We start from the raw sequence: 57671 nt of genomic DNA, 5'->3' as shown, positions 1-57671 counted from the left end.
ATGGCGATAAGAAAGATAATTTCTGGGAAATGGGAGATCAAGGTCCATGCGGGCCATGTTCCGAAATTCATATCGATATTCGTTCAGATGAAGAAAAAGCTAAAAAATCGGGTAGAGAATTAGTAAACGCCGATCATCCTCAGGTGGTAGAAATTTGGAATTTGGTTTTTATGCAATTCAACAGAAAAGCAGACGGATCGTTAGAAGAATTACCTGCTAAGCACATCGATACCGGGATGGGATTTGAGCGTTTATGTATGGCTTTGCAGAAAAAACAATCGAATTATGATACCGATGTGTTTACCCCACTTATTGCTGAGGTTGAAAAAATAACCAATACTACATACGGTAAATCTGAAGAAGTTGATATTGCCATTCGTGTAATATCCGATCATATTCGTGCCGTTGCATTTAGTATTGCCGATGGCCAATTACCAAGTAATACCGGAGCTGGTTATGTAATACGTCGAATTTTAAGACGAGCTATCCGTTACGGATTTACATTTTTAAATACTAAAGAGCCTTTTATTTATAAATTAGTAAATAGGCTAAAAATTCAAATGGGTGATGCTTTTCCAGAATTAGAGAAGCAACAGCAACTTATTGAGAATGTCATAAAAGAAGAAGAACTTTCATTTCTCCGAACTTTAGAACAAGGTTTGGTATTGTTGGAAAACATTGTAAAAGAATCGAATTCTAAAGAAATTTCAGGAACAAAAGCTTTTGAATTGTACGATACTTTTGGTTTTCCAATCGATTTAACGGCACTAATCTTAAAAGAAAAAGGATTCTCCCTCAATGTTGCTGAATTTGAAGCAGCACTTAAAGAGCAAAAAGATCGTTCTCGTGCAGCAACACAAATAACCTCCGGGGATTGGCATGAAATAGCCGAAGTTTCTGAGGATGTATTTGTAGGGTACGATGAACTTGAAACTCCTGTTAAAATTGCCAAATACCGAAAAGTAGAAACTAAAAAACAAGGTGCGCTTTACCAAATAGTGCTTACCAAAACTCCTTTCTATCCAGAAGGTGGAGGCCAAGTTGGGGATAAAGGATATTTGAAAGCTGGAGAAGGAAAAATTAGTATTATCGATACTAAAAAAGAAAACAACCAGATTGTTCATTTTGCTAAGAAATTGCCTCAAGATATTTCGGCTGAGTTTACAGCGGTTGTAGATGCTGGAGCTAGAGCTAAAACAGCGGCTAACCATACCGCTACACATTTATTACATCAAGCATTACGGAAAATTTTAGGAACACACGTAGAGCAAAAAGGTTCTATGGTGCAGCCTAACCATATGCGATTCGATTTTAGTCATTTTAGTAAGTTGTCTTCCGAAGAAATAGAAGAAGTAGAAAATTTTGTGAATAATCGAATTCAAGAAAGCCTTCAATTAGAAGAACAGCGTAATATTGCTTATCAGGAAGCTCTAAATCGAGGAGCAATTGCTTTGTTTGGAGAGAAGTATGGAGATAGCGTTCGAGCTATTCGTTTTGGAGATTCTATGGAACTTTGTGGCGGTACACATGTCCGGAATACAGCAGATATTTGGTATTTTAAAATTACTGGAGAAAGTGCTGTAGCTTCAGGAATCCGTAGGATCGAAGCAATTACTGGTGAGGCTGTAAAAGCATATTTCCAGGAGCAATCTGATGTATTAGAGAATGTTCAAGGTTTATTAAAAAATGCAAAAAATCCTGTAAAGGCAATTAAAAATTTACAAGCTGAAAATGCTGAATTGAAGAAGCAAGTGGAAAGCTTGTTAAAAGACAAAGCTAAAAACCTGAAATCTGAAATAAAAAATGAGCTTAAAGAAATAAATGGAGTTCATTTTGTTGCAAAGCAAGTAGATTTAGATGCAGGAGGGATTAAAGATTTAGCTTTTCAGTTAGGAGGAGAAGTAGATAACCTGTTCTTGCTTTTTGGAGCCGAACAAAAAGGAAAAGCATTACTATCTTGTTATATATCTAAAGAACTTGTAGAAAGTAAAAATTTAAATGCCGGAACTATAGTTCGAGAATTAGGGAAATTTATACAAGGTGGCGGCGGTGGCCAAGCTTTCTTTGCTACAGCAGGAGGAAAAAAACCAGAAGGGATAACACAAGCTTTAGCTGAAGCTAAAAAATATTTAGCGGAATAATATAATATTCAAAATCTATAAAAGAGCGTATATATTAATCGAAAATTGATGTGTACGCTCTTTTTTTTAAATTCTTTCTATGAATTTTAAAACTGAAGTACCTATAGAAAATCAATTTCCTAGTATAACTCATCAATCCAAAATCGCCTTATTTGGTTCTTGTTTTGTAGAAAATATTGGAGATAAACTGAAGTATTTCAAATTTGATACCTATCAAAATCCTTTCGGAATTATTTTTAATCCTATAGCTATTCAGAATTTATTTGAAAAAATGAATTCTGGTTATCAATATTCAGCAGCAGATATTTTTTATTTAAATGAACAGTATGCTTGCTACGATGTACATTCTTCATTAAACAAAACAGAAGAGCAGGAATATCTAGAACATTTAAATATATTATTAAGCGATGTTTCTAACTATCTAAAAACTGCAACACATCTAGTTTTAACGTTAGGAACTGCTTGGGTGTATGAAAATAAAGAAAACCAAAAAGTGGTAGCTAATTGCCATAAAGTTCCACAGCGTAATTTTAATAAGCGATTATTAACAACACATGAAATAAGTAATTCTTTACAAAAAATAAGCGCTATTTTATGGAATTGGAATCCTAGTTGTAAGGTAATTATTACGGTTTCTCCGGTACGACATCTTAAAGACGGATTTATAGAAAATCAGCAAAGTAAAGCACAATTAGTAGTAGGGTTTAATAAGTTTCTTAAAGAGCTTACTGCTGAAGAATGCAACCAAATAGCTTATTTTCCGAGTTATGAAATTATGATGGACGAATTGCGAGATTATCGTTTTTATGCAGATGATATGGTTCATCCTTCTGGTATGGCAATAAATTATATCTGGGAAAAATTTAAAGGAGCTTGGGTGAATAATAAAACGACAAATTTACTTACAGAAATTGATGCAATTCAAAAGGGATTAAATCATCGTCCTTTCAATGAGAATAGTCAATCCCATCAGAAATTTTTAAAAAAACTACACCAAAAAATCATAAAGCTTACGGATAGAGAATCAAGTATAAATTTTTGATTTATCATATTTAAATCGGTAATGATGTGTTAATGTCAAAAAAAACAATATAAAATTTGGAATATTGCAAATTTATTGTAATTTTAAACTTGTTAAACTTAATTTGTTGATTTACGTATTCAGTTTTTGAGTACAAATGATTAATTAAACTTTCTTTTTCTAAAATTTGTTTGGGGTAGATTTTAGAGATTATTCTTATGGACGGGTGGGGCCGTCCATAAGTTTTTTATAAAACTTGCCTTTCCTAATTATTCGCTATCTTAGAAGAACAGTTTGTTCTAATTTTATTTGTAAAAAAGTATACATGAAAAAGTACCTTTTAGGCGCTATTATAGCAGTGGTTATTGTTTTTGGGTATCAGTATATCAAAAAACAACAACAAGCTGATAGCGAAATTAAAGTAGCAAGCCAATTAATTCAAGAACAAGTAAAAAATGTAGGTAAATTAGTAGTTACGGAAGGGAACTTTGCACAAGTTTGGAGTTATAAGGATCATAAGAAATTTTATATAGATGTTCTATCGGCTCGAAAAAAAGCTTTAATTGTAGTAAATGCTAAAGTAACTGTAGCTTACGATCTTAGACAGTTAACTACAGATATAGATGAAGAGAGCAAACAAGTTATTATAACTAATATTCCGAAGCCTGAATTGAATATTTATCCGGATATCGAGTTTTATGATGTAACTCAAGATTATTTAAACCAATTTAAAGCCTCTGATTATAATAATATAAAGAAACGAGCAACTAAGGCCATCCGAAAAAAAATTGAAAAATCTTCGATTATAGATAATGCACAAAACCGATTAATTAGTGAGCTTTCTCAAATATATGTGGTAACCAAAACAATGGGGTGGACGTTGGTTTACAATAGCAAAACTATTACTGGAACTACAGATTTAAAATTACTTAAAAACTAAAAAACCTCTTGATAAATTTTCAAGAGGCTTTTGTTGTATAATTCAGGTGTTTTTATTTGAGTTCTGGTGGATATTTTTCTAAAATTTTAAAAACAATTTCGTTAATACGTTCTTGTTTTTTGCTTACTTTTTCTGCTAGTGCTGCTGTTCCCATTCCTTGCCAAACTAACTCTTTGGTTTTTGCATCAATTAAATCAATATAAAGTGTCCCATCGCTTGTTCTATTTACAGTATTAAAACCAGAATTCCAATACCAAGGAGACCAGCCCCAGCCATAACCCCAACCTGGATTATTTTGGTAAATATTAATATTCTCATTGGTTTTAGTAAAAATACTAACTAGTAAATCTGGATTTTTAGATTTTTCAAATCCTTTCTGAGTCATGCTAGTTTCTATAGCTCTCATAATTCGTTTTTTATCAAGATCAGATATTTCAGCTTTATCGATACCTGGTTTGAAAAATGCAAATGAATTATAAGAATCAAAGTTCGCTTCATGATCATAATCTGAAGCAACTCTAACTGTATCGCAAGAAATAGTTAATAACGATAGCAGTATTACAACTGGAGTGAATTTAAAAATTTTTTTCATAGGAGCAGAATTATTTTTTAATCAAAAAAAAGACTCATCTTTTTTATTCGGAATAGAGAATTTTAGCGTTACTATTTAATTAAATACTTCGTTTACCGGAAAAAAGTTCTATCATTTCTTCCTAAAAATTCTCATGTAATTCCGTATTACATCTCAGAAACATTAATTATAAATGCTTCTTTCAGAGTTTTTTATATTCAATAATCATGCCGAAACAGAACCAATATTAGCAATGTTATCGATAATTATGGAATAAATATCGCTAAAATTATGCATTCATTGCTTTTAAAATTTCTTTCTTAAATGTTATTGTATTTTAATCTTGCCAATTACTGCCTATTTGTTTTTTTATTGTAACCATAAGGGCAATGCCGGCAACCACTCTCGCAACAATACCCACGTTTTAAATGATATTGTTCAGTAAAACATCTGTAACCTTCTGGCGTTAAGTAATAATCGCCATCTTCAATCGGAATTCTTTTTTTCGAAAAACTCATAAAACAAATTTACAATTCTTATATTGAAGAAAATGATTTTGGTTAACAAACATATCTTGGGCAAAAACTTTATTGCTGTTACTATTTGGCCGGTAATTGTGGTTAAGAAAGCGGAATATAAAGATGATATTTTGTTAATAACTCATGAGAAAATACATTTACGCCAACAGTTAGAATTGTTGGTCGTTTTCTTTTATATTCTTTATGCCGTAGAGTTCCTTTTTCGTTGGATTAACTATAAAAATGCAATGAAAGCTTACGAAAATATCAGTTTTGAAGTAGAAGCTTACAGCAATGAAAAGGACGAAGATTACCTTAAACATAGAAAAACCTTTTCTTTCATTAAATATTATCGTTAAATACTTTGAAGCGTTTTTCACCTTTCTCATCTTTGCAGTATGAATTCAAATGCAACCAGTTCATCCATTTTCGATAAAAACGAACCTGTTTTTTCTCGAAACGATTTTATAAGAAAATTTTCAGAAAAAAATATAGAAGTTTGGTTAAAGCGAGAGGACTTATTGCATCCTGACGTTTCAGGTAATAAATTCCGAAAACTAAAATACAATATTTTAGAAGCAGAAAAACATCACAAAAACCGAATTTTAACTTTTGGAGGTGCTTTTTCCAATCATATTGCTGCTACGGCAGCAGCCGGTAAACTCTACGGAATGAAAACCATTGGAGTAATTCGAGGAGAAGAGTTAGGCGATAGTCTTCAGCAAACCCTAAAAACAAATCCCACGCTACAATTTGCTGATTCTTGCGGAATGGAATTCCATTTTGTAAGCCGATCCGATTACCGAAAGAAAAACGATCTAGATTTCATCGAAAAGCTCTATACTAAATTTAACGATTTTTACTTAGTGCCCGAAGGTGGTACTAACGATTTGGCTATTAAAGGTTGTCAAGAGATTTTATCTGAAGAAGATAAAAACTTCGATTTTGTTACGGTAGCTTCCGGAACCGGAGGTACAGTTTCCGGATTAATCAATGCTTCTAAAGAACAGCAAACAATTTATAGTTTTCCGGCACTTAAAGGAGATTTTCTAAAAAAGGAAATAGCCTATTACAGTACTAAGAATAATTGGAAGTTAATTACCGATTATCATTTTGGAGGCTATGCTAAAATAAATGAAGAATTAGTAAGTTTTATTAATTATTTCAAAAGCGAATTTGGTATTCAGCTTGATCCAGTTTATACCGGTAAAATGATGTTTGGGCTATTTGATTTAATCAAAAAAAATAAAATTCCTGAAAATTCCCGTATTTTAGCGATCCATACCGGCGGTTTACAAGGAATTGCAGGAATGAATAATATGCTTAGAAAAAAGAAAATGAGATTAATAAATAATTAATATGAGGTTGAAACCTTACCTAATTCTAGTTTTTTTAGCACTTTTTGTAGCTTCTTGTGGAAGTAAGAAAAAAGTAGTAACCCGAAAGCACAAAAATGAAGCGATAATTAATAATCGCGAACGTGGAAATAGAAATAATGAAACTCCCGCTGAAGTTGTAGATGCCGAAACCATGCCGGTACGAACTTACGATTTTACAGTAGAAAATTATATTGCCGATTATGCACCTATTGCACAACAAGAGATGCGTTTATATAATATACCTGCAAGCATAACACTAGCACAAGGAATATTAGAGTCGGGTTCCGGAAAAGGCAGATTAGCGCAGCGAGCCAATAATCACTTTGGAATTAAATGCCATGACTGGAATGGAGAACGAATATATCATGATGATGATAGGCATCAGGAATGTTTCCGTAAATATCGTCATCCAAAATATTCATTTCGGGATCATTCTTTATTTTTAGCAGAACGCCGTCGCTATGCCGCACTTTTCGATTTAGATAAAGATGATTATAAAGGTTGGGCTAAAGGTCTACGAAAAGCAGGTTATGCCACCGATAGGCGCTATCCGCAGAAATTAATTGAATTAATTGAGCGATATGAATTATATCGGTACGATGCTGATGTGTTAGAACGTCCCTCACCAAGTTATACAACACAAATAGAACCTCAAGGGGATAGTTATATTGTAAAAAAAGGAGATACCTTATATTCAATTTCCAAACATTATAATACCACTGTAGAGGAAATTCAACGTTTAAACAATTTAAACGGGACCAATATTGAAATTGGACAAACATTATTAGTAAAAGAACGACCATAAGAAAATTACGAGGATATGATTTATCAACGAAGTAGTGCATTATTTGCTGAAGCTAAAAAAGTAATTCCTGGTGGAGTAAACTCTCCGGTTAGAGCTTTTAAAGCCGTAGGTGGCGATCCTATTTTTATTGAAAAAGCCGAAGGTGCTTATATTTATGATGAAGACGGAAATAAATTAATTGACTATATCAATTCATGGGGGCCAATGATTCTTGGTCATGCGCACAAACCTGTGGTTGATGCCGTAATCGAAAAAGCCAAAAAAGGAACTTCTTTTGGAACGCCTACCGAGATTGAAACCAAGATTGCCGAGTTAGCGGTAAGTATGGTTCCTAATATCGATAAAATAAGAATGGTGAATTCTGGTACCGAAGCTTGTATGAGTGCGGTTCGGTTAGCTAGAGGATTTACCGGAAAAGAGAAAATCATCAAATTTGCCGGTTGTTATCATGGGCATAGCGATTCATTCTTAATTCAAGCGGGGAGTGGAGCGATGACTTTTGGTACGCCAAATAGTCCGGGAGTTACCCAGGGAACAGCTAAAGATACGTTGCTTGCCGCTTATAACGATTTGGATGGTGTAAAGCAGATTGCTGAACAAAATAAAGAAGAAATTGCCTGCATTATCGTAGAACCTGTTCCAGGAAATATGGGTTGTATTCCTCCGGCTGAAGGATTTTTGGAAGGTTTGAGAAAGCTTTGTGATGAAACTGGGATTTTATTGATTTTTGATGAGGTAATGAGCGGATTCCGATTAGCAGCAGGTGGTGCACAAGAACGATTAGGGATTAACGCCGATATTGTTTGTTTTGGAAAAGTAATTGGCGGTGGTTTGCCGGTTGGTGCTTTTGCTGCCCGTAATGAAATTATGGATTATTTGGCTCCAGTAGGCCCAGTTTATCAGGCAGGAACGTTAAGTGGAAATCCGTTAGCTATGGCAGCTGGATTAGCGATGTTGACTGAATTGTCTGAAAATCCTGAAATTTTTGAAAGTATCGATAAAAAAACAGAATATCTTCATAAAGGTTTCGAAAAAGTATTGAATGCTAACGGAGTAAAACATACAATTAACCGAGTAGGATCGATGATTTCTATTCATTTTTCTGAAGAACCGGTAACCGATTTTGAGTCTTCTGCGGAAGCGGCAAAAACAGGGAAATTCAATGCGTTTTTTCACGGAATGTTAGAAAACGGAATTTATATCGCACCAAGTGCTTTTGAAACTTGGTTTATCAGTGAAGCTTTAAGCTATGAAGATCTTGATGCTACTATTGCAGCAGTCGATAAAGCTACTAAGAAATTCAATTAATTTTGATTAAAAATAAAAAAGCTGGTATTTAATAATACCGGCTTTTTTTGTTTTATAATCTTATATTAAGATTTTGGTTTGGTAGTTAAGTAAATAATCGGTCCAAAAAATGGAACAAAAATCGAAATAATAGCGTACAGTATTTTTTCAAGATCATTCGCAGTTGATTTAATTATTTTTCGCAATGCGATACATATTAATATAATATGACTAATGATTAAAATGGGAATCAGAAGATTTAAAAGTTGACAAATCAATAACTAACTAGAAATATTGATTCTTTGTTCGTAAGATATATCAACATTTTTATTGTTTGATTGTATTTTTTCTACTAATGGATTGATTTCATAATTTGAAATGGATACAATTTTATAAGGAATTTTTTCAGAAGTATATATTATTAAGTATTCTCCATTTTCAACAACAACTTTTTCTATTTTTTCTGCTGGTAGGATAGTCTCAGTAAATTCAGATTTTGGTATCTCTTTATAATCTTTACTGCACGACGTCGATAATAAAGTAATAAAACAAATAATGATTATGAGTAAAAATTTTTTCATAATTCAGAAATAAAATATTAACGGTTTGGGGTATACTTTAAATGTAAGTAAAAATACTAATTTTTTATAGATTTTTTCATAAAGATATTAGTTTTGGAGGTATAAAGCGTTCATTCCTATACCTAGTGTTGGCATAGGTTTCCAGCTTGTATTCGACGTTGTAGTTATTTTACTCCCTGTGTAACAATAATGGTAAATATCCACCAATTTATTATCTTTCCTTACCTGCCATTTAATTTCTTTTGCTTTAATTATTTTTCGATAACTGTTGGTATAATAAATGGAAGATGGGTTAGCAATTTGTAATTGGTAATTATCGTTAAAGTATATCAATAACATTGCTTGAGTAGTGTCGAATTTTACCGTACTTATCTTCTTTTTAGAGTTAAGCTGTTTCCCTCTATAATCTCCCCAAATAGAAATAGTAGTTTTTTACAAATTTATTTCTCCGTGCTTAAATTTGTCTGTAAATTCTAGCGGAGTTAGTTTGATTACTTCACTTTCAGTATCCGGTTTTAAATTATCAAGTTCGGGAGATGAATGAATTTTAGAAACAGCAGAGTTGTAACCTCGTCTTCTTAATATTTTATAAATCCAAAAACTAAGGTAGATTGCTATAATAATTGTAATTCTAAATATAAAATTACAGCTATAAATCCTACTCCTAAGAATGTGAGTATAGATTGAATTATAGCGATTAAAGTTTTCACTTGTCTCTATTTTAAGTTAATCCGTAATTTATAATGTAATATAGTTGAGCTGTTACATCATTGTAAACAATTCCTCTACATAATCTCTAGAATTCGATAAACGAGGCACTTTATGTTGTCCGCCTAATTTTCCATTTTTCTTTAACCAATCGTGGAATAATTTCTCTCTGGCTACATGAATTTTCGGCGCGTTTAACGTCATGTTATTATAACGTTTAGCTTCATAATCGCTATTAACCTGTTGTAGGGCTAAATCGAGATCTTGATTAAATTCTTTTAAAGATTTGGGCGGATGTTTAAATTCGATAATCCATTCGTGTGCCCCTTTTTCTTTTCCTTCCATAAAAACTGGAGCTGCAGTATAATCTACAATTTCACAGTTATTAGATAAGGATGCCTTTTTTAGGGCAGTTTCAGCATTTTCAATAATTAATTCTTCTCCAAAAACATTAATATGATGTTTCGTTCTTCCGGAAACTCTAATCCGGTACGGATTGGTTGAGGTAAACCGAACAGTATCTCCTACTTTATAACGCCAAAGTCCGGCATTGGTAGTAATAACGATTGCGTAATTTTTTCCAACTTCAACTTCAGCTAACGGAATCACTTTTTCTAATTTAGTTCCGTAGGTAGCCATGGGAATAAACTCATAAAAAATACCATAGTCTAACAAGAGTAATAAATCTTTATGCTCATTTCGGTCTTGACAAGCAAAAAATCCTTCTGAAGCATTATAGATTTCGTAATATCGAAAATCTTCATTAGGGAGTATTTTTTGGTATTGTGCAGCATACGGATCGAAGCTTACCCCACCATGAAAGTATACTTCAATATTTTTCCAAACTTCAAAAATGCTTTCTTTGCCGGTACTTTCTAACACATTATTTAGTAAAACTAGCATCCAAGAAGGTACTCCAGCTAAACTTGTTACGTTTTCTTTAATGGTTTCTTCAACAATAGCTTGCATTTTCACTTCCCAATCGTGCATTAAAGAAACACCATTACTAGGCGTACTGCTAAACTCTGCCCAAAAAGGCATATTATCGATTAATATTGCTGAAAGATCTCCGTAACTAGTACCATTATTTTGATAAATTTCTTTACTACCACCTAATCGTAAACTCTTACCTGTAAATAATTGAGATTCCGGATTATTGTTTAAATACATGCAAAGCATATCTTTACCCGATGCATAGTGGCAATCTTCTAAAGAATCTTCACTAACCGGAATAAATTTACTTTTGGCGTTGGTAGTTCCGCTAGATTTGGCAAACCATTTTATAGGAGTTGGCCAAAAAATATTATTTTCTCCTTGTCGGCTTCGTTCTATAGCTTCGTGATAATTTTCGTAACAATGTATAGGAACCTGATTAGCAAAATCTTGATAAGAGTTGATAGATTTGAAACCATATTTCCTGCCAATCTCAGTATTTTTGGCTTTATTAATAAGCGCTTTTAAAAGTTCGTCCTGAACTTCATTCGGATATTTTATAAATAATTCCATCTGATGTATACGCTTCTTGAGAAACCATGAAGCAATGGAATTTACTAATGGAATTGGCATTTATTTATTATATATTTATCAGCTCTAGAGCTTTTTGGTTGGTGGTTAAAAATAATCGAAACTTTGAAGCTTGCAAAAAGGCATGAGTTAAAAATAACGAAAAAGATATGAAATACGAAGGTGTGCTCACCAAAATGAAGACGGAGTTAGTAGATGAGGTAGAATATTATCTAGATTTTGAGAATGATTTTTTAAATTTAAATCAGTTATTGGAGAAAAAAATCAGTTTAAATTTTTTACGTTATCAGTGTTTAAACTGTGGACAACAGAAAAAAATATTTCGTCAAGGTTTTTGTTACGATTGTTTTACTTCGATTCCACAAGCTGGAGAATGGATTATGAAGCCCGAATTAAGTAAGGCGCATTTAAGTCAGGAAGATCGGGATTTAGAGTACGAAAAACGAGTACAATTACAACCGCATATTGTGTATTTAGCCAACTCAAGTAATGTAAAAGTAGGGGTAACTCGAAAAACACAAGTACCAACTCGATGGATCGATCAAGGAGCACATGAGGCCATTGAAATTGTAGAAGTTCCTAACCGATATTTAGCAGGAATTACAGAGATTGCTTTAAAAGAGCATGTTTCCGATAAAACGAATTGGAGAAAAATGCTGACTAATGATATTTTAGATCTTGATTTAAAAGAAGAACGTGATAAGCTAAAAGAATTTATTCCGGAAGAAGCTAAAAGCTATTTTATAACTGATAATGAAGAAACTGAAATTAATTTTCCGGTAAAAAAATATTCAGAAAAAATAAAAACGCTGAACTTAACAAAAACACCTTTTTATCAAGGAAAATTAATGGGTGTAAAAGGACAATATTTATTATTTGAAGATGGAACGGTTTTTAATGTACGCTCTCACGAAGGTTTTGTAGTAGAATTGCAAATAGTATAAAGAAGCATGAAATCTGAAAAAGAAAAAATGCTGACCGGAGAATTGTATTTTTCCGGAGATAAGGAATTAACTGCGGAAAGATTACAAGCTAGAGCTTTATTAAAAAAATATAATTCACTACCTGAAGATCAGCCAGAAAAATTATCAGCTACTTTACACGATTTAATTCCGAATGCAGGAAAAGATTTGGTTATTCAGCCACCATTTTTTTGTGATTATGGGTATAATATAAAAACTGGAGAAGGCGTTTATTTCAATTTTAATTGTGTTGTTTTAGATGGGATGCAAGTCAGCATTGGTTCGTGTAGCATGTTTGGACCTAATGTGCAAATTTATACTGCTTCACATCCTTTAAATGCAAAAGAAAGGGCTTCGCTTTTAGAATTTTCTAAAGCGATAGAAGTTGGAGAAGATGTTTGGGTTGGAGGAAATGTTACCATTTGTCCCGGTGTTAAAATTGGCGATCGTGCAGTTATAGGAGCAGGTAGTGTGGTAACCAAAGATATTCCGGCGGATGTTTTTGCAGCTGGAAATCCGTGTAAAGAAATTAAGAAAATAAATCAGTAAGAATACAAATTGTTAATAAAATGTCGATAACAACAGAGGAAGAGTTAGAAGGAATGAAGGCAGTTAGTGAAGCAGTAGCCAATACACTAAAAATGATGAGAGAATATGCTGAAATTGGAATGTCTACTAAGCAAATCGACGATTATGGAGCAGAAATTTTAAAGGGTTATGGTGCCAAGTCTGCACCGTTTGAAACTTACAAGTTTCCCGGATATACTTGTATAAGTGTAAATAATGAAGCAGCCCATGGTATTCCTTCAGAAGATAAAATTTTAAAAGAAGGTGATTTAGTAAATATAGATGTATCGGCAGAACTTAATGGTTTTTGGTCAGACAATGGTGGCTCTTTTGTTATGGGAAAAGATATACATAAGCATCAGCCGCTAGTAGATGCTTCTAAGGCTATTCTGAAAAAAGCGATTGCTCAAATTAAAGGAGGTGTGAAGATTGCAGATATTGGTTTTACTATGGAAAGCGAAGCTAAAAAGCATGGATTTAAAGTAATTAAAGATTTAGCAGGACACGGTGTAGGTAGAAGCTTGCATGAGAAACCAGAGGATATTGTTAATTTTCGGATAAAAAGTAATAAAGAACGATTTAAGAAGAATACTACTGTAGCTATAGAAACTTTTATCTCTACAAAATCAACGTATACCTTACAAGCTGACGACGGCTGGACATTACTTGGCGACCGAGGAGGATACGTGACTCAGCATGAGCACACTATTTTAGTAACTTCTGGAGCTCCTGTAATTTTAACCGAGGCTAACGATATATGGAATTAATATCAGTAATTATTCTTTTATTGAGGTAATGAAATATTAAAACAAACCCGCTTAGATTATAAAATTCTAAGCGGGTTTATTTTTTTACAGACAACTCGGTTACTGTGCCGTATCTTTCTTTTTCTTATTTCTGTTAAGTAATCCTCCTAAAATTGATTTTGCAGCATCTTCGATTTTTTTCTCCTGCGTTTTTGTGGTGTCTACAGTTTTCGTAGGTTTTGCTGTACCAGTACTATCTGTAATGGCTGCATTGTCCTGTTTATTTTTTCCTAATTGTTTATTGATAAGATCATTTAAAGCATTAGCGCCTTTTTCTTTTAGCTTGTCTTTTTGTTCTTTAGCAATTTTCTGAGTTAAACTGGTAATTGCTTGTTGCATATTCAGGTTAATCTTTGGGCTTTGGAAGGTTCCGTTTAACCCAACAGGTATTTCAACCTTAGTATTTTCAAGACTTGATCCGCTAAGTTTGCTTAATGTACTGCTTACTTGGTTTCCTAAATATTTGGCCGGAACATCCAGATCTAATTTATAATTCATGTTCATATCAAACCCGTGACTACCTGAAATTTTTACTAGAATATCTTTAATCTTAAAATCGAAAGGTTGGATATTTACTGCGCCATTATCAAAGGTTAATTTTGTTTTTAGATTATTCAAATCAATTTTATCAAAGTCAATAAAGTTAATTTGCTCATCCAGTTTCGATAAAAGCGACATTTTTTTAGAATCGATATCTGCTGTTAGGATTTTTGCTAAAGCATCTCCGGCTAGGCTGGTTAAAATTGGAGTTAAATTTTTATTTAAATTTCCTTTTAAATTCAGATTCGTCTGAATTTTACCTTGTAATGCATTGGCAATAGGAGCCAATCCTTGCATTAGTTCTAGTCCGTTGAAAGATTCAGCAATATTTATAGCATTCAAGTCTAACGACATATCGAAAGTAGGCGTTGCTGTTTTGGTAGAAACATTTCCGTTAAGTGCAACATTCCCTCCAAATATATCTGAAGTGATATTTTGCAACGTAGCGGTTTCATCTCGAATAATTACTTTCCCTTTTGCATTAGTCAGCTTCAGGTTATCGTATAAAATTTTATTAGCATTAAAAGCAAGGGCTACATCAAGAAAAGACGGTATTTTAATAGCTTCTTCACCGGTGGTTACTTTTTCGGTTTTAGCCGTTTCAGCAGTACTTTCTTCGGAAGTGGCTGCCGCTTTTTCTTCGGTTTGTGCCACCATAAAATCGTTCACTGCAAAAGTATTCGATTTTACGTTGAAGTCTCCTTTTAATTCTTGATCAGTAAACAAGAATCCCATTAGGTTTTTGATGGTTCCTGTTGCTTGTAAATCGGTTTGTCCTGTGGTTAGATTCAATTCAGGAACGGAAACGTTCCCTTGTTTCAAGTTTACTTTGGCGCTTGATATTTTTACTTCGTTCGGGATTTCCGGAGATTTATAACTAAAGTTTTTGATATTTGCCGTACCGCTACTTTTTACATTCTGGTATTGTTCTTTTTCAATACTATTCATGTCGAAATTAGTTGAAGCATCTACGGTTAAAATTCCATTTAAATCCAGATCCATATCTAGCGGATAAGCTTTATCAAGATTCGCTAAATTTAGCGTTCCGTTTAAATCCAAATCTACTAACATATTTCCCATTAGGTTTTTTACACTTCCGTTGGCTGCAAAACGATCTTGATCGATTCTGAATTTTACATTATTGAAAGTAAGGTAGGTGTCTTCTACAATTCCGGTTTCATTTAAAATACGAAGATCAAGATTAATATCTTCTACACTTTTTGGTAAATCGGGGTATTTAAAAGAAGCATTATTTGAGCTTACGTTAATATCTAATTTCGGAATATAGGTATCGTTAGCCGTTCCTTTAATCATGCCGTTTACCACAAAATCACCTTTGGTTTCAACATTTTCGATATTTTTTGCATATACTTCAGGAATTACCGCCAAGAAGTTTTTAAAGTCAGATGAAGGTGTTTTGAATGTTAAATCGATATTCGTATCATCACCATCAATTTTTACAAAACCATCAAAAGTAAGTGGTAATTGATTGATTTTTGCTTCATTTTCTAGAAACGTATATTTCATGTTTTCTAAATCCATTTGAAGCACAGCATCTAAAGCTACTTTATTTCGACTTAAATAATTAACGCTATCCATTTCGAAAGATACAATGGCTTCAGTATCGGTATCTAATTTGGTTTGATCGAGTGAAAAATCACCGGTTCCGCTATGATTTAATTCCTCTAATTGTAAGGCCATTTTAGCGCCTTTGTCGATATAATTTAATTTGGAATTATTGATTTCGTAGTGCTGCAGATCTAAAATTAAACCGCCTGTAGTATCTGTTGCTGTTTGTGCAGAATTAGCAGTAGTATCTACTTTAGCAATATCATAATTTGCTCTCCCTAAAGAGTCTACTAAAATATTTAGGTAAGCATTATTTACTTTAAACTCATCAATTTTTTTAGCTTCATCGCTACCTTTAAATAGTTCTTTAATGCTCATTTCAAGTGTTAATTCTCCAACATCCGCAAGCGTATCACCTTCAAAAGGAGCGTTATTAATTACGCTAACATTGCTGAGGACTACTGTGGCCTGTGGAAAACTTCTAAATAAACTCAAATCTAAATCGGCAAATTCAACTTTAGCATTTACATTTTTATTGATGGTTTTTTTGACGAAACCTTCAATTTGCGACGAAAATATAAATGGCGCTACAATTAGTAATACTACAATTACCAGTAGCGTAATTCCTATAATTTTAAAAACTTTTTTCATAATCAGATCAGTCTTGTAAGTCGTTTATTTAATGTTCTAAGTTTTGGTTAAACTTAGTTTTCTTCTTCTAATGTAAGTTCTTCTCCTTGTGTTAGTTTAAATCGCTTTCTAATACCATAAACTGCAAGATATAAAAATGGAGTATCGCAAATTGCGACGATTACTTTAAACAGAAATCCGCTAAGTAACAGCGTTCCGAATTTGTCCCATTCAATTTTATTAAAGCTGCATAGTAAAATAAGCACTGAAAAAGTATCTACAAATTGAGACAGGAACGTCGAGAAATTATTTCGAATCCAAAGATGTTTTCCTTTGGTAAGCTTTTTCCAGAAATGAAAAAGCTGAATGTCTATATATTGAGCAAATAGATATGCCAACATTGAGGCTATTACAGCAATAGCCGTAGCGCCAAAAACCTTTGTAAAGAGCGTGTTTCCAATAGGCGACCAATCTGTTGCTGGAACAGCATTTGCGGTATAAATAATCACTAAAGAAAAGAGCGATGCAAAAATTCCTGCGGTAACCACTTGGTTGGCTTTTTTCTTGCCGTACACTTCACTAATAATATCGGTAATTAAAAAAGTAACTGGATAAGGCAAAATTCCTACTGAAATTTCAAATGTGTAGAGCCCAAAAAAATTCCAACTAAAAAATTTTTGAAATATTAAATTAGAAACCACCAGTGATGCAATGAATAAAGCCGCTAAAATCATGTAAAATCGATATGCGGTTAGCTTATCTTTTAAGTTGAGTTTCGCCAAATTATTTTTTTAAAATACTTACTAACAAAAGTAAGTGTATGTGCATTTGTTTTGCTTAATTTGCTGTGAAATTATAATAGATTTTATATTAAACTTTTCTTAAATAGAATTTGAATTTCCCTAAGAAGGTACATATAGCATTAGGAAGTAACGAAGGTGAGCGTTTTAAAATTTTACAAAATGCCGTTACCAGAATATTTGAAGAGATTGGAGAAATACTGGAAATTTCTTCCGTTTACGAAACACCGGCCTGGGGTTTTTCCGGGAATACCTTTCTTAATGCCTGTATTTCGATTTCTACACGTTTTTCTGCGGAAGAAGTGCTGCGGAAATTATTAGCGATTGAAGCTGATTTTGGACGAAAAAGAGATAATTCTGGCAATTACCAAAATCGACCCTTAGATTTAGATGTGTTGTTGTTTGAAAATGAAGTATTACAAACCACAAGTTTAATTTTACCGCATCCGCAAATCCAAAATCGACGTTTTGTTTTACAACCTTTAAGTGATATTGCTGCAAACGAAATGCATCCGGTTCTAAAAAAGAAAATTCAGCAATTATTGTTAGAAGTAGCAGATGCCTCTGAAGTATCAAAAATCGATAAAAAATTACAGACTCCTAAAATGAATTATAAATTCAACAACTGTAATTATATAGCAGTTGAAGGAAATATTGGCGCCGGAAAAACCAGTTTTTCCACGATGGTATCGCAAGATTTTAATGCCAAACTAATTTTAGAGCGTTTTAAGGACAATCCTTTTTTACCAAAATTTTACGAAGATCAGGAACGTTATGCTTTTTCGCTAGAGATGTCTTTTTTGGCCGATCGTTACCAACAGTTATCTGATGATTTGGCGCAGTACGATTTGTTTAAGGACTTTGTGATCTCTGATTATGACGTTTTTAAATCCCTGATTTTTGCTAAAATAACCTTAGCAGAAGATGAATATTCGCTGTATCAAAAGTTATTTCATTTAATGTATAAAGAGTTGGTAAAGCCCGATTTGTATATTTACCTCTATCAGAATACCGATAGGTTACTTCAGAATATTAGAAAAAGAGGTCGGGAATACGAACAGAATATTCAACCAGAATACTTAATAAACATCAATAAAAGTTATTTGTCTTTCATTAAATCTCAAACGAATATGAAAGTACAGATTATCGATATTTCTGAACTAGATTTTGTAAACAATCGGCAGGATTACTTGAAGTTATTAGGAGAAATTAAGCTATAGGTTTTAGTTTACAGTATTCAGTTCTTAGGATTCTGTCATTACAAGTGAGAGATTTCGAAATGAAATGGATAAATCTTTTATATCGAGAAGTTTTTTCAGTTGATTTTGATTGTTATAGACTTCTCCGTTTCTCTACGCTACAGTCGAAATGACAAGAATCTTTTGTCATTTCGAGAGGAATGTAATGAAGCCGAGAAATCTCATTCATCATTTAAAATTCATCATTTTGATTCTAGAATCTAACAGCTTAGCGAACTAAATTCTCAATACTAATTACTAAATTAATGTCCGTGTCCATCGGCAGAACTATAATCTGCGGCTTTTAGTTTTGAATATAAATCCCAAAGAATAACACCTGTACTAACCGAGATATTTAAAGAATGTTTGCTTCCGGCTTGCGGAATTTCAATAACGCCATCGCTTGCTGAGACTACTTTTTGTTGTACACCTTTAACTTCGTTTCCAAAAACTACAGCAATTTTTTCACCAATTTCAGGATTAAAATCATTGAGCATAACGGCACCTTCAGCCTGTTCTATAGCAAAGACTTTCACATTATCTTCTTTCAGTTTTTCAACTAAATCTAAGGTGTCTTCAACATGTTCCCAAGCCACTGTTTCGGTAGCGCCAAGTGCTGTTTTTTGGATGTCTTTGTGTGGTGGTTTAGCAGTAATTCCGCATAAATAGATTTTTTCAATCAAAAACGCATCAGAAGTTCTAAAAACCGATCCTACGTTATTCAAGCTTCTAATATTATCCAGAATAACAATTATCGGTGTTTTTTTAGCTTCTTTAAATTCTTCAACCGACTTACGATTTAGCTCACTGTTTTTGATCTTTCTATTTTTCATACCGCAAAAATAAAAATATTTGTCGGCTTTAACATAGAGATTATTGCTTATAGAAATTCAGAATTAATAATTAAAAACCAATTTTTTATAAAATGAGAAATGATTTTATAGAATTATGCTGAAAATAAAAGTTTTTGATAATACCGAAATTTAAGAGTGAATGGCTGTAAAGCCTTGCTATTTCAAAGCTCAGCTTTTTTTGGCATCTTTGGGAGATCAATAACTTCAAAAAACAATCCATAACATGAAGAAAGTTCTCTTTTTACTTTTTGCGATTCTTTTGGCTGTTGGGCAAAGTTTTGCCCAGGTCACCCCAAAATGGATTCGATACCAATCTATTTCTCCAGATGGTGAAACCATTGCATTTACTTATAAAGGCAATTTATATACAGTTGCAGCGATTGGCGGCGATGCAAAACAAATCACATTTCATAAAGCGCATGATTATATGCCGGTTTGGAGCAAGGATGGTAAGCAATTGGCATTTGCTTCAGATCGCTACGGTAATTTTGATGTTTTTGTGATGGATGCTTTGGGCGGCCCGGCAACAAGATTAACTTATCACAGTAACGACGAAAAACCATTTACTTTTTCCGCAGATAATAAGTCAGTTATCTTTGGTGCAGTTCGCCAGGATTTAGCAGAACATCGCCAGTTTCCTACTAGCTATCAACCAGAATTATATAGCGTTCCGGTTGAAGGTGGGCGTGTAGATCAGATTTTTACAATTCCGGCAGAATATGTTCAGGTAAGTGAAGATGGGAAAACAATGGTGTATCATGATAAAGTTGGCGGAGAGAACGAATGGCGTAAGCATCATGTATCTTCAGTAACTCGTGATTTATGGAAGTATGATGTTGATAACGATAAGCATACGATGATTACTTCGTTTAAAGGAGAAGATCGTCAGCCAATTTTTGATGCTTCTGAAGAGAATTTATATTACTTAAGTGAAGAAAGCGGCAACTTTAATGTTCATAAACTATCAATAGAAAACCCTGAAAAATCTGAGCAATTAACCGATTTTAAAGATTTTCCCGTACGTTTTTTAAGTTTCGGTAATGGTGTTTTAGCTTTTGGGTATGACGGTGAATTATACACCATGAAAGAAGGTGGTGCGCCTAAAAAAGTGAATGTAAATATTAGAACCCAATCTGTAGATAATAGCGATAATTATATAGATATTAGAGATGGTGTTCGCGAAATGGAAGTATCTCCAAACGGTAAAGAGATCGCTTTTGTGGCTCGTGGGGAGGTTTTTGTTACTTCTGTAGATGGATCTTTAACCAAAAGAATTACCAATACACCAAATCAGGAGCGCTTTGTGTCGTTCACTCCAGATGGAAAATCGGTTGTGTATTCTAGCGAGCGTGATGGAAAATGGAGTATCTATAAAACCGAAATTGTAAGAAAAGAGGAACCATTTTTCTATGCTTCAACCTTACTAAAAGAAGAGCCTGTTATCGAAGGTGAAACTGATAGTTACATCCCTAAATATTCTCCAGATGGTAAAAAGCTGGCGTATATTTCAGGACGAAGAACTTTGCGTGTAAAAGATCTGGATTCAGGAAAAGAAATCGATCTTTTAACTCCTGAAGATCTATTTACCATGAGCGATGGCGATAAAGATTTTACCTGGAGCCCGGATAGCAAGTGGATTTTAATGAGTTGGGGTAAATTGCTAAGTAATAACGAAATTTTGTTGCTTGCCGCAGACGGCAGTAAGCGTGAAAATTTAACCGAAAGCGGTTATCAGGATTATAATCCAAAATGGGTAAACGACGGGAAGCAAATGCTTTGGTTTAGTAATAGAAACGGACTAAAAAGTTACGCGACCAGCGGTAGAACTGAAGCTGATGTGTATTCGATGTTCTTTACGCAGGATGCTTATGATAAATTCAATATGTCTGAAGAAGATTATAAGCTAATGAAAGCTGTTGAAGAAGCTCAGAAAGAAGATAAAGACGAAGACAAAAAGGACGATAAAAAAGACAAGAAGGATAAGAAAGACGAAGAAGTTAAAGATCTTAAGTTCGATTGGGATGGCCTGGAAGAACGAAAGAAACGGCTTACTACGCATTCTAGTAGCTTAAGTGATGCGGTACTTTCTAAGGATGGAGAAAAGATTTATTATCTATCGAGTTTTGAAGATAAAAACAATCTTTGGGAAACTAATCTTAGAACCGGTGAAACTAAAATGGCGGTAAAACTAAATTCCAGAGGAGGAAGTCTAGCTTGGGATAAAAAACAGGAAAATCTTTATTTATTAAGCGGCGGAAATATTTCTAAGATCGATACAGATAAAGGCAAATCTGAAGGAATCAAGATCGCTGGAAATATGGATTACGACGAAGACGCTGAACGAGAAAAGATGTTCGATCATGTGTATATAAGAACAAAGAATATTTTCTACGAACCAACATTCCACGGTAAAAACTGGGATTCGTTATATGTTCAGTATAAAAAATATCTGCCGCATATTGGCAATTCTTATGAGTTTGCTGAAATGCTTTCTGAAATGTTAGGAGAGTTGAATGTTTCACATTCAGGAGCACGTTACAGTAATCGCAGCAACGATGGAGACGAAACCGCATCACTGGGAATTTTTATGGATTACTATTTTGAAGGCGATGGCATTAAAATTACTGAAGTGATTAAAGGCGGGCCTTTAGATAAAGCGGCTTACGATATCAAACCGGGAATGGTAATTACGGCAATAGATGGCCAAACGATTGAAAGCGATCAGGATATTGCAAAATACCTGAATCATAAAGCTGATAAGTTTGTATTACTGGAGATTAAAGATCCTGAAGCAAAGGAGCCAAAACAAATTACCATGAAACCTATTTCTTTGGGGCAGGAGCGTAGTTTATTATACAACCGTTTTGTACGTATTAACCGCAAAGAAGTTGAAGAAAAAAGTAATGGAAAATTAGGTTACGTACATATTCCGGGAATGAGCGACGAGCCTTATCGTTCGATCTATGAAGATATGATGGGTAAATATTTTGAAACCAAAGGAGTGATCGTGGATACACGTTTTAATGGCGGTGGAGATCTAGTTGCAGATCTTGCTGCTTTCTTTACAGGAACTCCGTTTATCACTTACGAAACGGAAGCTAAAGTTGTAGGCGGCGAGCCAACATCACGATGGACAAAACCTACACTTTCATTGTTTAACGAAAGTATGTATTCTGATGGGCATTGCTATGCCAGCGGATATACCGATTTAAATATCGGGACTACTATTGGAATGCCGGTACCGGGAACCTGTAGTTTCGCAGGTTGGGAAGGTCTTGCAGATGGTACTGTATGGGGAGTTGTTCCGGTAAGTGCTAAGAATAAAGCCGGCGAATGGATGGAAAATAACCAAACCGAACCCGATATTATCGTAAAAAATATGCCGGGCGTGATTAGCGAAGGTCGTGATCAGCAATTGGAAAAAGGAATCGAGGTTTTATTAGATCAGGTTGCTGAAGAGTAATTTTCGATAAACCTCAAATTATAAAAGCTCCGAATTCATTTTCGGGGCTTTTTTATTGAAATAGTAATTCTTGATATCGAGTAAGGATTTCGTATTTTCAAAGACCATTAAAGGAACCTGTATTAAACTAAACCATTTGCCAAGACCTAAAAAAACATTAGAACCAAATACTATAAATCTTAAGGATAGCTTTGCTTCGTTACAATTTGTACCACGTTTCTTTAAAGAAATTCGAAAAGTAAATCCGTTGTTGTTTTATGCCAATATTGGTAGCCGAATCTTAAGTGCTGTAATTCCGTTAGCTTTGTTGTGGATCGGAAAAATTATTATCGATGAGGTAGTGGTACAAATCGATGCTGAAGTAAAAGATTTTTCCCGATTATGGATATTTGTTGCTGCGGAATTTGGTCTGGCGATTCTATCAGATCTTTTAAGTCGCGGTGTTTCTTTATCTGATGCTTTGCTTGGCGATCAATATTCGATAAATACTTCAGTAAAAATTATTGAAAAAACAGCTGAACTGAATTTAGACCAATTAGAAGATTCAGAATTTTATGATAAGCTCGAAAGAGCAAGGCGCCAAACTACCGGCAGAGTTGGATTAATGTCTAATATTCTTACGCAAGGCGAAGATGTAATTGTAATTATTTCATTGCTTGTGGGGGTGGTTGCCTTTGAACCCTGGTTACTTATTTTGCTGGTAGTATCTATCGTACCTACCATTATAAACGAAATTAAATTTAGTGGCACCAGTTATTCCCTAGCCAGGAGTTGGACGCAGGAACGGCGTGAACTCGATTATCTGCGCTATGCAGGGGCTAGTGATGTCACTGCTAAAGAAGTTAAATTATTCGGACTTTCCGGGTATTTGGCAAACCGATTTAAAACTTTGTCCGATCAATATTATTTAGCTAATAAAAAACTGGCCAAAAAGCGAGCCGGATGGGGTTCTGTTTTTAATGTAATTGGTACTTCTGCCTATTATGGAGCCTATGCTTTAATTGTTTTTAGAACAGTTTTAGGAGTTTTTACGCTTGGAGACCTTACTTTCCTATCGGGCTCATTTAATCGGTTACGTTCAAAATTACAAGGGTTTTTTACGCGTTTCACTCAAATTACCGAGAGTGCGCTGTATCTTCAGGATTATTTTGAGTTTCTGGATCTTCAATACGATAATTCCGATAGTGAAGGTTTACCGCTTCCGAAGAAAATTAACACCGGCTTCGTTTTTAAAAATGTAGGCTTTAAATATCCAAAATCAGATAAATGGGTGGTTCGGAATATAAATTTTGAATTACGTGCAGGTGAAAAACTGGCCTTTGTAGGCGAAAATGGAGCAGGGAAAACAACCCTAATTAAACTTCTTCTTCGGTTTTATGAACCTACTGAAGGTGAAATTTTGTTGGAAGGTATTCCGGTGAAACAGTACGAAAAGACCCAATATCAGCAGTATTTTGGTGTAATTTTTCAGGATTTTGTGAAGTTTGAGCTTACGCTTCGTGAAAATATCGCCATGGGGGATATTCGGGAAATCGATAATCAATTTAAGCTAGATGCTGCTGCTGAAAAAAGTCTTGCAAATCAGGTTATTTCAGATTTACCTAAAGGTTTTGATCAGCAATTAGGAAAACGCTTTAAACAAGGAAAAGATCTTTCGGGTGGACAATGGCAAAAAATCGCGATAGCCAGAGCTTATATGAAAGATGCTGAGGTGCTGATTTTAGATGAACCTACTTCGGCTTTAGATGCTCGCGCCGAAACTGAAGCCTTCGATCGTTTTATAAATCTTACCCAAGGCAAAACTGCGGTGATTATTTCACACCGCTTTAGTACGGTAAGAATTGCAGATCGGATTATGGTCTTAAAAAATGGTGCTGTGCTAGAAATTGGTACGCACGAAGAATTAATGGAAAACGATAAATTATATGCTGAATTATTTAATCTTCAGGCAGCGGGCTATCAGTAAAAGGTTTGTTTTTAGAAAAAATAATTTTAATGAAGCGTTAACCTAAATTGGATTCATAATCTGATCATTTTTTAACAGAAATAAATGAGATTTTATGTAGATCAAGGAAAGAAGAAGACTTCATAAGATTTCAAATTTTATTGTTTTTGAATCTTGTGGTTTTATCCTAAGATTATTGATTATTTTTATACTATAAAAATCAATTTCTTATGAAGCTATTTAGTGTTTTATTCTTGTTTTTAAATTTTCCGATGATTGCTCAAATACAAACTTTACCATTATGGCCTAAAAATAAAATGCCTAATTATCAGCAATCTGATGAGAGGGAAGAAGTAAATGATGGAGATATTGTATGGATTTCGAAAGTGCAACAACCTACTTTAGAAATTTATCTTCCGGTTACACAAACCGCAACCGGACAAGCTGTTTTAATTTGTCCCGGAGGTGGTTATGCTGGCTTAGCTTATGATTGGGAAGGAACACAGATTGCCAAATTCTTAAATTCAAAAGGAATTGCTGCCGGAGTTTTAAAATATCGTTTACCATTATCAGCTTCAGTAAAAGAAAATTTTAAAGCACCGCTTCAGGATGCACAACGTGGCATTAGAATACTTCGTGCAAATGCTTCATCTTGGAATATTGATAAAAACAAAGTTGGGGTTATGGGATTTTCTGCAGGTGGTCATTTGGCTTCCACTTTGGGAACGCACTATCAGGAAGAATTTTATTCAGCAATAGATAGCACAGATTCTGAAGAAATTCGTCCAGATTTTATGGTTTTAATTTATCCGGTGATTAGTATGGATCCGGCAATTACTCATAAAGGTTCGCATGATAATTTATTAGGAAAAGATCCAAAATTGTCTTTAGAAGAAGAGTTTTCTAACGAATTACAAGTGACTGAAAATACACCAACTACATTTATTTTACATGCTAGTGATGATGATGTTGTTCCTGTAGAAAATAGTTTGCGTATGTATTCTGCTTTGCAAAAAGATGGTGTGAAAACCGAAATGCATATTTATCCTGAAGGGGGGCATGGTTTTGCGCTAGCAAATGGTATGTATTATCTAGAAAACTGGAGTGCACAATTAATCGATTGGCTAAAGAATTTAAAATAGAATATGACACATATTGCGGTTTATGCTGAAAATTACAAAGCAATTGCACGGCTGATAAGTGATTTAGAAAACGATAAAAAAGTATCCGGTTTTGAAGATTTTCAGTATAAAAATGGGGAGTCACATTCTGAAACTGTTTTGCAAAACTTTATAAAAGAAGATCAAAAACACGGAAATTCAGTTTTAGTTCAGGATGAAAATCGAAGTTTGCGTACATTTTCCAGTGGTGAAAAACGAAAAGCTTTATTAGAATATTTACTAAAAAAAGAGCCCGATTATTTAATTTTAGATGATCCTTTTGATTGTTTAGATGTGCAATCGGTAGTAAATTTTAAGCAGCGTTTAACCGAATTAGAATCGGATTTTAGTATGGTGCAAATTTTCCGAAGAAAAGAAGATATTTTACCCTTTATAGATACTATTCTCGTTTTAGATAAAGACGGAAATTCTAACTTTATCAATAAAAATGATTTTGTAGACAATAGGCAGGAAATTTTAAATAAAATAGAAACAATTCCGCCTGCTCCAAAGGTTTTTGAAGATATCCCTGAAAGTTTGATATGTTTAGAAAATGTTAATGTTTCCTACGAAGATCGGCCAATTTTAAAAAATATTAATTGGAAAGTTAAGCGTGGCGAATTTTGGAAACTCACCGGACCCAATGGATCTGGGAAAACCACCATTTTAAGCATGGTTTACGGTGATAATCCTAAAGCCTACGGAGTCGATCTTTTTCTCTTTGGAAAGAAAAAAGGCAGTGGCGAATCGGTTTGGGATATTAAAAAGAAGATTGGTTATTTTTCTCCTGCACTTACGGAATTGTTCAACCGAAGAAATACGCTAGAAGATATGGTGATTTCGGGATTGGTAGACAGTGTAGGGCTTTATCAAAAAACCACGGATAAACAAAAGGTTTTAGCTAAGCAGTGGTTAGAGCTATTAGGATTGCAAGAAAAAGCAAAAAAAGTTTTTAACGATTTACCGAATCTGGAAAAAAGAATGGTGTTAATTGCTCGAGCCATGATAAAACATCCGCCATTATTAATTTTAGATGAACCCTCAACTGCACTAGATGATAAAAGTGCATTAAAAATCACGAATCTGATCAATCATATCGCAGCCCAAAGTGATACCGCAATTATTTATGTCTCTCATCGAAGGGAAAAAGGCTTAAATCCCGATTTTGAATATGAATTAATTCCTACGGAAGAAGGATCGGAGGGAAGACAGGTTTAGGTGATAGGTCATGGACAAGAGAAAATAGAACATAAATAATAGAAGTAATACTTAGGACGCAGGATTCAAGACTTGTTGTTTTATATGCTGAATAATCTCATGCTCTTATGTCTAAATTCTAACTACTAAAAAGATGTGAATAAAAGCTAGGCTCAAATTTTCGAATAGCAAAGTGGTTTCTTTATTTTAGCCATATCTAAATACTAATATTTTGGCAGCAAAGAAAGAAGCAAAAGTGACTCCGTTAATGAAGCAATATTCGGCTATTAAAGCTAAATATCCTGATGCAATGTTGTTGTTTCGGGTAGGAGATTTTTACGAAACTTTTGGAGCAGATGCTGTTGTGGCAGCCCGAATTTTAAATATTGTTCTTACAAAACGTAATAATGGTAGCGAACGGAGCGAATTGGCTGGATTTCCGCACCATTCTTTAAACACTTATCTACCCAAACTAGTAAAAGCCGGACAACGTGTAGCGATTTGCGATCAGTTAGAGGATCCAAAGATGACTAAGAAAATCGTTAAACGTGGAGTAACCGAACTGGTAACCCCCGGTGTAGCCTTAAGCGATGAGGTTTTAAATAGTAAATCGAATAACTTTCTATGTGCTATTCATTACGGAAAAAGAAACCTGGGAATCTCATTTTTGGATGTTTCAACAGGTGAATTTTTAACTGCGCAGGGAACTCAGGAATATATTGATAAGTTGCTTCAGAATTTTAGTCCGAGTGAGGTTTTAATTCAGAAGAAATATAAAAAGAATTTTGCTTTAGATTTTGGGGAAGATTATCATGTTTTCTACTTAGAAGATTGGGTTTTTAAAAATGATTTTGCTTTAGAAACATTAACTAGTCATTTTGAAACCGCTTCTTTAAAAGGATTTGGTATTTCGCATTTGGAGGAAGGAATTATAGCTTCAGGAGCAATTCTCCATTATTTAGCCGAAACTCAGCATAAAAAATTGCAGCATATTACTGCGATTAATCGTATTGCAGAAGAAGAATATGTATGGATGGATAGATTCACCATCCGGAATCTTGAATTATATCACAGTAACGCTGCCAATGCAGTAACACTTTTGGATGTGATCGATAAGACGATTTCTCCAATGGGTGGGCGATTGCTGAAACGTTGGCTTGCATTACCTTTAAAGAATTCAGAAAAAATAAAAAAACGTCACCAAGTTGTTGGTTTTCTATTAGATCATCCGGAAGTTTTAAACAAAATTCAGGGGCAGATTAAAGAAATGAGCGATTTAGAACGCTTAATTTCAAAAGTAGCCACAGGAAAGGTGAGTCCGCGTGAGGTTATTCAGCTTAAAAATTCTTTAGCGGCAATTATTCCTATAAAAGATAACGCTTTAAACTGCGAAAATGAAGCTTTAAAAGTTATTGGCGATAATTTACATGCCTGCGAATTACTTCGGTCTAAAATAACCGAAAGTATTAACGAAGAAGCACCGGTTTTAGTTCAGAAAGGAAATGTAATCGCTAAAGGTTTTCATAAAGAATTAGATGAGCTTCGAGATATTGCATTTTCAGGCAAAGATTACCTGGATAATATGTTGGAAAGAGAAAGTACAGCAACAGGAATTTCTTCGCTAAAAATCGGAAATAATAATGTGTATGGCTATTATATCGAAGTTAGAAATACACATAAAGATAAAGTTCCTGCAGAATGGGTACGGAAACAAACACTAGTAAATGCAGAGCGTTATATTACTGAAGAATTAAAGGAATACGAAGCGAAAATTTTAGGTGCTGAAGAGAAGATTCTGCAATTAGAGCAGGAATTATTTTCGAAACTGGTGCTTTGGATGAACGATTATATTCAGCCGGTACAACAAAATGCGCAGTCAATTGCTCAATTAGATTGTTTATGCTCTTTTGCGCAGCAGGCCAAAATCGAACAATATAGCAAGCCTGAAATAGAGGAAGGGTTCGAGTTACAAATTGAAGACGGTCGCCATCCGGTGATCGAAAAGCAATTACCTATTGGAGAATCGTATGTGACCAACAGCGTTTTCTTAGACCGCGATGAACAGCAGGTCATCATGATTACCGGGCCTAATATGAGTGGTAAGTCGGCTATTCTACGCCAAACGGCACTTATTGTGCTTATGGCTCAAATGGGAAGTTTTGTGCCTGCAAAATCGGTAAATATTGGTTTAGTAGATAAAATTTTTACCAGAGTTGGTGCCAGCGATAATATATCGATGGGTGAATCGACGTTTATGGTAGAGATGAACGAAACCGCTAATATCCTTAATAACATTTCTGAGCGTAGTTTAGTGCTTTTAGATGAAATTGGTCGTGGTACCAGTACTTATGACGGGATTTCGATTGCCTGGGCGATTAGTGAATACTTGCACGAGCATCCTTCACGTCCAAAAACACTATTTGCAACACACTATCATGAGTTAAATGAAATGTGTGATACATTTACTCGAATTAAAAATTATAATGTCTCTGTAAAGGAATTAGAAGATAATGTACTTTTTCTGCGGAAGTTGGTTCCCGGTGGCAGCGAGCATAGTTTTGGGATTCATGTAGCAAAAATGGCGGGGATGCCACAACAGGTTTTACATCGAGCAAATAAGATTTTAAAGAAGTTGGAAGAAAGCCATAATATGGAAGAAAGTGGCGAAATTTTAAAAAAATCAGCAAAAGATGAAATGCAGTTAAGTTTTTTTAATCTTGACGACCCTTTATTGGAAGATTTGCGTGATGAATTGTTAACTATTGATATTGATACACTTACGCCTGTAGAGGCTTTGATGAAGTTGAATGAAATTAAAAGAATGTTAGTTGTTCAGAAAAAAAATAGTAATTAATTTTTAAAAAAACCTCAAAAAAGTTTTGTCAATCTAAGAAATGTGCTAGATTTGCACCCGCAATCAACAATTGCATATCGGCATTGCCGAACGTTCTTTAACAGACGCGAAAATAGCTCAGTTGGTAGAGCGCCACCTTGCCAAGGTGGAGGTCGCGGGTTCGAATCCCGTTTTTCGCTCAGGACACATATAGCATTACGCTCGGATGGTGGAATTGGTAGACACGTTGGACTTAAAATCCAATGGACAAATGCGTCCGTGCGGGTTCAAGTCCCGCTCCGAGTACCATTGGAACCCCTGTAAATACAGGGGTTTTTTTGTTTTTAGGCCCTTCTTCTTACTATGGAAAATAAGGATAAAAACGAAATCGTACCCAGAAACGTACCCAGAAATTCTGTAATTGAATTAGAGATTTCGATGGCGAAAAAGAGATATTCTACTCCAAAACTTTTTATTCCCAGGATAAATGGAAAACCAACTGTTGCTCCTGGTAAAAGGTGGTATGTTTATGTTCATTGGCGATCGGATCCAGATGGGCCATTTGATAAAAAATTCACTTTTACAAAGAAGATAAATCGGCTTAAGACAGTTAAGGAAAGAAGAACTGCAGGGAAACATTTAGCTTCTATTTTATCGCTTGCTTTAGAACGTGGATGGGTTCCGGACACACAAGAGCGAAATTCTAAGAAAGCAAAACATCGTGGACCACAAATGACACTGGCCAGGGCGATGGAGTATGCGTATAAAATCAAATTAAAATCTGGCAAGAAAAAATCTACGCTTAACGGTTATGAATTTCACATGAATCGTTTTCTGCAATGGGCAAAAGATAATGGATACTACGGAGCAGATCCTGCACGATTTGGAATTGATCAGTTCTATGAGTTTTTGGATTGGCTTAGATTTGATTATGTAAATGAGCAAACTGGTAAAGAAGTCTCTGGAAGCTCAGTTAATAATCATAAATCGAGTCTTTCGGCATTGTTTACTACGATGAAAAATGAGCGGCTAATTCCTTATAATTTCATTAAAGATATTCCGAACGTAGAATCAGATCCTGTAAATAATAAAGCTTTTACCATGGAAGAGCTTCAAATGATAAAAGAAGAGCTCGAAAAAACAGATCCTTATTTAAAGCATTATGTTTCCTTCGTTATTTATTCATTGTTGCGACCGCTTGAGATTTGCCGGTTAAAGGTAAAAGATATTAATACTAAAAACTGGTTGCTGCAGGTTGAAACTAAAACCGAGGATTTATCTGTTAGACGTGTGATTGAAAAATTAAAACCAACCATCAAAGAAATGGAGCTAGAGAAAGCCCCACCTTCCTATACTTTATTTACGAATCAAAATAAACCTGCCGATTGGGATGTTTCATTAAAAAGTAAAGCAGATCATTTTGGTAAACGCTTTAGAGAAGTCAAAACGAGGTTAGGGTTTGGTAGGGAATATGGAATATACAGCTGCAGGCATACGGCAATTATGAATTTATATAATAGTCTAGTTGATGAGGGGAAGGGAGAAATGGAGATCTTGTTTCGATTAATGCCAATTACGCAGCATAAGTCAATTGCCGGAATAAAAAACTATCTTAGAAAACATAAAAAGTCGATCCCGCCTGATCACTCTAATATTTTTACACTAGACTTTTAAAACATACCAATCATCAAACTTAGATTTTTTTTCATGAATTCTTTCGTATCCATTTGAAGTTAATAATTTAAAGATCTTTTCTCTTTTTTCTGTAAAATTATGTTCTACTGTAATTATTCTAAATTTATAGTTATTAAAATCAAATGTTTTCAAAATTTCGTATTAGCTACCTTCAGTATCTATTGATAAGTAATCTATAATTCTAGGTGCATTGTACTTATTAAGTAAGTCATTAAGTGATATTGTATGAACTCGATAGATAATCGTATTATTTCTATTTTTAGAATGAGAGTCAGAGAAAGTATATTCTTTTATAGTTGGTAAGGAGGGGCTGTTTGTTTCGCAAAACTCTACAAACTCATGTGATCTACTCCAGACGCATTTCTTTTCTATAAAACATTTTCTGTTATTCTCTAAATTAGAATGCTAGTATTTAGAAGGTTCGGCTAAAATTCCTTTCCATCCAAAATCTATTTCTAATAAATGAGTATTACTATGAGCAATACCGTTAGTTGCTCCAAATTCAACGAAGTACCCATTTTGTTTAAAATTTGTTTCAAATAAAACAAATAAATCTTGATCTAATTGAGAGTTCGATTTACTTTTTAAATCGAAAAAGCTTTTAATATTATTGTCGCTGTAATAATATAGAAATTCAAAGTCTTGAATTTGTTTTTGAGTCTTTATTAAAATTTCCAAAGTAGAATTCTAAACTAAAGAAAACCCCGTTTTTTTTAAAAGTTTATTTAGAAAGAGGTATTTTGTTTTCATTTTCAAATATATCACTTCTTCTCAAGAAAATAATTTATATAATTTAAAAACTCTCACTCTCCACTTCCACTTTCATAACTTTTTCAGATTGAAACTTTTTTAATATTTTTTTATGATCTGCTTTTCGTTAAACTTAAAACTAAGCTCTTTGATATCGTAGATTTCGTGTGTAGAGCATTCAATACTATCTTTAAAAGATTTTGAGTAAACGCAGAACCATAACCACGGATCCCAAAATTCAGGACCAATTTTATCTAGGGATAAATCTCTACTAATGTTTGATGCACATGCCGGGCGGCCAGAAGTATCTGTGCCGGCATACAAACAAAAATCAATATCCGTTTTTTTTTCAGGAGCTATTGCTGTTACAGTTCTATTAATAGATTCAACTTCTTCAGTATTTTCATTTATTTCTTTGGCGTAAACCCGGCCACTTTTATTATAAAAATAAGTTTCATCATTAGCATAGCTATATATATTCATTAGGAGTTCACTTTACCGATGAAAAAAAACCTGCTATGGAACTACCATAAAATCAAGGGAAAATATTTACTTTCACAGAGCAAGATTATGAAAATGCAGAATTTTGTGATGCTGATTGTAATTAACTTTTGAAAAGTACTTAGAGTTTAAGAAACAAATTTACAACCCCATTTGTTTTTACAAGTGGGGTTGTTTTATAGTAAAAAATAATAAAAATTATATATAATAATAGTATTATTTATTGGTAATAAACTGTCTTGAATTTTCTTTTTTAATAGGGGATAAAAACTTCAGTATTCCGGTAATGAATGGAAAAAATTTGTCTTAAGAATTTAAATTCTATTATGTATTTCTATTAGTATTGAGTAGCTGTTTTAGCGTTAATTAAATTTTATATTCTTTTAATTTCATTGCTATATCTTTCGCTATTTTTTGGCAAATTTCTTTAGTTTCACCACCCCAAGCTCCGGTTTTTATTTGCCCACTAACATTACCGTTGATTAATTCTTCTCCATTATCATTTTTTATAGAGAAATTGAATGTCATTTCATCTTTTCCTGCTCCATAGATACCAGCAAAATAACGTGCAGTAGCATTCCCTTCTTTAAATTGTAAAAGCGTACCATAAATATTTATATCTGCATCTTTATCTAAATATTCGTAACCCTGACTTTTTAATTCAGATTTTAGAGTAGACTTCATCTTCTCTGTAATTTCAATATAACTATTATCTTTATTTACTGTTTTTATCTCAGGTATAGAAAAAGTTTTTATGCTATTTGTACCTCCTTCTTTCAAGCTAGTAGTATGGAAATCTGCAGTGGGCTCACAACTGGTTAATAGTAATAAAACAGATAAAAGTAAAGTTGTTTTTATTGATTATTGCCAGTAAATCATAAAGTATTTAAAACTTGCATTATCGGGAATTTGTGAAGCTCTTATTTTTGCATTGGTATCGTAACGAAGTTGTGATGGTAGTTCTTTTTTATCGATAGTGATATATGCATTTATTTCGTCTAGGAATACCACAGCAGAGCTTATAGTGTTTTCTATACGAGAGATTTTATAATTTTCAACAATATCTTTAAAAGTGCTTTTAGTATTTAAACCTGCTTTTGTTTTGTAGCGAGAATCTAATACTCGAATATAACCTACGGTGCTGGTAGAATCGAAGGCTTGAGAAGGTTCAACAGTAAGTAAAGGTGCTCCGCCTTTGTCGAAAATTTCAATTTCGGTGCTTCCTCTAAGCTGCATTGATTCCGAAGAATTTTTTACTATTGAATCGTTTCTGAAAATAGAGTCTAATTGATTAATTTTAGTTGTTTTTTTTAATTTTCCAACTTGTATTGGCGTAATTAAAAAAGGATTATTTTCATCTTTCTGACAAGAAAATGTTGTAATTATTGTTGCAATAAGTATTCCTAGTACTATTTTTTTCATAGTAATTTAATTTGCTGAAATTTTAAATTTGTAGCAGTAAAAGTAAGCAAAAAGAAGTGTTGTGTAACTGCTTTTTTTTGCTATGCAAATTATTAATTTACTGCTGGTTCTAAAAGTTTAATACTGCCATTGTTAGCATTAATCTCTGCTTCTATACCATTTGGTATTGTATAATTATCATCAATATGCCCAATCATTGCACCACTAAATGCAGGTATGTTTAATGGTTTTAGGTAATGATCGATAACTTCATCTAAAGTTAAAGAACCATAATCGCTACCTCCGGGTTTACAATCAGTACATTTGCCAAATACAAATCCTTTTATTTGTTTCAGCACACCTCCTAATTCTAGTTGTGTCATCATTCTATCTACTGCATATATTTTTTCTCCAACATCTTCAACGTATAAAATTTTATTGTTCCAATCGGTTGGGAAATAATCACTTCCCATAATTCCTGTTAAAACCGATAAATTGCCACCTAGTAAAACTCCTATAGCTTTGCCAGAAGTTATAGTTCGAGTTCTGTTTGTAGTTTGAGTGAGATTGTCTCCTTTGTCTTTAGGGTTTTCTAGTAAAGGTGTTTGTTTTTCAAATAAAATAGATTTAAAATGGGATACACTAAATTGATTCCAAGTAGAAACAGCAAGAGGAGCATGAAATGTAACTAATCCTGTTTTTTTATAGATGGCTAGATGTAAAGCTGTAATATCGCTATAGCCAATAAATATTTTTGGGTTTTTAGCGATCGCTTTATAATCTAGTAATTCTAAAATTCTAGCAGCACCCGATCCGCCACGTAATGCAATTATAGCGTCTATTTTTGGGCTTTTAAACATTTCGTTTAATTCTGCTGCTCGTTCTTTATCAGTGCCGGCTAAATGTCCGTAACGGTTTCTGGTGTATTTTCCGAATTTAACTTTTAATCCCATTGCCTCAAAAGATTCTTTAGCAATTTCATAAGGGGCATTTTCGTAAATAGCACCAGACGGACTAATAATTCCAATAGTATCTCCTTCTTTTAAAGCTTTAGGAATTAATTTATTTTTTGGTTGTACTAAGTCTGTTTTAGTATTAGCTGTAAAGCTTAGTAGTGGTAATGCTGCACTACTTATACCTATATTTTGTAAAAATTTACGTCTTTGCATAATGGAACTTTCAGAATTTAGTATTGGTCTCGAACAGTCTTTAAAATCTCTTCCATGGTTTGTTTTAACTGAGAAGAAGAAATAGTGTAATTACTATTCATAAAGCTAAAATATAAAGTTTTTCCACTTTTTGTAAGTAGAAGTCCGCTTAATGAGTGGTTGTTTCTTAGCGAACCTGTTTTAGCATAAATATAAGGTTTATCTGCTATGTAATAATTTTTAAGACTTCCGGATTCTCCTCCTGCAGGTAATACTTTTTTAAAGTTATCGGTTCCTATTTCATTAACAATTTCAGTGATTAAATCAACTAAACTTTGTGGTGTACATAAGTTATACCGAGAAAGTCCGGAACCATCGTACCAATAAAAAGGATCTGAAAAATAAGTAAAAAGCATTTTTTTGATAGTGTTTATAGCTGCTTTGCTATTGTAATTTTTATTTAATTTATCGGCACATAACATTAGCAGTTGTTCTGCAATAAAATTATCGCTTTCTTGAAGCATAGTTTTGTATAAACTAGTTGCAGCTACACTATAAATAGTGTCGGTAAGTTCAATTGGGTTCTTGTTTTCGAATATGTCATCGTAGTTTAAAACTTCTTTACGTAATGTATCACTTAAAAGAGTAGCCGTAGTTTTTTCCGAAGTAATAAAAGGAATCTCTTTTTGATAGTTTTCAACTACATTTTTATACTGAAATATGTTTTGCTTTTCTTTTCGAAGAATTGGCTGATTGATTTCTGTTGAAACTACTGTAGAATCCGAAAATATATTTGGATAGATAATGGGTAATTTAGCCTCCTTTTTTAGTTGGAAAGAAACTCTATTGCCGTATATCGGAAATGCGCTTCGTTCGGCAGAATAGTCATCATTGTAATCATCCCAAGCCCATCCCGATCCAAATCTTTTTGTTGTAACGTATTTCGGTTTTAATACTAATTTTTTGGTTGAATTTTTTAGAAAATCAATTACCCGATTACTATTGAAGTCTTTGTAAAGTAAACTTGGATCTCCAGTACCTGAAAATATAAGATAATCTTTATTTTCTTTATAAGTAATACTAGGAATTGAATCCCCTAATATTTTTAAACTTGCATAAAACGTTATTAGTTTAGTGTTAGATGCCGGAATAAAGTATTTATGGGCATTTTTACTGTAAAGTGTTTGTTGTGTAGCAGGATTATAGACAACAAAACCGGAAAAACCGTGTTTAAATGTTTCAGCTTCATTAAAAATTTTATCTATAGATGCTGTTTTTGACTTGAATACAGCACAACTACTACAAAAGAGAAAAAGTAGTAGAAGTAGTAATCGAAAATTCATGAATAGCGCTTGTTTTTTAAATAAATGTATTTAAAATTAATTAATAGTTTGGTAATTCTACTATAAATATGTTTTTAGGAACTAGTTTTAAAAGTTTATTTACGCTTAATTCAGAAACAAAAGATTCTGTGTATCTTTGCACGCTATGATTACAGAAGAAACACAGGCGTTGGTAAATAGTGGATTAATGCTTCCGATGATGGAAGAATTTTATACTATTCAAGGAGAAGGTTTTCATAAAGGAACAGCAGCTTATTTTATTAGAGTAGGTGGTTGCGATGTAGGCTGCCATTGGTGCGATGTTAAAGAAAGTTGGGATGCATCTATACATCCGCCAACTCCAATTGGGCATATTGTAGAAAAAGCAATAAAGCAAAGTAAAACGATAGTGATAACTGGAGGGGAACCTTTAACTTGGGATATGGGGCCGCTTACTGCTGAATTGAAGAAGCATGGTTGTCAAATTCATATCGAAACTTCCGGAGCATATAAATTATCGGGAGAATGGGATTGGATTTGCCTTTCTCCAAAGAAAATTAAGTTACCAACAGAAGAAGTTTATACTAAAGCAAACGAATTAAAAGTAATTGTTTTTAATAAACACGATTTTAAGTTTGCAGAAGAACAGGCAGAAAAAGTGAATAAAGATTGTATTTTATATTTACAGCCTGAGTGGAGTAATCGAGATAAAATGATGCCTGAAATTGTAGATTATGTAATGAAAAATCCAAAATGGAAAGTATCCTTACAAACTCACAAATATTTAAATATACCTTAATAAAAAAAGCCACTTTTAAAGTGGCTTTTTTGTGTTATAAATCAAGATGTTTACATCTTATATTATTTATTTGGCAACTTTGATAGGGATCTGTACATAACTTTTATCCCAACCAATTAAAAGATTTTCTCCATCTCCAGACTCATTCTTTTCAAAAACCATCGATAATGCTTCAATTTTATTTGGGCTTTGTCTAACAGGTACATTTATACGAGCTAAATCTTGTTGTTCGCTATACTCGTAAGCTCCCCAAGTTAATGTCTTTTTATTTAAAATAATTGTCCATTCTTTTTCCTGAGGAATGGTATATAATGTATACGTTCCTGCTTTAATTTCAGCATTGGCAATTAAAACATCTTTATAAAAAGTAACTTCGGTAGCCTCGTTTGCACCAGTACGCCAAACTTTTCCGAATGGAATTAATTTTCCGAAAATTTCTCGATCTCTAAGTTGAGGTCTACTATATATTACTCGAGCAACAGGCTCTTTATTGTCGTTACGATATAATGCAATATCCATAGGACTCACATCAAGTTTCGCAAAATTGGGTGCTTTTGTTTGTGCAAAAGAAGCTTCAGAAACACTTAAAATAGATATAAATAAGCTGAATAAAATTAATTTCTTCATTATTGTCTTTATTAAATTTTTATTTGCAATAAATATAAAGGCTCTTGGAGTGTTGATATGTTTATGTCTTGTTAAAGTTTGTATGTAAAGGAAGTATAATATGTTACATTTTCTATCTTTCTTTAAACAGGAAGCCTTTATATATTACTTAAATGTATATTTTTTTAGTTTAAACTCTAAGCTAACTTCAAAATAGGTAGGGAAATAGGTGCCCTTTTTTTAAAATTGTTAATAACTTCATTCTTTTGAGACAAAGTGCTCGTATAAAGAAGTTAACGTTTTGTTATATTTGTTCGTTATTGAAAATAGAGATGAATTTAATTAGCTAAAGTATGAGCGAAGAAGCCAAGGGTAAAAAGTATTCGGCTGATAGTATACAGGCATTAGAAGGAATGGAGCATGTACGTATGCGTCCTTCTATGTATATCGGAGACACAGGTGTACGAGGATTACACCATTTGGTTTATGAAGTGGTAGATAACTCAATAGATGAAGCATTAGCTGGACATTGCGATTCTATTAAAGTAGATATTAATGAAGATAACTCGATTACTGTAGAAGATAATGGTCGAGGTATTCCTATCGATCTTCATAAAAAAGAAGGAGTATCAGCACTAGAAGTTGTAATGACTAAAATTGGTGCCGGAGGAAAATTTGATAAGGATTCCTATAAAGTTTCCGGTGGGTTGCACGGTGTAGGTGTTAGTGTTGTAAATGCTTTATCTACTCATTTAAAAGCTACAGTTTATCGTGATGGTCAAGTTTGGGAACAGGAATATGAGCTTGGGAAACCAATGTATCCTGTTAAACCTGTAGGGGAAACAGAATTAAATGGTACTTTGGTTACATTTAAGCCAGATCCTTCTATTTTTCAACAAACTTTAGAATATAGCTATGAAACGCTTGCTAAGCGTATGCGTGAATTGGCTTACCTAAATAAAGGAATAACAATTGTGCTTACTGATAAGCGCGAGAAAGATGAAAAAGGAGAATTTTTAGGAGAAGTTTTTCATTCCGATGAAGGGTTGAAAGAGTTTATCCGTTTTCTAGATGGTACAAGAGAACCTATTATTGCAGAAGTGATAGGAATGGAAGGGGAGAAGAATGGTATTCCTGTAGAGGTAGCCATGGTGTATAATAATACGTTTAACGAGAACCTCCATTCTTACGTAAACAATATTAATACTCACGAAGGAGGAACCCATTTATCCGGTTTCCGTAGAGGATTAACAACTACCCTAAAGAAATATGCAGATGCTTCAGGTTTATTAGATAAACTTAAATTTGAAGTTACAGGAGACGACTTTAGAGAAGGCTTAACTGCAATTATTTCCGTAAAAGTAGCAGAACCACAGTTTGAAGGGCAAACTAAAACTAAACTAGGAAACCGTGAAGTAACTTCAGCAGTTTCTCAGTCAGTTTCAGAAATGCTTGAAAATTACCTAGAAGAAAACCCGAACGATGCTAAAACAATTGTTCAAAAAGTAATACTTGCCGCACAAGCCCGTAACGCAGCTAAAAAAGCTCGAGAAATGGTTCAGCGTAAAACGGCCATGAGTATTGGAGGTTTACCAGGAAAATTGTCAGATTGTTCTGAGCAAGATCCTGAACAATGCGAAGTATTCTTAGTAGAGGGAGATTCTGCGGGGGGAACTGCCAAACAAGGTAGAGATCGGAATTTTCAGGCAATTTTGCCATTAAGAGGTAAAATTCTGAATGTAGAGAAAGCTATGTCTCACCGAGTTTTTGATAATGAAGAGATTAAAAATATCTACACAGCGCTTGGTGTAACTATTGGTACAGAAGAAGATAGTAAGGCTTTAAACCTTTCAAAATTGCGTTACCATAAAATTGTGATTATGTGTGATGCCGATGTCGATGGTAGCCATATTGAAACACTTATTTTAACCTTTTTCTTCCGATATATGAAAGAGCTTATAGAGCAAGGTCATATATATATTGCTACACCTCCTTTATATTTAGTTAAGAAAGGAAGTAAGAAAAGGTATGCATGGGATGAAAATGAGCGAGACGAAATAGCAGAATCCTACAAAGGAGGAGTTCAGATACAACGATACAAAGGTCTTGGTGAGATGAATGCTGAACAACTTTGGGATACAACAATGGATCCGCAATACCGAAAATTACGACAAGTAAACATCGATAGTTCGAGTGAAGCAGATCGAATATTTTCTATGCTTATGGGAGATGAAGTACCTCCTCGTAGAGAGTTTATAGAGAAAAATGCAAAATACGCCAATATTGATGCGTAAATTAATAAAAAAGCCTCGATATATCGAGGCTTTTTTATTTGCAAGTGAAGCTTCGTAAAAAGATTAAAAACTACATATTTCTATAAAGCATTATTAGTAATCCATCCTTAGAATTTGTAAATTAGCGTAGTTATTAATCTTTAAATTAAAACAATGAAAGTTACAGTAGTTGGGGCTGGTTCTGTAGGGGCTAGCTGCGCAGAATATGTTGCCATTAAAAACTTCGCTTCAGAAGTTGTATTAGTAGATATTAAAGAAGGATATGCAGAAGGAAAAGCAATGGACCTAATGCAAACAGCGTCTTTAAATAGTTTCGATACTAAAGTGGTAGGAAGTACTAGTGATTATTCAAAAACAGCAGGTAGTGATGTAGCTGTTATCACAAGTGGTATTCCTAGAAAACCAGGTATGACTCGTGAAGAGTTAATCGGAATAAATGCTGGTATTGTTAAAGAGGTGGCAACCAACCTTATTAAACATTCTCCAGATGCAACAATAATCGTAGTAAGTAATCCTATGGATACTATGACATATTTAGTGCATAAAGTTACTGGACTTCCTAAAAATAAAATTATCGGTATGGGAGGAGCTCTAGATAGCGCTCGTTTCAAATACCGTTTAGCTGAAGCTTTAGAAGCTCCAATCTCAGATGTAGATGGAATGGTAATCGGTGGACATAGTGATACCGGAATGATTCCTTTAACAAGATTGGCAACTCGTAACAGTGTTCCTGTATCTGCATTTCTTTCAGAAGAACGATTAAATCAAGTTGCTGAAGATACTAAAGTTGGAGGGGCTACTCTTACTAAATTGTTAGGTACTAGTGCATGGTATGCACCAGGAGCAGCAGTATCTGCTCTAGTACAAGCAATTGCTTGTGATCAAAAGAAAATATTCCCATGTTCTGCATTCCTTGAAGGAGAATATGAATTAAGCGATATTTCTATAGGAGTACCAGCTGTTATCGGTAAAGATGGTTTAGAAAAAATAGTAGAGATTAAATTAACCGATGCTGAAAAATCTAAATTGCAAGAAAGTGCTGCTGCTGTTAAAAAGACAAATGGATTATTAGAATTATAATTCAATTTTTCTAATAGATATTCTCATAAGGCTACAGTTTTTGTAGCCTTTTTTTTATATATAAAAGTTAAATTTTTCAAAAAGAAATTATTGGGATTTCATAATTGAAACGCTATATTTGTCCGTTTTAAAAAGTGACCTACTATAATTATAATTTAAGGACTAATGCAGAATAAAGGACTTATTAAAGTTTTTGCAATTTTATTTGGTTTGGTATGTATTTACCAACTTTCTTTTACGTTCATCACAAATAGTGTTGAGGGAGACGCAAAAGAGTATGCCATTCAGAAAATTGACCAAAATGTAGCTAATTATTCAGATTTAAGAGATCAGACTGAAAATCAGTATCTTGATTCTATCGGAAATGAAGAGATAATTGCTGGTATTAGCTATAACGATGCTAAACAAAAGGAACTAAACAAAGGTTTAGACTTAAAAGGAGGTATAAATGTTATTCTTCAGATTTCTGTTGAAGATATACTTCGAGATTTAGCAAATTCATCTAAAGATCCTTCTTTTAACAAAGCAATTGCTGATGCTAAAGAAGCTTCAAAAACCAATGGAGAGAAAACTTTTCTTAATCTGTTTTTTGAAAAGTTCAAAGCTATTCCAGATGCAAAACTTGCTTCACCGGACATTTTCGGAAATAGAGATTTAAGTGATGATGTTACTTTTGATATGTCTAATGAACAAGTTGAAGGCGTAATTGAAAAGAAAGTAAACGAATCTATCACTTCTGCTTTTGAAGTTTTACGTAAGCGTATCGATAAATTTGGAGTAACTCAGCCAAACATTCAGCGTTTAGGAAACTCAGGAAGAATTTTAGTAGAATTACCTGGAGCTAAGGATGTAAATCGTATTCAGAATTTATTACAGAGTACAGCTCAATTAGAGTTTTGGCATGTATTCAGAAATACCGAGATGTCTAGCTTTTTAGGAAGTGCAAATCAGGTATTAAAGGGACTTGTTAAAGAAGATAAAAAAACAACAGTTGATACCACAACTACTCAAGATAGTGAAATTGACGATCTTTTAGCAGATGCAGAGGATAGTACAGCTGTTGAAAATGCAAATCCTTTATTCGATTTAGTTAAAAGTCCTGGTCGACAAGGAGGTCCAGTACTAGCTTATTTTAGCGTAAAAGATACTGCCAAAGTAAACGATTATTTAAGTATGCCTCAGGTAAGATCTTTATTACCTGCACAACAACGTTATGCAAAGTTTGTATGGGGTGTGCCTGATGATGAAACTGGAACAACCGGTTTATATGCTTTAAAAGCAAATAGAGAGAACGAACCACCATTAAGTGGAAGTGTTATTACTGATGCACAACAAACTTACGATCAAGTAGGTCGTGTAGCTGTTTCTATGCAAATGGATGGTACAGGAGCTAAGATTTGGGAAGAAATGACAGGTTATGCTTCTAAAAATCAAACTCAGATAGCTATAGTTTTAGATAATGTGGTGTATTCTGCTCCCGGTGTTTCTAAAGGAGCTATTTCCGGAGGGCGTAGTGAAATTTCAGGTGATTTTACGGTAGCTGAAGGTAAAGATTTAGCAAATGTATTAAGAGCAGGTAAATTACCAGCTTCAGCAGATATTGTTCAGAGTGAAGTTGTTGGTCCTTCTTTAGGACATGAAGCTATTAATAGCGGTATGATATCATTTGGAATCGCACTTGTTTTAGTTTTATTGTGGATGATTGGTTATTACGGTAAAGCCGGAATTTTTGCAGATGTTGCGCTTATTGTTAATATTTTATTCATTTTTGGAGTATTAGCCGGATTAGGAGCTGTTTTAACCTTACCAGGTATTGCAGGTATTGTATTAACTATTGGTATGTCTGTAGATGCTAACGTCCTTATTTTTGAGCGAATTCGTGAAGAAATAGATAAAGGTAAATCGCAACGAGAAGCAATTAAAGATGGTTTTAATAATGCATTATCTTCTATATTAGATGCAAACATTACTACTGGTCTTACAGCAGTTATTTTACTTATTTTGGGTACTGGGCCAATTAAAGGTTTCGCTACCACATTACTAATTGGTATTTGTACTTCGTTGTTTACTGCAATTTTTATTACTCGTTTATTTATAGATGGATATGGTAAAAATGGAAAATCCTTAGAGTTTGCTACTTCAGCAACTAAGAATTTATTTAAGGGATTCAATACAGACTTCTTAGCGAAACGTAAAATTTCTTATGCTTTTTCAGGAATATTGATATTGATAAGTTTAGGTTCTTTATTAACATTAGGACTTAATCAAGGTGTAGATTTTGTAGGAGGTAGAACGTATACTGTACGATTCGATAAAGATGTTTCTCCTTCTGAAGTTCAAGGTAAATTAGAAGAAAGATTTGGAAGTGCAGAAGTAAAAACTTTCGGTCCTAATAACCAATTAAAAATTACTACTAATTATAAAGTAGAAGAAAATAGTACATCTGTAGATCGTGAGATTCAAGAAGGATTATACAAAAGTTTATCGTCTTACTTACCAGAATCTTTAAGTTTAAACGATTTTGTAAATAGTTCTTCAGATAAGCAAGTTGGTATAATGGAATACATGAAAGTAGGACCAACTATTGCGGATGATATAAAGAACTCTTCTTATTGGGCTGTTATCGGTTCTTTAATTGTAGTATTCTTATATATTTTATTACGATTCAGAAAATGGCAGTTTAGTTTAGGGGCTGTAGTCGCAGTTTTCCATGATGTATTAATTACATTAGGTATGTTCTCTTTACTTTATAGTGTAATGCCTTTTAATATGGAAATTAACCAAGCATTTATAGCCGCAATTTTAACAGTAATTGGTTACTCGTTAAATGATACTGTGGTTGTGTTTGACCGTATTAGAGAGTATGTGAATGAGCATACTTGGGATTTGGGTAAAACAGTGAATTTAGCTTTAAATAGTACATTAACTCGAACATTAAATACATCGCTTACAACCTTAGTGGTGTTATTAGCAATCTTTATTTTCGGAGGAGAAAGTATTAGAGGCTTTATGTTTGCATTAATAGTAGGTGTTGTTGTTGGTACATATTCTTCTATATTTATAGCAACTCCAATAATGTTTGATAGTGTGAAGAAAAAATCTTCTATTAAGTCTAAAAATAAAGATACTCAAGAAGAAGTATAGTTTGTGAAAAGCTAGTTATAGTTAACTATATAAAAAGCCCTTTCTGTTTTGAAAGGGCTTTGTTTTTTGTAGTATTTAACTTGTCTATAATCGATATACTAGTTATAATTTTGTGAGTAGCTTAATAACTAAAGCCTATTTAATTTTGACTGTTTTATGTTTTTACAAGTATCAGTTGTAGTTTATAAGTGTATCGATTGTATCAATTTTTCTATCCTTATTGAATGTTTTATAATAAAGTAAAAGCCTAGCTTTTTATTTCTTCTACCTTTTCTAATTTACCATTTTCAAGAAAATAAATTCCTTTCTTCAATGTTTTAGTCAGATCTTTATAAATTTTGATGCTTTCATTGTTAGGATTGGTAATACGTTTATAACTGTCAAAAGTATAATTCTCAATTCAACAACTTTTGTTTTCTGTTAAATAGAAATCACTATTCATTAATGCGAGTGAATCATTTATTATTTTAGATCGATGTTTATTTTCAGTTTATAAATTATTGTTTGTCATCATTTTTTGTAATTCCTTTAAAATATTCAGTGTGAGCAGCCAAAGATGTACTTCATAAGCGTTCAATAAATATTTCTTAGTTTCATTAATGTTTTTTTGATGAGTAGGAATAAGCATTAAAATATTCGTTTCCTATTTTCTCAACTTCAATTGTTTTAGTGCATGAAGAGATTAAAATTAAGAGGAAGATTACTATAGTATTGCATTCTTTTAATTGGGGGCTTGGGCTACAAGAGTGTATAGCTTTAAATCAATAATATAATAACATAAAAAAAGGATTTATTTTCGTAGAAAATAAATCCTTTTTTTATGTTATTATATTTTATATAGTTACTATACTGTGGTGTTCGGTTTTTGCGGACGGTACATAAAATATAATCCTGCAATTATAAATGGTATACTTAGCCATTGTCCGGTATTTATTAACCAAGTACCTCTTTCAGCTACTTGTGGTTCCTTAATAAATTCAATAAAGAAACGAACAGTCCATAATAAAACTAAAAATAAACCGAAAATATAACCTACTTTAAATCGTTTATCGGTTTTCCAGTATAAGTAGAATAAAAGAAGGAAAATTAATAAATAACAAAAGCTTTCATAAAGCTGAGCCGGATGTCGTGGAAATGTTTCTCCTAAATTTTGAAATATAACTCCATAATCACTATTAGTTGGTTTTCCGATAATTTCTGAATTCATAAAATTACCAATACGAACAAAAATAGCTCCGCTGGCAACAGGAATTACAATACGGTCTAAAACCCAGAGAACGGGTTTATTTAGCACTCGCTTTTTATATAGGTACATGGCGACAATTATACCGATAGCAGCACCATGGCTAGCTAAACCTCTAAATCCGGTAAATTCAAATTCAGGTTCAAAGCGTACTGGTAAGAAAATTTCTAATAAATGATGTTGGAAATAAGCCCAATCATAAAAGATAACATGACCTAATCGAGCTCCAATTAATGTAGCAAGTACGGTGTAAATAAATAGAGAATCTAATTTTTCTATAGCAATTTTTTCTCTTATGTAAATTGCTTTCATGATGTACCAGCCCAGTCCAAAAGCGATAAGAAACATTAAACTATAATAATGTATAGTAAGTATACCTAAGTCTATTCCTTCAGAAGGAGCCCACTTTATTGCATTAATAAGCATTCTTTTGATTTATCAAGTTAAAGCGTAAATATACGTATTTGAAAAAACTTGAACTATGAAATCCTATATTTTAAGGAACAGGGTCGTGCCCCTTACCACCCCAAGGATTACAGCTTATAATTCTTTTAATTGCTAATTTACCACCTTTAAAAATTCCGTGTTTTTTTAAAGCTTCTAGACTGTAATTTGAACACGTAGGAGTATAACGGCAAGTTGCCGGAAGTAATGGAGAAATAAAATATTGGTATATTTTAATTAAAACAATAAATGGATAAATAAGAATTTTTCGAATCATAATTATCCATTTATTACTGCTGTTTATTTTATAGAAAAAGAAGTTCCTTCTTTACCATCTTTAAGCTGAATTCCAAATTCTTGAAGTTCATCTCTTATTTTATCGCTAGTTGCAAAATCTTTATTGTTTCTAGCTTCTGTACGTAAATTTATAAGTAATTCTACCGTTTTACCAAGTTGTTCTGATGTTGAATTTGATGCTTCTGCACCATCTCGCAATCCTAAAATATCGAATAAAAAACTGAACATAGTATGTTTCAGTTTAGCCTTATCTTCTATACTAATTTTAGCATTATCTTTTTTGATGTTATTAATAAACTTAACCCCATCGAATAATTTTGCAATTAAAATTGGGCTATTAAAATCATCATTCATAGCATCGTAGCACTCTTGCTTCCAGCTTTCAATATCTATAGAAGATTCATTTGCAGTCTTTAATTCATCTATACTTTCGTAAGCTTCAATAAGGCGATTAAAACCTTTTTCTGATGCAGATAAAGCCTCTTTAGAGAAATCTAAAATACTTCTATAGTGTGCCTGTAACATAAAGAAACGGGCAACATTTGGAGAAATAGCTTTATCAATTGCTTTATTTTCTCCTGTAAAAAGTTCAGTAGGTAAAATATTATTACCGGTACTTTTGGCCATTTTCTTGCCGTTTAAGGTAAGCATATTGGCATGCATCCAGTAATTTACCGGATTTTTTCCGGAAGCAGCTTCTCCTTGAGCTATTTCACATTCGTGGTGTGGAAATTTTAAGTCCATTCCGCCACCATGAATGTCAAAAGATTCCCCTAAGTACTTTGTACTCATTACAGTACATTCTAAATGCCATCCGGGAAAGCCATCGCTCCAAGGTGAAGGCCAACGCATAATATGCTGTGGTTCTGCTTTTTTCCAAAGTGCAAAATCTTGCGGATTTTTTTTATCAGATTGTGCAGCTAACTCTCTGGTATTAGAAACCATATCTTCAATAGCACGTCCACTTAATTTACCATAATGTTTATCTTTATTATATTTTAAAACATCAAAATAAACCGACCCATTAGCTTCGTAAGCATAACCATTATCGATAATAGTTTTAATAATTTCAATTTGTTCTATAATATGCCCTGTTGCAGTTGGCTCGATACTTGGCGGAAGGTTGTTGAATTTTTCAAGAATGTTATGAAAGTCTACTGTGTATTTTTGGACTACTTCCATAGGCTCTATTTGTTCTAAACGAGCTTTTTTAGCGATACGATCTTCACCAGTTTCAGCATCATTTTCTAAATGCCCCGCATCTGTAATATTCCGAACATAGCGAACTTTATAACCTAAATGTTTTAAATATCTAAAAACAAGATCGAATGAAATAAATGTACGGCAATTCCCTAAGTGTACATTACTATATACTGTAGGGCCGCAAACATACATTCCTACATGACCAGAATTAATTGGCTTAAAGCTTTCTTTTTCTCCGCTAATTGAATTATAAATCTTTAATTCTTGTTTTTGGTAAAGCGCCATATAACTAGCTATGTTTTAATTATAAATTATAATGAAATTTTTTCAAGTCTTATGTAATCTAAAAATTCTTTACGAACTTCTTTTTTCTTGAATTCTCCTCCAAATTCACTAGTTACTGTACTACTATCTATATCTCTAATACCTCTACTATTTACACAAAGGTGTTTAGCGTCTATTACACAAGCTACACTTTCTGTACCTAAAACCTGTTGTAATTCTTGTACAATTTGCATTGTTAAACGTTCTTGAACTTGTGGCCGTTTTGCGTAATAATCTACAATACGATTCATTTTAGATAAACCGACTACTGTACCATTTGAGATATAGGCAACATGGGCTTTACCAACAATAGGAAGTAAGTGATGCTCGCAAGTAGAATATAATGTAATGTTTTTTTCTACTAACATTTCACCATACTTATACTTGTTTTCAAAAACAGATGCTTTTGGTTTTCTTTTTGGGTTTAATCCTGAAAAGATTTCGTTTACGAACATTTTGGCAACTCTTTGAGGCGTACCTTTCAAGCTATCATCAGTTAAATCTAATCCCAATGTTTCCAAAATATGCTCTACATCTTTATTTATGATAGCCATCTTATCGATATCGCTAACTTCAAATGCATCTTTTCTTATAGGTGTATCTGCACTAGTAGGAATGTGCTCATCACCAATTTCATCAATTTCATTCAAAACTTTATCTATTTTCATGCTCTTATGACTGCTAAGTCGTAAACTTATATTGTAGCTTGCAAAGATAAGCAATTATTAATGTTTTTTGGCTTTACACTGTTTTATACTTTAATTTTGTATATTAATTAAATTGAAATTTAACGTGCACTGTTCAATAAGAGAAATACTTCTTTTTCTATGCCTTTTTTTATGGGTTGTTTTTTTGCGTGCACAAGGGGATAAATTTGAAACAATACAACCTTTTTGTTCGGGCGATCAGGAAATGAATTTTTCAAATACTCATTCTAGTAATTCAGAGTCTATTCTTGCTGAAGAAGGGCCAGATTATGGATGTATAGAATTAGCACGTAATCCTGAATGGCTATATTTTCAAGTAAAAAGGCCTGGGGACTTAGAGTTTTTTATTTCTCAAACTTCGAATTCCGATGGTACTGGAGAAGAGGAAGATGTAGATTTTATAGTTTGGGGACCTTTTTCGGAGCATTTGCCTTCTAAAATAGAAAATTTAACTACTGATAAAATTATAGATTGTTCGTATCAGAACTTTTCAGAAGAAAACGTTTATATCCAGAATGCAAAACAGGGCCAGATTTATATATTTTTAGTTCTAAATTATTCAAATAAACCTGGTTTTATCAGTATTCAGCAGCAAAATGTAGAGGCATCTAATGCTGGTTCTACAGATTGTTCGGTTTTAGATGGTATTTTGGGGGCTAACAAAAGTGTTTGCGGAGAATCTAGCTATACGTTAGATGCAACTTCTCCCGGCGCAACTAGTTATTCTTGGTTTAAATTTAATCTTGGTAGTCATGATTTTGAAAAGATTACCAGTGAAAATTCTTCAGATCTAGTTGTTACAAATGGAGGAATTTATAGGGTTGTTGTAGATAATGGAGCAGGAAAAGCAAGTATTGAAGATGAGGTGAAAGTTCAATTTACGAAACCCCCCATTATAAAGGAATCAGAAGAAGGGTATACGGTGTGCTTTACTAACATTCCGTCCTTAGATTTAACTTCTAAAACAGAAGAATTACTTTCGGCAAATTCCTCTCCCGACAATAAAATAGTTTTGTATTATAGAAGTAGTGAAGATGTAATTGGTGAAAACTATATAATAAATACAACCGATTTTGAATCTAATAAAGAATCGGTAATTTATGCCAATATTTTAGATTTGAAAGGAGGTTGCTATTCAGATACTGTTGCAATTCCAGTAACCTATTTACAGTGGCCTAAGGCTGTTTTTTTAGACTCTCAAGATGTTTGTGTAAATAGTGAAGGGAGATTAGTGAATCCCTTAGAGTTATCTGCAGATTTAGGAATCCGGTTTAATTATAGTTGGAGTAATACTAGTAACATTATCTCAGAAAATGCTACTATTTTAATTAATGAAGTTTCTACGGATCCTAATTATGTAGTAACTTTAATAGATACTGTAACAGGTTGTAGTAAAAGTTACAGTACTAAAATTAATTATCACACAGAGCCACAGGATCTTTCTATCTCTATAGATCGTGCAAAATTTGGAAACGATTGGGATATTTCAGTTGAAGGATTATCCTATCCAAATAGAGAATCAACTTATGTATATAGTTTAGATGGTGGAACTTATTCTGCAAAAAATCAGTTTAAGAATATTTCGAAAGGAAAACATATATTGCGTGCTAAAGAAATTAATGGGTGTGGCTCTGTAATTAGTAAAGAATTTACAGTAATAGGATATGCTTCTTTTTTCACGCCTAATGGCGATACTTATAATGATTTCTGGCAAGTTACCACAGATGATGATTATAAAATATCGAATATTTTAATATTTAATAGATATGGGCAATTTTTAACAAAAATAGATCCTGAAGGTGAAGGGTGGGATGGAAATTTAAATGGAAAACAAATGCCCCAGGACACGTATTGGTTTCGTTTAAATTATATAGATCCTATTTCCGGTAAAGAATCCGAATTTATGGGATATTTTGCTTTAAAACGATAACAAAAAAGCCAGCTTTTTAGCTGACTTTTTTGTTATGAAATTCGTTTTTTTTATAATCCAAAAGTTAATGAAAATACTAAACTAGAATTATCTCTATCTACTGTTGCTCTATCTGTTAAACCTACTTGGTATAATTTCATGCTTTCTGAATATTGCGTATTAACATAAGCAACATCAAATTTTAAAGCCCCGAAATTATATCCAATACCTGCAGAATAACTATTAACATCGCTATAAGTTTTTTTGTCTTTGTAAGGACTATCTTGATAATGGTATCCTGCTCTAAGGCTTAAATCTTTAATTCGGTATTCCCCTCCAATTCTGTAAGTAGAAACAGCGCCAAGTTGTTCGCTTATAATATCATTTTGTGTGCTGAAATAAGAATTAGTACCGTCTGAATCGAATTTTGTATTACCGAAATCTTTGTAGCTATAATCAAAGCTAATTAATCCGGATTTCCCTAAAACAGTTGCAGCACTAAGGGCTATTTTACCTGGAGTTCTAAGATCGTATTCAGGATATACATTTACAATATCTGGGTTGATATTGATATTTTCATTAGTTTGTACTATATGGGTTCTTATGCGTTGAGTATTCTCTTCTTCAATACTGTACCAAGTGGGAGTATCGTAGGTTATACCTACTCTAAACATATTGTTTATTTTGTATATTCCTCCAATTTGGGCAGAAAATCCATTTCCATCTGTGCTTAATGTATTTTCAAAAGCTATTTCATCGACTTTACTATTCTGATTTATATTTCTTTCGTAAAACCTTGTTGTTTTATCGAAATTAATAATGTGACTATTTAAGTTTATTCCTAAATATAATTTCTTCTGAAATTCGGTAGAAAAATTAAAACTTAATTTTCCATTTACACCTGTGCTTAAATAGGTGTAGTCTTGGCTAAAATTATTACCAAATATACTGGAGTTATAATCAATATTGTTATTGTCTAATTCATCTACTGGGTTAATAATATAACCTTCGTAACCTAAATATGCTTGTTGAGCTCCAAAACTTTCGTTTTCTCCTAAATATCTATATAAATCAGAAATAGATTCTCCAGACTGTGTTTTTAATAATTTCAGAGGAACTCCTTGTGCATAATCTAAAAAATACTGGTCTATTGAATTTGGGCTATTTCCAATTGCTGAAAAATTATCATCATAATTATTAGATTTTGCATAATTAACTCCGAAACTAAATTTATTCCAATCGTTATCTGAATTTTGAGCATTAAAAATGAATGAAGCTCCAGCTTGATTCAGGTTAAAGTCGTTGTCAGATTTTTCAGTCTCGCCATTATAATAAGTAGTATTATTTTCAGTTGAAAGATTGGAAAAAGATATGTTCGCGGAACTACTTAATAAAACAGAAGAACTGGCAGGATTTATAGAAATAGCAGATACATCTCCTCCTAATGCTCCAAAAGCACCACTCATAGCTTGAATTCGAGCACTTCCTTTAGTGTCTGTATTTCCATATCGAAAAGCATCTGTTATATCTTGTGCTTGTAGACTTAGGCAGCCTAAACTAAATGTAAGTAATAAAACAATTTTTTTCATAATTATAAAAAACGTGTATTAATTAAATAACCCTTATTTTATTTAATAAGGGTTATTGTTTTTTATTGTAAAGTATTAACGTCCTCTTCCTCCTCTTGAACTTCTAGAACTACCCGTGCTACGGCTACTACCAGAAGAACTCCTTATTGAGCCTGAACTTCTATTACTTCTTGATGAACTCCTAACCGAACCTGAGCTTCTGCTGCTTCTAGAGTAAGATCGGCTAGATTGAGTACGAGTAGGGGTAGAGGATCTTGTACGATACATATTATTATTTGAAGAACTTCTTCTTACTGAATTGGAACTTCTACTGCTTCTTGTATAAGTGTTGTTAGATCTTGAAGAGCGGCTAGATCTAGTATAAGTAGGTCTATCATTATTACTTCTTGCTACACTACTTCTAGAAGATGATCTACTAGATCGAGTTCCATTTGAAGATCTAATTTCTCGGATTCTTCTAGAATATGAAGAATTTCTACTGGATCTAGATCTTGATGTCATATTTGATCTTGTACCTCTAGAATATGCTCTTTCATTTCGATATCTAGTATTGTATGCGTAATGATTAGCATAGTAGGGATTATTGTAATGGTGTCTGTAATATCTAGGATAACCATACCAGCCTCCTGTATAATACCAAGGGCTATAAAAATTATTCCAACCATAACCATAGCCATAGTAAGAAGGTCCTCCCCAAGAAAATCTCCAGTTCCAACCAGAATTCCAGTACGGATCCCAATAATCGTATCCATAATACCCATATGAGGTATAAAATCCGCCATATCTTGGACCTAAGTTATTATTGTAAATATTTATAGTGTAGCTGTCCGGATTTTCACCCCATGGAGCATAGGACCCGTTGTAAGCTATTTGAGAATCGTCATTATAAGTATCTTTTTCATAACCAGTGTTAGAAGAATAACCATCAATATTTGTAAAGACAGTACTATCTTTTTCTAAAGCAGCATTAATCATGTTTGACTGTTGAGCGAAAAGATTTTTATAATAACTACTAGCCTCATTCAATTTCTCTTGACGAACTGTATTAGCATTTCGAGGTACCTCTCTATTATTTTGCGTGCGGTTAGCAGGTGAAGCTTCTCCATAAATCCCATCACTACTATAACCTGAATATTGGTAAGAACCACAAGATGCTAATAATAGCAATAATGCCGGAGAAAGAAAGGCATATAATTTTTTTGATAATTGATAATTGCGTATCATTAGCGATTAATTAATTGTTGAACATTACAAATTTAGTTAGTTTTGCGCTAACTATAATTGTCGAATTTGTACTATTTAAAGTACAACTTTTATGCCAAATAAACTAATGGGTAAGAATTTAACTAGCAGAGAACAAGACTATTCGAAATGGTATAATGAATTGGTTGTAAAAGCCGATTTAGCTGAAAACTCATCAGTTAGAGGTTGTATGGTTATTAAACCTTACGGCTATGCTATCTGGGAAAAAATGCAGGCACAGCTAGATAAAATGTTTAAAGAAACTGGGCATCAAAATGCTTATTTTCCATTATTTGTACCGAAAAGCTTATTTGAAGCTGAAGAAAAAAATGCAGAAGGATTTGCTAAAGAGTGTGCTGTAGTTACTCATTATCGTTTAAAAAATGATCCTGACAACAAAGGAAAATTAATTACAGATCCAGAGGCTAAGTTAGAAGAAGAACTAGTAGTTCGTCCAACTTCAGAGGCAGTTATTTGGAACACGTATAAAAATTGGATTCAGTCATATAGAGATTTACCTATTCTAATAAATCAGTGGGCCAATGTAGTCCGTTGGGAAATGCGAACTCGTCTGTTTTTAAGAACATCAGAGTTTTTGTGGCAAGAAGGGCATACTGCTCATGCTACAAAACAAGAAGCACTGACAGAAACAGAACAGATGAATACTATTTATGCTGAATTTGCCGAGAATTTTATGGCAACTCCTGTTATAAAAGGATCCAAAACCGAAAATGAACGTTTTGCTGGTGCTGTTGAAACATATTGTATAGAAGCTTTAATGCAAGATGGCAAAGCACTTCAAGCTGGAACATCACATTTTCTTGGGCAAAATTTTGCTAAAGCATTCGATGTGAAATTTGCCACTAAAGAAGGTGGTTTGGAACATGTTTGGGCAACTTCTTGGGGTGTTTCTACACGTTTGATGGGAGCTTTAATAATGACGCATAGTGATGATAATGGATTAGTTTTGCCTCCAAAGTTAGCGCCAATTCAAGTAGTGATTGTTCCTATTTATAGAAAAGAAGAACAACTCGATCAAATCTCTGAAGTAGCTAATAAATTAGCGGCAGATCTTAGAAGTCAAGGAATATCTGTTAAATACGATAATAGAGATACTCATAAGCCGGGTTGGAAATTTGCACAATACGAATTACAAGGTGTGCCAATTCGATTAGCTATAGGACCTAAAGATCTTGAAAAAGGTACGGTTGAATTAGCGAGAAGGGATGCCCTAACAAAAGAATTTGTAGAGCAGGATTCAATAAGTACAAAAGTTCCTAAATTGCTAGAAGAAATTCAGACTGCTTTATTCGAAAAAGCTAAAAAATTCAGGGATGAACATATTACTGAAGTAGATAATTTTGATGATTTTAAAAAAGTTTTAAAGACTAAAGGCGGATTTATTTCTGCACATTGGGATGGTACTTCGGAGACAGAAAATAAAATCAAAAGCCTTACAAAAGCCACTATACGCTGCGTTCCTTTCGAAGGAAAGGAAGAAGAAGGTGTTTGTGTGTTAACCGGAAAACCGTCTGTTAGACGAGTTCTTTTTGCAAAAGCATATTGATTTTTAATTTTTTTTGAAAAAAATTTGCGGCACTTAAAAAAAGTTGTATTTTTGCATCCGCAATTGAGATAAAAAGAATTGTTGGTCCGTTCGTCTAGGGGTTAGGACGCCAGGTTTTCATCCTGGTAACAGGGGTTCGATTCCCCTACGGACTACACATTTTTTAAAATATTAATTAAATTAATTGTAATGGCAAATCATAAGTCAGCGTTAAAGAGGATCCGTAGCAACGAGGCTAAAAGGCTTAGAAACCGCTATCAGCATAAAACCACAAGAAATGCAATTAGAAAGTTGCGTTCTTCTGAGGATAAGAAAGAAGCAGAGACTCTTTATCCATCTGTAGTTTCTATGATTGATAAATTAGCCAAGAAAAATATTATACACGCTAATAAAGCTTCAAATTTGAAATCTAGTTTAGCTAAACATATAGCTACACTTTAAGAAGTTAGTGTTCAATTTATTATAAGAATGCTTCTTGATTTTAAAAGTCGAGAAGCATTTTTTGTTATAAAGTTTTTTAAAAAACGGACAAACCTGTTAGTGTTGTTAGTCGTTCTAAAGCTTTCATTCCTAATTCAGAATTTCCTTTTTCGTTAAGAACCGGGCTCCAAACGGCTACCGCATATTGTTGTGGGTGAATAGCTGCAATACCACCACCAACACCACTTTTTCCCGGTAGTCCTACTTCAAAACTAAATTCTCCAGATTCATCATAAAATCCGCAGGTTTGCATTAAAGCATTTATACGTTTTACTGTGCTCGGGTTTAATATTTGCTCTCCGCTGTTAGGAATTACGCCTTTGTTAGCATACATAATAAAAGCTTTTGCTAAGTTTCGGCAAGACATTTCTAGAGAACAGGAATAGAAATAAAAATCAATAATTTCATCTACATCAGATTTAATATTTCCAAGTGCTTTCATATAATTGACTAAGGCTATATTTCTATAACCAGACTTTAGCTCAGATGTAGCTACTTTTTCATTAAAATCTATAGAATTATTGTCGGTTATTTTTCGAACAAAATCAAGTAACTCTTTCTTTGGGTTGTCTAGAATATTTACCAAAATATCGCAAATTACTAATGCACCAGAATTAATAAAAGGGTTACGAGGAACTCCTTTATCTTGCTCTAATTGCATTAATGAATTGAATGGATTCCCAGAAGGTTCTACATTTACACGTTCCCAAACTTTACTACCTATATGTTTTATAGCTAATGAAAGTGTGAAAACTTTACTGATACTTTGTATAGAAAAATTTTCTTCGTGGTCTCCAAAGCCATAATTATTTTTATCGCTACAATAAATGTGCATCCCAAATTTTTTAGGATCTACTTTAGCGAGTTCCGGAATATAAGAAGCTACTTTGCCGCTTACATCCCGATAGCTCATTTCTTCTTGAATAGTTCCGAGAATTTTTTCAAAGTCAACCATTTAATTCAAATCTTTTAAATTTGTTCCGGAAGTTACCTCAATAGGAGTTTGTCCGGTTTTAAATATTCGAGCTGATAGTTCTCCTCTTAAAAATACATCATCCCCCTCTAAAGCTAACCAACTTCCTTCTCTAAGTCCCACAACTGGCTGCGAGTTAAAATGATGAAATTCATTAATACGCGTTTCTCGAGTTTCTCCTTTGTGTGTAGAATTTAGATCTGGATCCAAATAATGTGGATTAATATTAAAAGGTACTAAACCTAAAGTTTGAAAAGATTTTGGATACACAATAGGCATATCGTTAGTAGTTCCCATTGTTAATCCGGCAATATTAGTACCAGCACTTGTCCCTAAATATGGCGTTCCATTTTCTACTTTTTCTTTTAAAATAGAAATAATGCTATTTCTGTATAATTCAGAAACTAATAAAAAAGTATTTCCCCCACCGGTAAAAATACCTTCAGCTTTTTTTATTGCTTCAATTGGATTTAGAAATTCATGAATTCCTTTTACGGATATTTCAATAGTTTCAAAAGCTTTTTTTACTCGATCGGTATATTCTTCATGGCTTATTCCTCCTGGGCGGGCGTAAGGTATAAAAACAATCTCTTTACAACCTTTATAAAGATTAGGTAATTCAGGTAATATGTACTCTAAATAATCCTGATTATGGAGGGTAGACGTACTAGCTAAAATCACTTTTTTCATAGATCAATTTTTTAGTAAAAATATGCAAAACTGCTTTTTAACAAAAGTTTAGAGTCGGTTATCTGATAAAATCTATTGTGTGGTGTTATCTTAATACAAAAAGATTACGGATTATGTGTAAAAAAATAGTTTACTGTTTAGCATTTTTAATTTTTCCATATTTTATTCAAGCTCAGTCTGAGACACGACAAGAAATTTATGGGGCTATAACTGTTCCGGAAAGC

General features: G+C 33.3%; 50 protein-coding genes and 3 tRNA genes (2 of these 53 running past the window's edge). 28 read left to right on the top strand and 25 right to left on the bottom strand.

The window, feature by feature from the left end:
• From alaS to ACN0WI_RS09385, 3 genes are all read left to right on the top strand, one after another.
• Positions 1 to 2141, top strand: partial view of an alanine--tRNA ligase gene (gene alaS, locus ACN0WI_RS09395; RefSeq protein ID WP_417886466.1) — the 3' portion only. 472 nt of this gene lie to the left of the window's left edge; 2141 of the gene's 2613 nt are visible here — the last part of the coding sequence; the start codon falls outside the window, past its left edge; it ends in the stop codon at positions 2139 to 2141.
• A gap of 79 nt (positions 2142 to 2220) precedes the next feature.
• The gene (locus ACN0WI_RS09390; protein WP_417886465.1) at positions 2221 to 3183 is read left to right on the top strand and encodes a GSCFA domain-containing protein; all 963 of its coding nucleotides are present in this window, start codon (positions 2221 to 2223) and stop codon (positions 3181 to 3183) included.
• A 304-nt stretch (positions 3184 to 3487) separates the two neighbouring features.
• On the top strand, positions 3488 to 4102 hold the full coding sequence (locus tag ACN0WI_RS09385; protein ID WP_417886463.1) for a DUF4230 domain-containing protein: 615 nt from the start codon (positions 3488 to 3490) through the stop codon (positions 4100 to 4102).
• 52 nt (positions 4103 to 4154) lie between these two features.
• On the opposite strand, the gene ACN0WI_RS09380 is transcribed toward ACN0WI_RS09385, so the two are convergent.
• Together ACN0WI_RS09380 and ACN0WI_RS09375 are read right to left on the bottom strand one after the other, a co-directional pair.
• Positions 4155 to 4694 (bottom strand): DUF4136 domain-containing protein, encoded by a 540-nt coding sequence (locus tag ACN0WI_RS09380; protein WP_417886462.1) that lies wholly within the window; start codon positions 4692 to 4694, stop codon positions 4155 to 4157.
• Positions 4695 to 5023: 329 nt separating this feature from the next.
• Complete coding sequence (locus ACN0WI_RS09375) at positions 5024 to 5191, bottom strand: DUF5522 domain-containing protein (protein ID WP_417886460.1); 168 nt, start codon at positions 5189 to 5191, stop codon at positions 5024 to 5026.
• 56 nt (positions 5192 to 5247) lie between these two features.
• On the opposite strand from ACN0WI_RS09375, the gene ACN0WI_RS09370 reads away from it, so the two are divergent.
• From ACN0WI_RS09370 to hemL, 4 genes are read left to right on the top strand one after another with little or no spacing between them, the layout of a single operon-like run.
• Positions 5248 to 5550, top strand: coding sequence for a hypothetical protein (locus ACN0WI_RS09370; protein ID WP_417886458.1), 303 nt, complete (start codon positions 5248 to 5250; stop codon positions 5548 to 5550).
• Positions 5551 to 5589: 39 nt separating this feature from the next.
• Complete coding sequence (locus ACN0WI_RS09365) at positions 5590 to 6549, top strand: 1-aminocyclopropane-1-carboxylate deaminase/D-cysteine desulfhydrase (protein WP_417886457.1); 960 nt, start codon at positions 5590 to 5592, stop codon at positions 6547 to 6549.
• A gap of 1 nt (position 6550) precedes the next feature.
• A complete protein-coding gene (locus ACN0WI_RS09360; protein WP_417886456.1) occupies positions 6551 to 7375 on the top strand; it encodes a glucosaminidase domain-containing protein in 825 nt (274 codons plus the stop codon).
• 15 nt (positions 7376 to 7390) lie between these two features.
• Positions 7391 to 8683, top strand: coding sequence for a glutamate-1-semialdehyde 2,1-aminomutase (gene hemL / locus ACN0WI_RS09355; protein WP_417886455.1), 1293 nt, complete (start codon positions 7391 to 7393; stop codon positions 8681 to 8683).
• Between the two features lie 65 nt (positions 8684 to 8748).
• On the opposite strand, the gene ACN0WI_RS09350 is transcribed toward hemL, so the two are convergent.
• From ACN0WI_RS09350 to ACN0WI_RS09335, 4 genes are all read right to left on the bottom strand, one after another.
• On the bottom strand, positions 8749 to 8940 hold the full coding sequence (locus ACN0WI_RS09350) for a PLDc N-terminal domain-containing protein (protein ID WP_417886454.1): 192 nt from the start codon (positions 8938 to 8940) through the stop codon (positions 8749 to 8751).
• Positions 8941 to 8943: 3 nt separating this feature from the next.
• Positions 8944 to 9243, bottom strand: a complete 300-nt coding sequence (locus tag ACN0WI_RS09345; protein WP_417886453.1) for an ATP-dependent metallopeptidase FtsH/Yme1/Tma family protein — start codon at positions 9241 to 9243, stop codon at positions 8944 to 8946.
• An 87-nt stretch (positions 9244 to 9330) separates the two neighbouring features.
• On the bottom strand, positions 9331 to 9582 hold the full coding sequence (locus ACN0WI_RS09340; RefSeq protein WP_417886451.1) for a hypothetical protein: 252 nt from the start codon (positions 9580 to 9582) through the stop codon (positions 9331 to 9333).
• A 423-nt stretch (positions 9583 to 10005) separates the two neighbouring features.
• Positions 10006 to 11517: a GH3 auxin-responsive promoter family protein gene (locus ACN0WI_RS09335; protein ID WP_417886450.1), complete on the bottom strand. Its 1512-nt coding sequence runs from the start codon at positions 11515 to 11517 to the stop codon at positions 10006 to 10008.
• A 107-nt stretch (positions 11518 to 11624) separates the two neighbouring features.
• Here ACN0WI_RS09335 and ACN0WI_RS09330 point away from each other — a divergent pair, with 107 nt between their 5' ends.
• From ACN0WI_RS09330 to map, 3 genes are read left to right on the top strand one after another with little or no spacing between them, the layout of a single operon-like run.
• On the top strand, positions 11625 to 12419 hold the full coding sequence (locus ACN0WI_RS09330) for a DUF2797 domain-containing protein (RefSeq protein ID WP_417886448.1): 795 nt from the start codon (positions 11625 to 11627) through the stop codon (positions 12417 to 12419).
• A gap of 6 nt (positions 12420 to 12425) precedes the next feature.
• On the top strand, positions 12426 to 12986 hold the full coding sequence (locus ACN0WI_RS09325; RefSeq protein WP_417886447.1) for a sugar O-acetyltransferase: 561 nt from the start codon (positions 12426 to 12428) through the stop codon (positions 12984 to 12986).
• Between the two features lie 20 nt (positions 12987 to 13006).
• Positions 13007 to 13771 carry a type I methionyl aminopeptidase gene (gene map / locus ACN0WI_RS09320; protein ID WP_417886446.1) on the top strand — a complete coding sequence of 255 codons (765 nt, stop codon included), beginning with the start codon at positions 13007 to 13009 and terminating at the stop codon, positions 13769 to 13771.
• A gap of 99 nt (positions 13772 to 13870) precedes the next feature.
• Here the strand turns inward: map and ACN0WI_RS09315 are convergent, their stop codons facing one another.
• Together ACN0WI_RS09315 and ACN0WI_RS09310 are read right to left on the bottom strand one after the other, a co-directional pair.
• Positions 13871 to 16570: an AsmA-like C-terminal region-containing protein gene (locus ACN0WI_RS09315; RefSeq protein WP_417886444.1), complete on the bottom strand. Its 2700-nt coding sequence runs from the start codon at positions 16568 to 16570 to the stop codon at positions 13871 to 13873.
• 53 nt (positions 16571 to 16623) lie between these two features.
• Positions 16624 to 17283 carry a queuosine precursor transporter gene (locus tag ACN0WI_RS09310; protein ID WP_417886515.1) on the bottom strand — a complete coding sequence of 220 codons (660 nt, stop codon included), beginning with the start codon at positions 17281 to 17283 and terminating at the stop codon, positions 16624 to 16626.
• 158 nt (positions 17284 to 17441) lie between these two features.
• Between ACN0WI_RS09310 and folK the strand changes: the two genes are divergently transcribed.
• Positions 17442 to 18569 (top strand): 2-amino-4-hydroxy-6-hydroxymethyldihydropteridine diphosphokinase, encoded by a 1128-nt coding sequence (gene folK, locus ACN0WI_RS09305; RefSeq protein WP_417886443.1) that lies wholly within the window; start codon positions 17442 to 17444, stop codon positions 18567 to 18569.
• A 281-nt stretch (positions 18570 to 18850) separates the two neighbouring features.
• Here the strand turns inward: folK and ACN0WI_RS09300 are convergent, their stop codons facing one another.
• The gene (locus ACN0WI_RS09300) at positions 18851 to 19420 is read right to left on the bottom strand and encodes an RNA methyltransferase (RefSeq protein ID WP_417886442.1); all 570 of its coding nucleotides are present in this window, start codon (positions 19418 to 19420) and stop codon (positions 18851 to 18853) included.
• Positions 19421 to 19664: 244 nt separating this feature from the next.
• Here ACN0WI_RS09300 and ACN0WI_RS09295 point away from each other — a divergent pair, with 244 nt between their 5' ends.
• The 8 genes from ACN0WI_RS09295 (at position 19665) to ACN0WI_RS09260 (ending at position 31713) form a co-directional block, all read left to right on the top strand.
• Complete coding sequence (locus ACN0WI_RS09295) at positions 19665 to 22904, top strand: S41 family peptidase (protein ID WP_417886440.1); 3240 nt, start codon at positions 19665 to 19667, stop codon at positions 22902 to 22904.
• A gap of 136 nt (positions 22905 to 23040) precedes the next feature.
• Entirely contained in the window at positions 23041 to 24870 is a 1830-nt protein-coding gene (locus tag ACN0WI_RS09290; RefSeq protein ID WP_417886438.1) for an ABC transporter ATP-binding protein, read from the top strand.
• Between the two features lie 209 nt (positions 24871 to 25079).
• The gene (locus tag ACN0WI_RS09285) at positions 25080 to 25991 is read left to right on the top strand and encodes an alpha/beta hydrolase (RefSeq protein ID WP_417886437.1); all 912 of its coding nucleotides are present in this window, start codon (positions 25080 to 25082) and stop codon (positions 25989 to 25991) included.
• Between the two features lie 3 nt (positions 25992 to 25994).
• Positions 25995 to 27227 (top strand): ATP-binding cassette domain-containing protein, encoded by a 1233-nt coding sequence (locus ACN0WI_RS09280; RefSeq protein ID WP_417886435.1) that lies wholly within the window; start codon positions 25995 to 25997, stop codon positions 27225 to 27227.
• 247 nt (positions 27228 to 27474) lie between these two features.
• Complete coding sequence (gene mutS / locus ACN0WI_RS09275) at positions 27475 to 30060, top strand: DNA mismatch repair protein MutS (protein ID WP_417886514.1); 2586 nt, start codon at positions 27475 to 27477, stop codon at positions 30058 to 30060.
• A gap of 106 nt (positions 30061 to 30166) precedes the next feature.
• Positions 30167 to 30239 (top strand) — tRNA-Gly (locus ACN0WI_RS09270).
• Between the two features lie 20 nt (positions 30240 to 30259).
• Positions 30260 to 30348: transfer RNA gene (locus tag ACN0WI_RS09265), tRNA-Leu, on the top strand.
• Positions 30349 to 30402: 54 nt separating this feature from the next.
• Positions 30403 to 31713: a tyrosine-type recombinase/integrase gene (locus tag ACN0WI_RS09260; RefSeq protein ID WP_417886434.1), complete on the top strand. Its 1311-nt coding sequence runs from the start codon at positions 30403 to 30405 to the stop codon at positions 31711 to 31713.
• 162 nt (positions 31714 to 31875) lie between these two features.
• On the opposite strand, the gene ACN0WI_RS09255 is transcribed toward ACN0WI_RS09260, so the two are convergent.
• From ACN0WI_RS09255 to dacB, 7 genes are all read right to left on the bottom strand, one after another.
• A complete protein-coding gene (locus ACN0WI_RS09255) occupies positions 31876 to 32106 on the bottom strand; it encodes an FkbM family methyltransferase (protein WP_417886513.1) in 231 nt (76 codons plus the stop codon).
• Between the two features lie 33 nt (positions 32107 to 32139).
• Entirely contained in the window at positions 32140 to 32412 is a 273-nt protein-coding gene (locus ACN0WI_RS09250) for a hypothetical protein (RefSeq protein ID WP_417886433.1), read from the bottom strand.
• A 171-nt stretch (positions 32413 to 32583) separates the two neighbouring features.
• Positions 32584 to 32967, bottom strand: a complete 384-nt coding sequence (locus tag ACN0WI_RS09245; RefSeq protein WP_417886432.1) for a hypothetical protein — start codon at positions 32965 to 32967, stop codon at positions 32584 to 32586.
• 384 nt (positions 32968 to 33351) lie between these two features.
• Complete coding sequence (locus tag ACN0WI_RS09240) at positions 33352 to 33765, bottom strand: DUF4410 domain-containing protein (RefSeq protein WP_417886431.1); 414 nt, start codon at positions 33763 to 33765, stop codon at positions 33352 to 33354.
• A gap of 81 nt (positions 33766 to 33846) precedes the next feature.
• Positions 33847 to 34407, bottom strand: coding sequence for a hypothetical protein (locus ACN0WI_RS09235; RefSeq protein WP_417886429.1), 561 nt, complete (start codon positions 34405 to 34407; stop codon positions 33847 to 33849).
• 92 nt (positions 34408 to 34499) lie between these two features.
• Positions 34500 to 35555: a S66 peptidase family protein gene (locus tag ACN0WI_RS09230; RefSeq protein ID WP_417886428.1), complete on the bottom strand. Its 1056-nt coding sequence runs from the start codon at positions 35553 to 35555 to the stop codon at positions 34500 to 34502.
• 17 nt (positions 35556 to 35572) lie between these two features.
• Entirely contained in the window at positions 35573 to 36877 is a 1305-nt protein-coding gene (gene dacB / locus ACN0WI_RS09225) for a D-alanyl-D-alanine carboxypeptidase/D-alanyl-D-alanine-endopeptidase (protein ID WP_417886427.1), read from the bottom strand.
• 145 nt (positions 36878 to 37022) lie between these two features.
• Between dacB and ACN0WI_RS09220 the strand changes: the two genes are divergently transcribed.
• Positions 37023 to 37655, top strand: a complete 633-nt coding sequence (locus ACN0WI_RS09220) for a 7-carboxy-7-deazaguanine synthase QueE (protein ID WP_417886426.1) — start codon at positions 37023 to 37025, stop codon at positions 37653 to 37655.
• A 66-nt stretch (positions 37656 to 37721) separates the two neighbouring features.
• Here the strand turns inward: ACN0WI_RS09220 and ACN0WI_RS09215 are convergent, their stop codons facing one another.
• Positions 37722 to 38282 carry a DUF2911 domain-containing protein gene (locus ACN0WI_RS09215; RefSeq protein ID WP_417886425.1) on the bottom strand — a complete coding sequence of 187 codons (561 nt, stop codon included), beginning with the start codon at positions 38280 to 38282 and terminating at the stop codon, positions 37722 to 37724.
• Positions 38283 to 38614: 332 nt separating this feature from the next.
• Between ACN0WI_RS09215 and gyrB the strand changes: the two genes are divergently transcribed.
• The 3 genes from gyrB to secDF all read left to right on the top strand — a co-directional run bounded on the left by gyrB (position 38615) and on the right by secDF (position 44779).
• Complete coding sequence (gene gyrB, locus ACN0WI_RS09210; protein WP_417886424.1) at positions 38615 to 40555, top strand: DNA topoisomerase (ATP-hydrolyzing) subunit B; 1941 nt, start codon at positions 38615 to 38617, stop codon at positions 40553 to 40555.
• A gap of 153 nt (positions 40556 to 40708) precedes the next feature.
• Entirely contained in the window at positions 40709 to 41635 is a 927-nt protein-coding gene (locus tag ACN0WI_RS09205) for a malate dehydrogenase (RefSeq protein ID WP_417886423.1), read from the top strand.
• Between the two features lie 165 nt (positions 41636 to 41800).
• The gene (gene secDF, locus ACN0WI_RS09200; protein ID WP_417886422.1) at positions 41801 to 44779 is read left to right on the top strand and encodes a protein translocase subunit SecDF; all 2979 of its coding nucleotides are present in this window, start codon (positions 41801 to 41803) and stop codon (positions 44777 to 44779) included.
• A gap of 844 nt (positions 44780 to 45623) precedes the next feature.
• Here the strand turns inward: secDF and lgt are convergent.
• The 4 genes from lgt to folE form a co-directional block, all read right to left on the bottom strand.
• Positions 45624 to 46448: a prolipoprotein diacylglyceryl transferase gene (gene lgt / locus ACN0WI_RS09195; protein WP_417886420.1), complete on the bottom strand. Its 825-nt coding sequence runs from the start codon at positions 46446 to 46448 to the stop codon at positions 45624 to 45626.
• A 70-nt stretch (positions 46449 to 46518) separates the two neighbouring features.
• A complete protein-coding gene (gene yidD / locus ACN0WI_RS09190) occupies positions 46519 to 46743 on the bottom strand; it encodes a membrane protein insertion efficiency factor YidD (RefSeq protein ID WP_417886419.1) in 225 nt (74 codons plus the stop codon).
• Positions 46744 to 46766: 23 nt separating this feature from the next.
• Complete coding sequence (gene cysS / locus ACN0WI_RS09185; protein WP_417886418.1) at positions 46767 to 48251, bottom strand: cysteine--tRNA ligase; 1485 nt, start codon at positions 48249 to 48251, stop codon at positions 46767 to 46769.
• 26 nt (positions 48252 to 48277) lie between these two features.
• A complete protein-coding gene (folE, locus tag ACN0WI_RS09180) occupies positions 48278 to 48958 on the bottom strand; it encodes a GTP cyclohydrolase I FolE (protein ID WP_417886417.1) in 681 nt (226 codons plus the stop codon).
• 244 nt (positions 48959 to 49202) lie between these two features.
• Here folE and ACN0WI_RS09175 point away from each other — a divergent pair, with 244 nt between their 5' ends.
• On the top strand, positions 49203 to 50927 hold the full coding sequence (locus tag ACN0WI_RS09175) for a T9SS type B sorting domain-containing protein (RefSeq protein WP_417886416.1): 1725 nt from the start codon (positions 49203 to 49205) through the stop codon (positions 50925 to 50927).
• Positions 50928 to 50977: 50 nt separating this feature from the next.
• On the opposite strand, the gene ACN0WI_RS09170 is transcribed toward ACN0WI_RS09175, so the two are convergent.
• Complete coding sequence (locus tag ACN0WI_RS09170; protein ID WP_417886415.1) at positions 50978 to 52495, bottom strand: OmpP1/FadL family transporter; 1518 nt, start codon at positions 52493 to 52495, stop codon at positions 50978 to 50980.
• Positions 52496 to 52570: 75 nt separating this feature from the next.
• Entirely contained in the window at positions 52571 to 53719 is a 1149-nt protein-coding gene (locus tag ACN0WI_RS09165) for a hypothetical protein (protein WP_417886414.1), read from the bottom strand.
• Positions 53720 to 53825: 106 nt separating this feature from the next.
• Between ACN0WI_RS09165 and proS the strand changes: the two genes are divergently transcribed.
• From proS to rpsT, 3 genes are all read left to right on the top strand, one after another.
• Positions 53826 to 55304 (top strand): proline--tRNA ligase, encoded by a 1479-nt coding sequence (gene proS, locus ACN0WI_RS09160; protein ID WP_417886511.1) that lies wholly within the window; start codon positions 53826 to 53828, stop codon positions 55302 to 55304.
• Positions 55305 to 55387: 83 nt separating this feature from the next.
• Positions 55388 to 55459 (top strand) — tRNA-Glu (locus ACN0WI_RS09155).
• A gap of 34 nt (positions 55460 to 55493) precedes the next feature.
• The gene (gene rpsT / locus ACN0WI_RS09150) at positions 55494 to 55745 is read left to right on the top strand and encodes a 30S ribosomal protein S20 (protein ID WP_417886413.1); all 252 of its coding nucleotides are present in this window, start codon (positions 55494 to 55496) and stop codon (positions 55743 to 55745) included.
• A 76-nt stretch (positions 55746 to 55821) separates the two neighbouring features.
• Here rpsT and ACN0WI_RS09145 read toward each other — a convergent pair whose 3' ends face one another.
• Both ACN0WI_RS09145 and pepE read right to left on the bottom strand, forming a co-directional pair.
• Entirely contained in the window at positions 55822 to 56739 is a 918-nt protein-coding gene (locus ACN0WI_RS09145; RefSeq protein ID WP_417886412.1) for a glutaminase, read from the bottom strand.
• Positions 56740 to 57447: a dipeptidase PepE gene (gene pepE, locus ACN0WI_RS09140; RefSeq protein WP_417886411.1), complete on the bottom strand. Its 708-nt coding sequence runs from the start codon at positions 57445 to 57447 to the stop codon at positions 56740 to 56742.
• A gap of 113 nt (positions 57448 to 57560) precedes the next feature.
• On the opposite strand from pepE, the gene ACN0WI_RS09135 reads away from it, so the two are divergent.
• Positions 57561 to 57671, top strand: the 5' portion of a protein-coding gene (locus ACN0WI_RS09135; protein WP_417886410.1) for a hypothetical protein. The gene runs 711 nt beyond the window's last position; only the first 111 of its 822 coding nucleotides appear in the window; the start codon lies at positions 57561 to 57563; its stop codon lies off the right edge, out of view.

Origin of the sequence: Zunongwangia sp. (assembly GCF_048269745.1) — a bacterium.
Classification (GTDB): Bacteria; Bacteroidota; Bacteroidia; order Flavobacteriales; family Flavobacteriaceae; genus Zunongwangia.
The sequence above is the reverse complement of the archived record's forward strand: the minus strand, read 5'-3'. Positions and strand labels throughout refer to the sequence as shown.

What these genes read in the sequence shown, in the direction of transcription:
- ACN0WI_RS09235 (WP_417886429.1), bottom strand. Translation starts at nt 34,407, where the DNA reads ATGAAAAAAATAGTACTAGGAATACTTATTGCAACAATAATTACAACA.
- gyrB (WP_417886424.1), top strand. Translation starts at nt 38,615, where the DNA reads ATGAGCGAAGAAGCCAAGGGTAAAAAGTATTCGGCTGATAGTATACAG.
- map (WP_417886446.1), top strand. Translation starts at nt 13,007, where the DNA reads ATGTCGATAACAACAGAGGAAGAGTTAGAAGGAATGAAGGCAGTTAGT.
- ACN0WI_RS09340 (WP_417886451.1), bottom strand. Translation starts at nt 9,582, where the DNA reads ATGTTATTGATATACTTTAACGATAATTACCAATTACAAATTGCTAAC.
- ACN0WI_RS09375 (WP_417886460.1), bottom strand. Translation starts at nt 5,191, where the DNA reads ATGAGTTTTTCGAAAAAAAGAATTCCGATTGAAGATGGCGATTATTAC.
- secDF (WP_417886422.1), top strand. Translation starts at nt 41,801, where the DNA reads ATGCAGAATAAAGGACTTATTAAAGTTTTTGCAATTTTATTTGGTTTG.
- ACN0WI_RS09380 (WP_417886462.1), bottom strand. Translation starts at nt 4,694, where the DNA reads ATGAAAAAAATTTTTAAATTCACTCCAGTTGTAATACTGCTATCGTTA.
- ACN0WI_RS09300 (WP_417886442.1), bottom strand. Translation starts at nt 19,420, where the DNA reads ATGAAAAATAGAAAGATCAAAAACAGTGAGCTAAATCGTAAGTCGGTT.
- ACN0WI_RS09260 (WP_417886434.1), top strand. Translation starts at nt 30,403, where the DNA reads ATGGAAAATAAGGATAAAAACGAAATCGTACCCAGAAACGTACCCAGA.
- ACN0WI_RS09310 (WP_417886515.1), bottom strand. Translation starts at nt 17,283, where the DNA reads ATGATTTTAGCGGCTTTATTCATTGCATCACTGGTGGTTTCTAATTTA.
- ACN0WI_RS09220 (WP_417886426.1), top strand. Translation starts at nt 37,023, where the DNA reads ATGATTACAGAAGAAACACAGGCGTTGGTAAATAGTGGATTAATGCTT.
- folE (WP_417886417.1), bottom strand. Translation starts at nt 48,958, where the DNA reads ATGAAAATAGATAAAGTTTTGAATGAAATTGATGAAATTGGTGATGAG.
- ACN0WI_RS09345 (WP_417886453.1), bottom strand. Translation starts at nt 9,243, where the DNA reads ATGAAAAAATTTTTACTCATAATCATTATTTGTTTTATTACTTTATTA.
- cysS (WP_417886418.1), bottom strand. Translation starts at nt 48,251, where the DNA reads ATGGCGCTTTACCAAAAACAAGAATTAAAGATTTATAATTCAATTAGC.
- ACN0WI_RS09365 (WP_417886457.1), top strand. Translation starts at nt 5,590, where the DNA reads ATGAATTCAAATGCAACCAGTTCATCCATTTTCGATAAAAACGAACCT.
- lgt (WP_417886420.1), bottom strand. Translation starts at nt 46,448, where the DNA reads ATGCTTATTAATGCAATAAAGTGGGCTCCTTCTGAAGGAATAGACTTA.
- ACN0WI_RS09335 (WP_417886450.1), bottom strand. Translation starts at nt 11,517, where the DNA reads ATGCCAATTCCATTAGTAAATTCCATTGCTTCATGGTTTCTCAAGAAG.
- ACN0WI_RS09230 (WP_417886428.1), bottom strand. Translation starts at nt 35,555, where the DNA reads ATGCAAAGACGTAAATTTTTACAAAATATAGGTATAAGTAGTGCAGCA.
- ACN0WI_RS09330 (WP_417886448.1), top strand. Translation starts at nt 11,625, where the DNA reads ATGAAATACGAAGGTGTGCTCACCAAAATGAAGACGGAGTTAGTAGAT.
- pepE (WP_417886411.1), bottom strand. Translation starts at nt 57,447, where the DNA reads ATGAAAAAAGTGATTTTAGCTAGTACGTCTACCCTCCATAATCAGGAT.
- mutS (WP_417886514.1), top strand. Translation starts at nt 27,475, where the DNA reads ATGAAGCAATATTCGGCTATTAAAGCTAAATATCCTGATGCAATGTTG.
- hemL (WP_417886455.1), top strand. Translation starts at nt 7,391, where the DNA reads ATGATTTATCAACGAAGTAGTGCATTATTTGCTGAAGCTAAAAAAGTA.
- ACN0WI_RS09390 (WP_417886465.1), top strand. Translation starts at nt 2,221, where the DNA reads ATGAATTTTAAAACTGAAGTACCTATAGAAAATCAATTTCCTAGTATA.
- ACN0WI_RS09215 (WP_417886425.1), bottom strand. Translation starts at nt 38,282, where the DNA reads ATGAAGAAATTAATTTTATTCAGCTTATTTATATCTATTTTAAGTGTT.
- yidD (WP_417886419.1), bottom strand. Translation starts at nt 46,743, where the DNA reads ATGATTCGAAAAATTCTTATTTATCCATTTATTGTTTTAATTAAAATA.
- ACN0WI_RS09385 (WP_417886463.1), top strand. Translation starts at nt 3,488, where the DNA reads ATGAAAAAGTACCTTTTAGGCGCTATTATAGCAGTGGTTATTGTTTTT.
- ACN0WI_RS09170 (WP_417886415.1), bottom strand. Translation starts at nt 52,495, where the DNA reads ATGAAAAAAATTGTTTTATTACTTACATTTAGTTTAGGCTGCCTAAGT.
- ACN0WI_RS09295 (WP_417886440.1), top strand. Translation starts at nt 19,665, where the DNA reads ATGAAGAAAGTTCTCTTTTTACTTTTTGCGATTCTTTTGGCTGTTGGG.
- ACN0WI_RS09280 (WP_417886435.1), top strand. Translation starts at nt 25,995, where the DNA reads ATGACACATATTGCGGTTTATGCTGAAAATTACAAAGCAATTGCACGG.
- ACN0WI_RS09245 (WP_417886432.1), bottom strand. Translation starts at nt 32,967, where the DNA reads ATGAATATATATAGCTATGCTAATGATGAAACTTATTTTTATAATAAA.
- ACN0WI_RS09315 (WP_417886444.1), bottom strand. Translation starts at nt 16,570, where the DNA reads ATGAAAAAAGTTTTTAAAATTATAGGAATTACGCTACTGGTAATTGTA.
- ACN0WI_RS09165 (WP_417886414.1), bottom strand. Translation starts at nt 53,719, where the DNA reads ATGATACGCAATTATCAATTATCAAAAAAATTATATGCCTTTCTTTCT.
- dacB (WP_417886427.1), bottom strand. Translation starts at nt 36,877, where the DNA reads ATGAATTTTCGATTACTACTTCTACTACTTTTTCTCTTTTGTAGTAGT.
- ACN0WI_RS09205 (WP_417886423.1), top strand. Translation starts at nt 40,709, where the DNA reads ATGAAAGTTACAGTAGTTGGGGCTGGTTCTGTAGGGGCTAGCTGCGCA.
- ACN0WI_RS09360 (WP_417886456.1), top strand. Translation starts at nt 6,551, where the DNA reads ATGAGGTTGAAACCTTACCTAATTCTAGTTTTTTTAGCACTTTTTGTA.
- rpsT (WP_417886413.1), top strand. Translation starts at nt 55,494, where the DNA reads ATGGCAAATCATAAGTCAGCGTTAAAGAGGATCCGTAGCAACGAGGCT.
- ACN0WI_RS09285 (WP_417886437.1), top strand. Translation starts at nt 25,080, where the DNA reads ATGAAGCTATTTAGTGTTTTATTCTTGTTTTTAAATTTTCCGATGATT.
- proS (WP_417886511.1), top strand. Translation starts at nt 53,826, where the DNA reads ATGGGTAAGAATTTAACTAGCAGAGAACAAGACTATTCGAAATGGTAT.
- ACN0WI_RS09325 (WP_417886447.1), top strand. Translation starts at nt 12,426, where the DNA reads ATGAAATCTGAAAAAGAAAAAATGCTGACCGGAGAATTGTATTTTTCC.
- ACN0WI_RS09175 (WP_417886416.1), top strand. Translation starts at nt 49,203, where the DNA reads ATGAATTTTTCAAATACTCATTCTAGTAATTCAGAGTCTATTCTTGCT.
- ACN0WI_RS09145 (WP_417886412.1), bottom strand. Translation starts at nt 56,739, where the DNA reads ATGGTTGACTTTGAAAAAATTCTCGGAACTATTCAAGAAGAAATGAGC.